The organism is Streptomyces sp. NPDC102258 (genome assembly GCF_055584685.1).
Map to the genome: position 1 here is coordinate 397,945 of NZ_JBVJLO010000004.1, position 55,356 is coordinate 453,300.

55 protein-coding genes (2 of these 55 cut by a window edge) are annotated in these 55,356 nt (G+C 72.1%); 17 read left to right on the forward strand and 38 right to left on the reverse strand.

Annotated features, from left to right (window positions below; all coding sequences use genetic code 11):
- The 4 genes from ACZ6ZT_RS09730 to ACZ6ZT_RS09745 form a co-directional block, all read right to left on the reverse strand.
- Window positions 1-15, reverse strand: partial view of a MarC family protein gene (locus ACZ6ZT_RS09730; RefSeq protein WP_469717168.1) — the 5' portion only. 591 nt of this gene lie to the left of the window's left edge; only the first 15 of its 606 coding nucleotides appear in the window; its start codon is at window positions 13-15; its stop codon lies beyond the left edge, outside the window.
- An 83-nt stretch (window positions 16-98) separates the two neighbouring features.
- Window positions 99-965, reverse strand: a complete 867-nt coding sequence (locus ACZ6ZT_RS09735) for a PHP domain-containing protein (RefSeq protein WP_469717170.1) — start codon at window positions 963-965, stop codon at window positions 99-101.
- A gap of 110 nt (window positions 966-1,075) precedes the next feature.
- A complete protein-coding gene (locus ACZ6ZT_RS09740) occupies window positions 1,076-1,714 on the reverse strand; it encodes a DUF6758 family protein (protein WP_469717172.1) in 639 nt (212 codons plus the stop codon).
- Between the two features lie 83 nt (window positions 1,715-1,797).
- Entirely contained in the window at window positions 1,798-2,382 is a 585-nt protein-coding gene (locus tag ACZ6ZT_RS09745; RefSeq protein WP_469717174.1) for a suppressor of fused domain protein, read from the reverse strand.
- Between the two features lie 401 nt (window positions 2,383-2,783).
- On the opposite strand from ACZ6ZT_RS09745, the gene ACZ6ZT_RS09750 reads away from it, so the two are divergent.
- Entirely contained in the window at window positions 2,784-3,908 is a 1,125-nt protein-coding gene (locus tag ACZ6ZT_RS09750; protein WP_469717176.1) for a magnesium and cobalt transport protein CorA, read from the forward strand.
- Between the two features lie 31 nt (window positions 3,909-3,939).
- Window positions 3,940-4,452, forward strand: a complete 513-nt coding sequence (locus ACZ6ZT_RS09755; protein ID WP_469717177.1) for a hypothetical protein — start codon at window positions 3,940-3,942, stop codon at window positions 4,450-4,452.
- Between the two features lie 16 nt (window positions 4,453-4,468).
- Here the strand turns inward: ACZ6ZT_RS09755 and ACZ6ZT_RS09760 are convergent, their stop codons facing one another.
- Window positions 4,469-5,305 (reverse strand): hypothetical protein, encoded by an 837-nt coding sequence (locus tag ACZ6ZT_RS09760; protein WP_469717179.1) that lies wholly within the window; start codon window positions 5,303-5,305, stop codon window positions 4,469-4,471.
- Window positions 5,306-5,473: 168 nt separating this feature from the next.
- On the opposite strand from ACZ6ZT_RS09760, the gene ACZ6ZT_RS09765 reads away from it, so the two are divergent.
- The 3 genes from ACZ6ZT_RS09765 (at window position 5,474) to ACZ6ZT_RS09775 (ending at window position 8,630) form a co-directional block, all read left to right on the forward strand.
- On the forward strand, window positions 5,474-6,745 hold the full coding sequence (locus ACZ6ZT_RS09765) for a magnesium transporter MgtE N-terminal domain-containing protein (protein WP_469717181.1): 1,272 nt from the start codon (window positions 5,474-5,476) through the stop codon (window positions 6,743-6,745).
- A 97-nt stretch (window positions 6,746-6,842) separates the two neighbouring features.
- The gene (locus tag ACZ6ZT_RS09770) at window positions 6,843-7,418 is read left to right on the forward strand and encodes a DUF1003 domain-containing protein (RefSeq protein ID WP_469717321.1); all 576 of its coding nucleotides are present in this window, start codon (window positions 6,843-6,845) and stop codon (window positions 7,416-7,418) included.
- A gap of 42 nt (window positions 7,419-7,460) precedes the next feature.
- Entirely contained in the window at window positions 7,461-8,630 is a 1,170-nt protein-coding gene (locus tag ACZ6ZT_RS09775; RefSeq protein ID WP_469717183.1) for an Mrp/NBP35 family ATP-binding protein, read from the forward strand.
- A 67-nt stretch (window positions 8,631-8,697) separates the two neighbouring features.
- On the opposite strand, the gene ACZ6ZT_RS09780 is transcribed toward ACZ6ZT_RS09775, so the two are convergent.
- The 5 genes from ACZ6ZT_RS09780 to sigE form a co-directional block, all read right to left on the reverse strand.
- Window positions 8,698-9,459, reverse strand: coding sequence for a hypothetical protein (locus ACZ6ZT_RS09780; protein WP_469717185.1), 762 nt, complete (start codon window positions 9,457-9,459; stop codon window positions 8,698-8,700).
- Window positions 9,460-9,573: 114 nt separating this feature from the next.
- Window positions 9,574-10,023 carry a sec-independent translocase gene (locus ACZ6ZT_RS09785; protein ID WP_469717187.1) on the reverse strand — a complete coding sequence of 150 codons (450 nt, stop codon included), beginning with the start codon at window positions 10,021-10,023 and terminating at the stop codon, window positions 9,574-9,576.
- A gap of 121 nt (window positions 10,024-10,144) precedes the next feature.
- Window positions 10,145-11,677 (reverse strand): S1C family serine protease, encoded by a 1,533-nt coding sequence (locus tag ACZ6ZT_RS09790; protein WP_469717189.1) that lies wholly within the window; start codon window positions 11,675-11,677, stop codon window positions 10,145-10,147.
- Between the two features lie 83 nt (window positions 11,678-11,760).
- Entirely contained in the window at window positions 11,761-12,417 is a 657-nt protein-coding gene (locus ACZ6ZT_RS09795) for a zf-HC2 domain-containing protein (protein WP_469717191.1), read from the reverse strand.
- The gene (gene sigE, locus ACZ6ZT_RS09800) at window positions 12,414-13,199 is read right to left on the reverse strand and encodes an RNA polymerase sigma factor SigE (protein ID WP_469717193.1); all 786 of its coding nucleotides are present in this window, start codon (window positions 13,197-13,199) and stop codon (window positions 12,414-12,416) included. The genes ACZ6ZT_RS09795 and sigE overlap by 4 nt, the downstream gene beginning before the upstream one ends.
- Window positions 13,200-13,365: 166 nt before the next feature.
- Here sigE and ACZ6ZT_RS09805 point away from each other — a divergent pair, with 166 nt between their 5' ends.
- Window positions 13,366-14,028: an O-methyltransferase gene (locus ACZ6ZT_RS09805; RefSeq protein WP_030226024.1), complete on the forward strand. Its 663-nt coding sequence runs from the start codon at window positions 13,366-13,368 to the stop codon at window positions 14,026-14,028.
- Between the two features lie 121 nt (window positions 14,029-14,149).
- On the opposite strand, the gene ACZ6ZT_RS09810 is transcribed toward ACZ6ZT_RS09805, so the two are convergent.
- Complete coding sequence (locus ACZ6ZT_RS09810) at window positions 14,150-14,317, reverse strand: DUF3117 domain-containing protein (RefSeq protein ID WP_003966491.1); 168 nt, start codon at window positions 14,315-14,317, stop codon at window positions 14,150-14,152.
- Window positions 14,318-14,649: 332 nt separating this feature from the next.
- Between ACZ6ZT_RS09810 and chcB the strand changes: the two genes are divergently transcribed.
- Window positions 14,650-15,453, forward strand: coding sequence for a 2-cyclohexenylcarbonyl CoA isomerase (chcB, locus tag ACZ6ZT_RS09815; protein WP_469717195.1), 804 nt, complete (start codon window positions 14,650-14,652; stop codon window positions 15,451-15,453).
- A 35-nt stretch (window positions 15,454-15,488) separates the two neighbouring features.
- Here chcB and ACZ6ZT_RS09820 read toward each other — a convergent pair whose 3' ends face one another.
- Both ACZ6ZT_RS09820 and ACZ6ZT_RS09825 read right to left on the reverse strand, forming a co-directional pair.
- Entirely contained in the window at window positions 15,489-16,070 is a 582-nt protein-coding gene (locus tag ACZ6ZT_RS09820) for a DNA-3-methyladenine glycosylase I (protein ID WP_469717197.1), read from the reverse strand.
- Complete coding sequence (locus ACZ6ZT_RS09825; RefSeq protein WP_469717199.1) at window positions 16,067-16,432, reverse strand: DivIVA domain-containing protein; 366 nt, start codon at window positions 16,430-16,432, stop codon at window positions 16,067-16,069. The genes ACZ6ZT_RS09820 and ACZ6ZT_RS09825 overlap by 4 nt, the downstream gene beginning before the upstream one ends.
- Window positions 16,433-16,508: 76 nt before the next feature.
- On the opposite strand from ACZ6ZT_RS09825, the gene folP reads away from it, so the two are divergent.
- Window positions 16,509-17,369, forward strand: coding sequence for a dihydropteroate synthase (gene folP, locus ACZ6ZT_RS09830; RefSeq protein ID WP_469717200.1), 861 nt, complete (start codon window positions 16,509-16,511; stop codon window positions 17,367-17,369).
- Window positions 17,370-17,382: 13 nt separating this feature from the next.
- Here the strand turns inward: folP and ACZ6ZT_RS09835 are convergent, their stop codons facing one another.
- Both ACZ6ZT_RS09835 and dapE read right to left on the reverse strand, forming a co-directional pair.
- Complete coding sequence (locus ACZ6ZT_RS09835) at window positions 17,383-18,141, reverse strand: LOG family protein (RefSeq protein ID WP_469717202.1); 759 nt, start codon at window positions 18,139-18,141, stop codon at window positions 17,383-17,385.
- A gap of 64 nt (window positions 18,142-18,205) precedes the next feature.
- Window positions 18,206-19,285 carry a succinyl-diaminopimelate desuccinylase gene (dapE, locus tag ACZ6ZT_RS09840; protein ID WP_469717205.1) on the reverse strand — a complete coding sequence of 360 codons (1,080 nt, stop codon included), beginning with the start codon at window positions 19,283-19,285 and terminating at the stop codon, window positions 18,206-18,208.
- An 86-nt stretch (window positions 19,286-19,371) separates the two neighbouring features.
- Here dapE and ACZ6ZT_RS09845 point away from each other — a divergent pair, with 86 nt between their 5' ends.
- Window positions 19,372-20,343 carry a hypothetical protein gene (locus ACZ6ZT_RS09845; RefSeq protein WP_469717207.1) on the forward strand — a complete coding sequence of 324 codons (972 nt, stop codon included), beginning with the start codon at window positions 19,372-19,374 and terminating at the stop codon, window positions 20,341-20,343.
- Window positions 20,344-20,570: 227 nt separating this feature from the next.
- Window positions 20,571-20,912, forward strand: coding sequence for an ATP-binding protein (locus tag ACZ6ZT_RS09850; protein WP_469717209.1), 342 nt, complete (start codon window positions 20,571-20,573; stop codon window positions 20,910-20,912).
- An 84-nt stretch (window positions 20,913-20,996) separates the two neighbouring features.
- Here the strand turns inward: ACZ6ZT_RS09850 and dapC are convergent, their stop codons facing one another.
- Window positions 20,997-22,091 (reverse strand): succinyldiaminopimelate transaminase, encoded by a 1,095-nt coding sequence (gene dapC, locus ACZ6ZT_RS09855; RefSeq protein WP_469717210.1) that lies wholly within the window; start codon window positions 22,089-22,091, stop codon window positions 20,997-20,999.
- 94 nt (window positions 22,092-22,185) lie between these two features.
- Window positions 22,186-22,515 (reverse strand): ferredoxin, encoded by a 330-nt coding sequence (gene fdxA / locus ACZ6ZT_RS09860; protein WP_030226044.1) that lies wholly within the window; start codon window positions 22,513-22,515, stop codon window positions 22,186-22,188.
- Between the two features lie 116 nt (window positions 22,516-22,631).
- On the opposite strand from fdxA, the gene ACZ6ZT_RS09865 reads away from it, so the two are divergent.
- Together ACZ6ZT_RS09865 and ACZ6ZT_RS09870 are read left to right on the forward strand one after the other, a co-directional pair.
- On the forward strand, window positions 22,632-23,630 hold the full coding sequence (locus tag ACZ6ZT_RS09865) for a GNAT family N-acetyltransferase (RefSeq protein WP_469717212.1): 999 nt from the start codon (window positions 22,632-22,634) through the stop codon (window positions 23,628-23,630).
- Complete coding sequence (locus ACZ6ZT_RS09870; protein WP_469717214.1) at window positions 23,627-24,418, forward strand: transglutaminase-like domain-containing protein; 792 nt, start codon at window positions 23,627-23,629, stop codon at window positions 24,416-24,418. The genes ACZ6ZT_RS09865 and ACZ6ZT_RS09870 overlap by 4 nt, the downstream gene beginning before the upstream one ends.
- Before the next feature lie 480 nt (window positions 24,419-24,898).
- Here ACZ6ZT_RS09870 and ACZ6ZT_RS09875 read toward each other — a convergent pair whose 3' ends face one another.
- The 21 genes from ACZ6ZT_RS09875 to ACZ6ZT_RS09975 all read right to left on the reverse strand — a co-directional run bounded on the left by ACZ6ZT_RS09875 (window position 24,899) and on the right by ACZ6ZT_RS09975 (window position 50,387).
- Window positions 24,899-25,519, reverse strand: a complete 621-nt coding sequence (locus ACZ6ZT_RS09875) for a response regulator (RefSeq protein ID WP_469717217.1) — start codon at window positions 25,517-25,519, stop codon at window positions 24,899-24,901.
- Window positions 25,516-26,667 (reverse strand): sensor histidine kinase, encoded by a 1,152-nt coding sequence (locus ACZ6ZT_RS09880; protein WP_469717323.1) that lies wholly within the window; start codon window positions 26,665-26,667, stop codon window positions 25,516-25,518. The genes ACZ6ZT_RS09875 and ACZ6ZT_RS09880 overlap by 4 nt, the downstream gene beginning before the upstream one ends.
- Before the next feature lie 35 nt (window positions 26,668-26,702).
- Window positions 26,703-27,482, reverse strand: coding sequence for an ABC transporter permease (locus tag ACZ6ZT_RS09885; protein WP_469717219.1), 780 nt, complete (start codon window positions 27,480-27,482; stop codon window positions 26,703-26,705).
- On the reverse strand, window positions 27,479-28,441 hold the full coding sequence (locus tag ACZ6ZT_RS09890) for an ABC transporter ATP-binding protein (RefSeq protein WP_469717221.1): 963 nt from the start codon (window positions 28,439-28,441) through the stop codon (window positions 27,479-27,481). Before ACZ6ZT_RS09890 ends, ACZ6ZT_RS09885 begins: the two co-directional genes overlap by 4 nt.
- Window positions 28,442-28,621: 180 nt before the next feature.
- Window positions 28,622-30,631: a peptidoglycan binding domain-containing protein gene (locus tag ACZ6ZT_RS09895; protein ID WP_469717223.1), complete on the reverse strand. Its 2,010-nt coding sequence runs from the start codon at window positions 30,629-30,631 to the stop codon at window positions 28,622-28,624.
- Between the two features lie 205 nt (window positions 30,632-30,836).
- On the reverse strand, window positions 30,837-31,220 hold the full coding sequence (locus ACZ6ZT_RS09900) for a DUF6113 family protein (protein ID WP_469717225.1): 384 nt from the start codon (window positions 31,218-31,220) through the stop codon (window positions 30,837-30,839).
- Window positions 31,217-32,113, reverse strand: coding sequence for an N-acetyl-1-D-myo-inositol-2-amino-2-deoxy-alpha-D-glucopyranoside deacetylase (gene mshB / locus ACZ6ZT_RS09905; RefSeq protein WP_469717227.1), 897 nt, complete (start codon window positions 32,111-32,113; stop codon window positions 31,217-31,219). The genes ACZ6ZT_RS09900 and mshB overlap by 4 nt, the downstream gene beginning before the upstream one ends.
- Window positions 32,114-32,135: 22 nt before the next feature.
- Complete coding sequence (locus ACZ6ZT_RS09910) at window positions 32,136-32,330, reverse strand: hypothetical protein (RefSeq protein ID WP_030226073.1); 195 nt, start codon at window positions 32,328-32,330, stop codon at window positions 32,136-32,138.
- A 377-nt stretch (window positions 32,331-32,707) separates the two neighbouring features.
- Window positions 32,708-33,823, reverse strand: coding sequence for an ABC transporter ATP-binding protein (locus ACZ6ZT_RS09915; RefSeq protein ID WP_469717229.1), 1,116 nt, complete (start codon window positions 33,821-33,823; stop codon window positions 32,708-32,710).
- Window positions 33,816-34,790, reverse strand: a complete 975-nt coding sequence (locus ACZ6ZT_RS09920; RefSeq protein ID WP_469717231.1) for an ABC transporter ATP-binding protein — start codon at window positions 34,788-34,790, stop codon at window positions 33,816-33,818. The genes ACZ6ZT_RS09915 and ACZ6ZT_RS09920 overlap by 8 nt, the downstream gene beginning before the upstream one ends.
- 15 nt (window positions 34,791-34,805) lie before the next feature.
- Window positions 34,806-35,816: an ABC transporter permease gene (locus ACZ6ZT_RS09925; RefSeq protein ID WP_469717233.1), complete on the reverse strand. Its 1,011-nt coding sequence runs from the start codon at window positions 35,814-35,816 to the stop codon at window positions 34,806-34,808.
- Window positions 35,809-36,732, reverse strand: a complete 924-nt coding sequence (locus ACZ6ZT_RS09930) for an ABC transporter permease (RefSeq protein ID WP_469717235.1) — start codon at window positions 36,730-36,732, stop codon at window positions 35,809-35,811. The genes ACZ6ZT_RS09925 and ACZ6ZT_RS09930 overlap by 8 nt, the downstream gene beginning before the upstream one ends.
- A gap of 31 nt (window positions 36,733-36,763) precedes the next feature.
- Window positions 36,764-38,395: a peptide ABC transporter substrate-binding protein gene (locus ACZ6ZT_RS09935; RefSeq protein WP_469717237.1), complete on the reverse strand. Its 1,632-nt coding sequence runs from the start codon at window positions 38,393-38,395 to the stop codon at window positions 36,764-36,766.
- Between the two features lie 107 nt (window positions 38,396-38,502).
- On the reverse strand, window positions 38,503-39,441 hold the full coding sequence (locus ACZ6ZT_RS09940) for a GNAT family N-acetyltransferase (RefSeq protein ID WP_469717239.1): 939 nt from the start codon (window positions 39,439-39,441) through the stop codon (window positions 38,503-38,505).
- 138 nt (window positions 39,442-39,579) lie between these two features.
- A complete protein-coding gene (locus ACZ6ZT_RS09945; RefSeq protein ID WP_469717241.1) occupies window positions 39,580-40,632 on the reverse strand; it encodes an ABC transporter ATP-binding protein in 1,053 nt (350 codons plus the stop codon).
- Window positions 40,625-41,680 (reverse strand): ABC transporter ATP-binding protein, encoded by a 1,056-nt coding sequence (locus ACZ6ZT_RS09950; RefSeq protein ID WP_469717243.1) that lies wholly within the window; start codon window positions 41,678-41,680, stop codon window positions 40,625-40,627. The genes ACZ6ZT_RS09945 and ACZ6ZT_RS09950 overlap by 8 nt, the downstream gene beginning before the upstream one ends.
- 13 nt (window positions 41,681-41,693) lie before the next feature.
- A complete protein-coding gene (locus ACZ6ZT_RS09955) occupies window positions 41,694-42,644 on the reverse strand; it encodes an ABC transporter permease (RefSeq protein WP_469717245.1) in 951 nt (316 codons plus the stop codon).
- On the reverse strand, window positions 42,637-43,581 hold the full coding sequence (locus ACZ6ZT_RS09960; RefSeq protein WP_469717247.1) for an ABC transporter permease: 945 nt from the start codon (window positions 43,579-43,581) through the stop codon (window positions 42,637-42,639). Before ACZ6ZT_RS09960 ends, ACZ6ZT_RS09955 begins: the two co-directional genes overlap by 8 nt.
- Before the next feature lie 93 nt (window positions 43,582-43,674).
- Window positions 43,675-45,297, reverse strand: a complete 1,623-nt coding sequence (locus ACZ6ZT_RS09965) for a peptide ABC transporter substrate-binding protein (RefSeq protein WP_469717249.1) — start codon at window positions 45,295-45,297, stop codon at window positions 43,675-43,677.
- Window positions 45,298-45,756: 459 nt separating this feature from the next.
- Window positions 45,757-47,661: a translational GTPase TypA gene (gene typA / locus ACZ6ZT_RS09970; protein ID WP_469717251.1), complete on the reverse strand. Its 1,905-nt coding sequence runs from the start codon at window positions 47,659-47,661 to the stop codon at window positions 45,757-45,759.
- A gap of 335 nt (window positions 47,662-47,996) precedes the next feature.
- Complete coding sequence (locus ACZ6ZT_RS09975; RefSeq protein WP_469717253.1) at window positions 47,997-50,387, reverse strand: ABC transporter family substrate-binding protein; 2,391 nt, start codon at window positions 50,385-50,387, stop codon at window positions 47,997-47,999.
- Window positions 50,388-50,741: 354 nt separating this feature from the next.
- Here ACZ6ZT_RS09975 and ACZ6ZT_RS09980 point away from each other — a divergent pair, with 354 nt between their 5' ends.
- From ACZ6ZT_RS09980 to ACZ6ZT_RS10000, 5 genes are all read left to right on the forward strand, one after another.
- Window positions 50,742-50,963 carry a hypothetical protein gene (locus ACZ6ZT_RS09980; RefSeq protein ID WP_469717255.1) on the forward strand — a complete coding sequence of 74 codons (222 nt, stop codon included), beginning with the start codon at window positions 50,742-50,744 and terminating at the stop codon, window positions 50,961-50,963.
- A 91-nt stretch (window positions 50,964-51,054) separates the two neighbouring features.
- Window positions 51,055-51,879, forward strand: a complete 825-nt coding sequence (locus ACZ6ZT_RS09985; protein ID WP_469717257.1) for a hypothetical protein — start codon at window positions 51,055-51,057, stop codon at window positions 51,877-51,879.
- Window position 51,880: 1 nt separating this feature from the next.
- Window positions 51,881-53,785 carry a fumarate reductase/succinate dehydrogenase flavoprotein subunit gene (locus ACZ6ZT_RS09990; RefSeq protein WP_469717259.1) on the forward strand — a complete coding sequence of 635 codons (1,905 nt, stop codon included), beginning with the start codon at window positions 51,881-51,883 and terminating at the stop codon, window positions 53,783-53,785.
- Window positions 53,782-54,558 (forward strand): succinate dehydrogenase/fumarate reductase iron-sulfur subunit, encoded by a 777-nt coding sequence (locus tag ACZ6ZT_RS09995; protein WP_469717261.1) that lies wholly within the window; start codon window positions 53,782-53,784, stop codon window positions 54,556-54,558. Before ACZ6ZT_RS09990 ends, ACZ6ZT_RS09995 begins: the two co-directional genes overlap by 4 nt.
- 44 nt (window positions 54,559-54,602) lie before the next feature.
- Window positions 54,603-55,356: the start of a protein kinase domain-containing protein gene (locus tag ACZ6ZT_RS10000; protein WP_469717263.1), read on the forward strand. It continues 3,167 nt past the right edge of the window; only the first 754 of its 3,921 coding nucleotides appear in the window; it begins with the start codon at window positions 54,603-54,605; the stop codon falls past the right edge of the window.

The following is a 55,356-nucleotide window of genomic DNA, read 5'->3' on the forward strand; positions in this document are numbered from 1 at the left end:
GGCGAAGTCGAACACAGTGATGCCTTGCAGGTGAGGGGTGTGACGAAAAGGGGGGAAGGGACCCGAACGACGCGGCGCGGCGCCCCGGGCGTGGCGCCTCAGGCGCGGGCGTCTCCACCGGCGCCGGGGACGGGGAAGGCCCCGGTGGCGCGGCGGGTGATCTCGCCGTAGATCTCGGGGTCGGTGGTGTACTCCCCGAGGCGGCAGGTCTTGCGGCTGCCGTGGTAGTCGCTGGAGCCGGTCGTCAGCAGACCGAGGTCCGCGGCCAGGCCGCGCAGACGCGCCCGGGTGGCGGCGTCGTGGTCCATGTGGTCCACCTCGATACCGTCCAGACCAGCGGCCGCGAGCGCGGCTATGGCGCTCTCGGGCACGCACGCGCCGCGCTTGACGGCGGCGGGGTGCGCGAAGACGGTGACCCCGCCGGCCGCCTTGACCAGGCGGATGGCATCGAAGGGGTCGAGCTCGTGCTTCTCGGCGTACGCGCGGCCGCCGTCGGCGAGCCAGTCCGCGGTGAAGGCGTCCGACACGGTCGGTACGACGCCCAGCTCGACCATGGCGGTGGCGATGTGCGGGCGCCCCACGGAGCCGTCCCCGGCGATCCGGGCCACCTGCTCCCAGGTGACGTCCACGCCGAGCGCGCGCAGCTTGGCGACCATGGCCCGGGCGCGCGGGGTGCGGTCGTCGCGTACGAGTTCCCGCTCGCGGGAAAGCTCGGGCTCCTCCGGGTCGAAGAGGTACGCGAGCATGTGCATGCCGATGCCGTCGAGGCGGCAGGACAATTCGGCGCCGGTCACGAGCGTGAGCCCGGCCGGGAGCGCGGCGATGGCCTCGGCGTGTCCCCCGACGGTGTCGTGGTCGGTCAGCGCGATCACGTCCAGCCCCGCGCGGGCGGCGCCCCGTACCAGTTCGGCGGGGGTGTCGGTGCCGTCGGAAGCCGTGGAGTGGGTGTGCAGGTCGATGCGCACAGCCGGGCTCCAGGATTTCGAACGGACGAGGGGGACACTCCAGGATACCCACCCGTCGGCCGCCCCCGGCCACGCCCGGCGGCCCCGCCCGGCGGCCGGCGGCCGGCGGCCTAGGACAGGATGCGCGGCGTCAGGGCGCCGCAGGGCAGGAGTTCGACTTCGGAGCCCGCGTCGCGGAGGTCGGTGAGGACGAGTTCGTCGTACATCAGGAGTCCGGACTGCTCCGGCCAGACGATGGCCCACAGCCACAGCCCGCGCGCCTCGCCCGCGAACACGGCCCGGTCGTCCGGCACCCCGCTGACGTGCCACAGCGGCGTCGGCCGCCCTGCGGCGACGACCTTGGCGTGCGGCGGGGCGGAGACGTCGATGTAGGAGCCCGGGTCGGGGGCGTCGATGCCCGCGAAGCGGGAGCCGAGGCCGACGCCGAGTTCCTCGGCGACCAGCAGGAGCTCGCCGAGTCCGCCCAGCGGCCCGGGGCCCGAACAGGCCACGGCGGTGGCGCGGCCCCCGCTGCGGTCGTCCCCGGCGGAGGCGACGCCGGTGAACAGCCAGCCCACCGGCAGCGGCCACGGCATCCACACGGGCACCCGCGCCCGGTTCACCACCACGCTGAGGCCCTCGACGCTGGGCGGGATGACGGGTTGCAGCGGATGCACGGCGCCGTGGATCGCGCACTGCCAGGAGTCGCCGAAAAGACCGGGCGCCCGCACCCGGCCACCGCACTTCGGGCAACTCGGTTCGCCCCTCATAGGAAGCACGCTCCTCCCCGCCCGGCGCCCCGTCAAGGCACGATCACCCGTCCGGATGTCATCCGTACCCGCGGGCGCGCCGCTCAGTCCAGCGCGACGGCCGTACGCAGGGGATCACGCAGATCGGTACCCCGGGCGAGCCAGCGTTCCTGGAGGGCCGCCGCGCCGTGCACCCGCTTCCAGGCGGCCTCGTTCGCCGTCATGGGCAGGAGGGGCAGGAAGCGGACAAGGTCCATCGGCTCGTCCAGTTCCAGGTCTTCGACGAGGCCCCCCGGCTCGGCGACGAGGACCGAGCTGAACGGCGCCTGGTCCCACAGCGGTTCGCCCACGTCGAGGGAGGCGCCCGGGGCCACGATCAGCCCCTCCACCATCGGCGAGGCCGCCAGCACCGCGAGCGGCCGCAGCAGCTTGTCGGTCGGCGCGAGACCCGCCCGTACGGTGAGCACCAGCTCGGCGCGCGGGCCGCGCACCGGGTCGGCGACCACGGCGGTCGGGTCGGTCATCGGGTGCGCGGACATCCCGAGGGTGGCGTAACGGACGAGGTCGCCCTCGGCGAAACGGAGTACCTCGATGCGGTCGGTGCCCAGGAAGGTGACGGCGGCACGGGCGTCGGGGTCACCGAACGCACCGCGCAGCCGGGCCTCGACGAGGGCCAGAATTTCTGCCATGAAGTGAGCATAGAACTCCTATCAGCCGGGTAAAGGGCGGGTCTTGACCATCCGTCGGCTGATAGTGTTGACAGCTGGTCGGGGTGACACGCAGCAGGGGTCCCTCCCAGCGGTGGCTGGGGGAGATGTTTCAGCGCTCCGGCGACAGGACGTCCCCCACGGGGGACCGGCCGGAGGAGGTGGGGCTGCGATGGATCGAAGTCGATCGTGCAGTACCGATCGCTCTTCCGCTTCTGTGCAGGGCGTTCCGCGCCCCCTTTGATCTTCCGATCAGCAGAAGGGCGACGGCAGAACTTCGTCCTCCCGTCCTTTTCCCTCCCCCTGCCCGGGCCTGCCCGCCCCCGCTCCCGGAGGGCCTCCCACCCGTACGGTCCGCAGCCGTACGCGCGAAGGAGCCTGCCATGTCGATGCTGCCCTACCTCCGTGCCGCCGTCCGCCCGGCCCTGCGCCGCTCCACGCCCGTGCAGCCCGGCTACGACACCACCCGTGACCCGTCCGCGAGCAGCGCGGTGGTCGACTGCGCCGTGTACCGCGACGGCCGGCGCGACGCCCGGGCCTCGGGACGCGGCTGTCTGACCCCGCGTGAGGCGATGCGCCGGGTTCGTCAGGACGGCGGCTTCGCCTGGATCGGCCTGCACGAGCCGACCGGGGCGGAGTTCGCGGGGATCGCCGCCGAGTTCGGGCTGCACCCGCTGGCCGTGGAGGACGCGGTGCACGCGCACCAGCGGCCGAAGCTGGAGCGCTACGACGACACGCTGTTCACCGTCTTCAAGACGATCCACTACGTGGAGCACGCCGAACTCACCGCGACCAGCGAGGTCGTGGAGACCGGCGAGGTGATGTGCTTCACCGGTCCCGACTTCGTCATCACCGTCCGGCACGGCGGCCAGGGCTCGCTGCGGAGCCTGCGCCACCGCCTCCAGGACGATCCCGAACTGCTCTCGCGCGGCCCCTCCGCCGTCCTGCACTCCCTCGCCGACCACGTCGTCGACGGCTACATCGCGGTGGCCGCCGCCGTCCAGGACGACATCGACGAGGTGGAGAGCGCGGTGTTCGCCGCTCCCGCCAAGGGCGTCGCCCGGGGCGGCGACGCGGGCCGGATCTACCAGCTCAAGCGCGAGGTGCTGGAGTTCAAGCGGGCGGTCGCCCCGTTGCTGCGGCCGATGGAGCTGCTCAGCGAGCGGCCCATGCGGCTGGTCGACCCGGACATCCAGAAGTACTTCCGCGACGTGGCCGACCACCTGGCGCGCGTCCACGAGCAGGTCGTCGGCTTCGACGAGCTGCTGAACTCGATCCTCCAGGCCAATCTGGCGCAGGCCTCCGTCGCCCAGAACGAGGACATGCGCAAGATCACCTCGTGGGCCGCGATCATCGCCGTGCCGACGATGATCTGCGGGGTGTACGGGATGAACTTCGACCACATGCCCGAGCTGCACTGGCGCTACGGCTACCCGGTGGTGATGGCCGCGATCGTGGGCAGCTGCTTCGTCATCCACCGGACGCTCCGGCGCAACGGCTGGCTGTAGCCGCCGGGGCCGGAGCCCCTAACCTGTCGGCATGACTCTCAGCACGCTCGATCTGGCCCTCGTCGAGGAGGCCTCCAAGAAGTCCGGCCTGATCTGGGTCCGCGGCGCGGGCGCCGACCGGGCCCTGTGGCACGCCTGGGTGGACGGTGCGGCGCACGTGCTCGGGGACGGGCCCGGTGAGCAGCCGTTCCCCGGCCTCACCGACGGCGGCGCCGCCGAGGTGACCGTGCGCAGCAAGGACAAGGGCGGCCGGCTCGTCGCCTGGACGGCGGCCGTACGCGAACTCGTGCCCGGCAGCCGGTCGTGGGAGGCCGCCGTCGCCGAGCTCAAGGGCAAGCGGCTGAACGCGCCCGACTCGGAGCGGATGACCGAGCGCTGGGCCCGCGAGTGCCGGCTGCTGCGCCTGGAGCCCGTCGCGGTGGCCGGTGAGCTGCCCGGCGGTTCGCTGGCCGCGGCTCCGCTGCCCTCCCCCGCGATCACCCGCAGGGCCGTCCCGGCGGGTCTGCCGAAGCTGCTGCTGAAGCGGAAGAAGAGCAAGGGGTAGGCGGGGGCCGGGCGGGTCAGCCGCTGCCCGGGTCGGCGCCCTGGCCGGAGCCGGAGCCCCCGGTCTTCGCCGGGGCCGGCCCGCCCGAGCCCGTACCCGTACCGGTGCCCGTGTCCTTGCCGTCCTTGGTGGTCGGCAGCTGGGAGCCGTAGTCCACCGTCTGGTCCTCCGCGGGCGCCTCCAGCGGGAAGGGCCTGCCCCATTCGGAGAGCTCCACCCGGCCGGCGCCGCCCGCGCGTTCCATCAGCAGCGGGTACGGGGTCCCCTCCAGGGACACCGTCAGCTTGCCGCTCTTGCCCGCGTCCGCCGAGACCGGCACCGCGCGCACGTGCCCGACGGTGGTGTAGGCGCCCTTGGTCAGCTTGCCCTGGAGCCCGAGCAGCCCGTCGAGCAGGACGTGCATGTCGGTGAACCCGCGGAACTGCTTGTACGAGGGGTCGTTCTCGGGGACCTTCACGTACTTGCCGCCGAGCTTGCCCGCCGAGTCCGACTTCCCCCAGAAGGCCGCGCCGGCCTTCAGGTACAGCGCTTCGCCGACCCGCAGCAGCTGGAAGGTGTCGCTCGGGGACTTCACCTCGCCGGAGCCGCCGTCCGCCTTCAGCCGCATGTCGAGGGTGAAGGTCGTGCCGCCGGTGACCAGGGTGCCCGACAGGTGCACCGAGCCCGCCGCCGTCGCGGCCGCCTTCGCCTGGTCCTCGATCTTGTCCGCGCCGAGCTTGCCGACCCCGTTCGTCCCCTTGTCGGGGTCCTCCGCAGTGCCCCCGCAACCCGTCGCGGTCACGGTGAGGCCCGCGCACAGGACACCGATGAAGGCGGCCCGGCGCAGCCGTGCGGCAGGGGTGTAGGCGGTCACGGGCAGGTGCCTCTCCTCGGACGTCTGCGGGCAGCAGGCAGCGTACCCGCCCCCGGACGGGCCCCCGCGGGACCCCCGGGAGGAGGCCCCCACCAGGACGGTTTCCCGTGGCACGGGCTAGCCTGAGGCACGGCAGGACTGGTGATGGACGCTCTAGGAGGCGCTCGGATGGCTGCAGGCGCCCCGCGGATCTTCGTCTCGCATCTGTCGGGTGTGCCCGTCTTCGACCCCGGCGGCGACCAGGTCGGCCGGGTCCGCGATCTCGTCGCCATGCTGCGCGTGGGCGGCCGCCCGCCCCGGCTGCTGGGCCTGGTGGTCGAGGTGGTCAGCCGCCGCCGGATCTTCCTGCCGATGACCCGGGTGACGGGCGTGGAGTCCGGACAGGTCATCACCACCGGTGTCGTCAACATGCGGCGCTTCGAACAGCGCCCCACCGAACGGCTGGTCCTCGGCGAACTGCTGGACCGCCGGGTGACGCTCGTCGCCACCGGCGAGGTGGTCACCGTCCTGGACGTGGCCATCCAGCAGCTCCCGGCCCGCCGCGACTGGGAGATCGACCGGATCTTCGTACGCAAGGGCAAGGGGGGCGCGCTGCGCCGCCGGGGCGAGACCCTGACCGTCGAGTGGTCGGCGGTGACCGGGTTCTCGCTGGAGGAGCACGGGCAGGGCGCCGAGAACCTGGTCGCCACCTTCGAGACGATGCGCCCGGCCGACCTCGCCAACGTGCTGCACCACCTGACGCCCAAGCGGCGCGCCGAGGTGGCCAACGCCCTCGACGACGACCGCCTCGCGGACGTGCTGGAGGAGCTGCCCGAGGACGACCAGGTGGAGATCCTCGGCAAGCTGAAGGAGGAGCGCGCCGCCGACGTCCTGGAGGCGATGGACCCCGACGACGCGGCCGACCTGCTCTCCGAGCTGCCGGAGGAGGAGAAGGAGCGGCTGCTCACGCTGATGCAGCCCGACGACGCGGCCGACGTGCGGCGCCTGCTGTCGTACGAGGAGAACACCGCGGGCGGCCTGATGACCACCGAGCCGATCGTGCTGCGCCCGGACGCCACGGTCGCCGACGCGCTGGCCCGCGTACGCAAGTCGGACCTGTCCCCGGCGCTGGCGGCGCAGGTGTACGTGTGCCGGCCGCCGGACGAGACGCCGACCGGCAAGTACCTGGGGACGGTGCACTTCCAGCGGCTGCTGCGGGACCCCCCGTTCACCCTGGTCAGCTCGCTGGTGGACGCGGACCTGCCGCCGCTGCGGCCGGACGCCTCGCTGCCGGCGGTGACCAGCTACCTGGCCGCGTACAACATGGTGGCGGCGCCCGTCGTCGACGAGAGCGGCTCGCTGCTGGGCGCGGTCACCGTCGACGACGTACTGGACCACCTGCTGCCGGACGACTGGCGGGAGACGGACTTCCATTCCGAGGAGGCCGTGCGTGGCCACTGAGCGGGGCCGCGGGGACGCGGCGCGCGAACGGCGCCGTGAGCGGCGCGACCAGGCCCGCGAGGGGCTCTCGGACCGGCTGGAGGAGGCGGCGGAGCGGCTGCGCCACGAGCGGCCGGAACGTCCCGCCGAGCGGGCCAAGGCCGGCGCGGCCACTGGCGCGAGCGCGCTCGCGCGGCCGCGCGTACGGCTGGACCAGCCGCGGCCGGCCCGCCGCAAGCTGCTGCCCGAGTACGACCCGGAGGCCTTCGGCCGGCTGTCGGAGCGGGTCGCCCGCTTCCTCGGCACCGGCCGGTTCATCGTCTGGATGACGCTGGTCATCGTCCTGTGGGTGCTGTGGAACATCTTCGCCCCCGACCACCTGCGCTTCGACCAGTACCCCTTCATCTTCCTGACGCTGATGCTGTCCCTCCAGGCGTCCTACGCCGCCCCGTTGATCCTGCTCGCGCAGAACCGGCAGGACGACCGCGACCGCGTCACCCACGAGCAGGACCGCAAGCAGAACGAGCGGTCCATCGCGGACACCGAGTACCTGACGCGGGAGATCGCGGCGCTGCGGATGGGCCTGGGCGAGGTGGCCACCCGCGACTGGATCAGGTCGGAGTTCCAGGACCTGATCAAGGAGATGGAGGAGCGGCGGCTGTTCTCCGACGAAAGTGACGAAGGCGACCGCTGACGGGCTTTCCCGAGCCGCGCCACCGCGCCGTACCATCGGGGCATGGCTACCGACACAAGCTCCGCCGCCGACGCCGCCGCGCCCGAGCAGGACGCGATCCTGGACGCGCTGTCGACGGTGAACGACCCCGAGATCCACCGGCCGATCACCGAGCTCGGCATGGTCAAATCGGTGGAGATCGGCGAGGGCGGCGCCGTCGCCGTCACGGTCTTCCTCACGGTGTCGGGCTGCCCCATGCGCGAGACCATCACCAAGAACGTCACCGAGGCCGTCGAGAAGGTCGCGGGCGTAACCTCCGTCGCCGTCACCCTCGACGTGATGAGCGACGAGCAGCGCAAGGACCTGGCGGCCACGCTGCGCGGCGGCACCGCCGAGCGCGAGGTCCCCTTCGCCAAGCCCGGCTCCCTGACCCGGGTGTACGCGGTCGCCTCCGGCAAGGGCGGTGTCGGCAAGTCCTCCGTCACGGTCAACCTCGCCGCGGCGATGGCGGCCGACGGCCTGAAGGTCGGCGTGGTCGACGCGGACATCTACGGCCACAGCGTGCCGCGCATGCTCGGCGTCGAGGGCCGTCCCACCCAGGTCGAGAACATGATCATGCCGCCGTCGGCGCACGGCGTGAAGGTCATCTCGATCGGCATGTTCACCCCGGGCAACGCGCCGGTCGTGTGGCGCGGCCCGATGCTGCACCGCGCGCTCCAGCAGTTCCTCGCGGACGTCTTCTGGGGCGACCTGGACGTGCTGCTGCTGGACCTGCCGCCGGGTACGGGCGACATCGCGATCTCCGTGGCGCAGCTGGTGCCGAACGCCGAGATCCTCGTCGTGACCACCCCGCAGCAGGCGGCCGCCGAGGTCGCCGAGCGGGCCGGCTCGATCGCCGTGCAGACCCACCAGAAGATCGTCGGCGTCGTCGAGAACATGTCGGGCCTGCCGTGCCCGCACTGCGACGAGATGCTGGACGTCTTCGGCTCGGGCGGCGGCCAGAAGGTCGCCGACGGCCTGACCAAGACGGTCGGCGCGTCCGTGCCGGTGCTCGGCACCATCCCGATCGACGTACGGCTGCGCGAGGGCGGCGACGACGGCCGCCCGGTGGTCCTCTCGGACCCCGACTCGCCGGCCGGTGCGGCGCTGCGCGCGATCGCGGGGAAGCTGGGCGGGCGCTCCCGCGGCCTGTCGGGCATGTCGCTGGGCATCACCCCGCGCAACAAGTTCTGACACCGCTCCACCGCGAAGGGCACCGCCAGCCGGCGGTGCCCTTTCCCGTACGCGGGCGCCCGCGCGGCTACTCGTACGCGCCGAGGTCCGGGATCGCCGAGAAGCCCAGCCCGTACGCGCTCATCCCGCGCCCGTACGCGCCCAGGTGGACCCCGCTCCCGGTGGAGCCGGCCAGCACCCAGCCGAACTCCGACTCGCGGTAGTGGAACGGCGTCGGCTCCCCGTCCACCGGCAGGGACAGCGTCGACCAGTCGGGCCCCGCGAGGTCGTCGGCGAGCTCCCAGGCGGCTTCGGTCTGCTGCTCCAGCCAGTCGTCGCGCAGGGTGTGGTCCATCTGCTGCGGCCAGGTGTGGGCCAGCAGGCCGGAGCCGGCCAGCCAGGCCGCCGAGGAGACCGAGGTGGCCTCCAGGACGCCGGTGCCGTCGCCGCTGCGGCGCAGCGGGTTGCTGGCCACCGTGATCACCACCGCGAAGCGTTCCTTCTCGCCCGTCGCGATCTCCCCGCGGACGGACGGCTCGTCGCCGTGGCCGGTCGAGCCGTGCTCCACGGTGCCGTCGGCGCCGGCGGCGACCTGCATGAGCCAGCGGGGGCCGGTGAAGGCCGCGTCCAGCCCGTACCAGGGGAAGTCCGCCTTCAGGTACCCGTCCGCCGTCCGGCGGGCCGCCGGAACGGGCGCGCCGGCCTCGTGGGCCGGCTCCGGAGCGGGCTCCTGGGCCTGCTCCCGGCCGGGCTCGGCGGCGGGCTCGGGCGGCTGCTGCTCGGTCTGCGGGGGCGCGTCAAGGGCTTCAGCGGGCTGCACGCCCACCCGGCTGCTACGCGTCGTCTCCATCTGGGCGGCCTCTCGTTCCGTCGGGTCCGGAACCTCCGGCCCCCCTCGGGCGTCCTGGTTCCGGACAGATGGAGGATAGCCATCCGACCCCCGGCTCGCCGGTCAGGCGGCGGCTCAGGTGGCGTCGGCGTCGAAGGGCGTGCGCTGCTCCGGGGCCGGGGCGGCGGGCTTCTTCAGCAGATCGGGGCCGCCGGTCGCGGCGGGCGTGGCGGCCGCGGCGGGGGCGGCCGGAGCGGACGCGGCCTCCTTGCTGTTGACCGCGTCGGTGACGTCGTTCAGCTCCTTGCGGAGGTCGAAGCTGCTGCGGATCTCCCTGAGGTCCTCGTTCTCGGTCAGCTGCTTGCGGATGAAGTTCTTCGGATTGAGGTCCTCGAACTCGAAGTCCTTGAACTCGGGGCCGAGTTCGGAGCGGATGTCCTGCTTGGCGCTGTCGGAGAACGAGCGGATCTTCCGGATCATGCCGGAGACGTCCTGGATCACCTTCGGCAGCTTGTCCGGGCCGAAGATGAGGATGGCGAGCACCACGATCGTGACCAGTTCGAGTGCGCCTATGTCGTTGAACACCTTGCCGCTCCTCGGCTCTCTCCACGTCCGGCCCGGACAACGGTACCCGGCGTTCCTTGCGCGCTCCTACGCCGGTGCGGACCTCTTCCCTGATTCACCCGGGCGTCATGCGGTATTCGGGTCAGGAACCGCTCGCCGAGCCGAGCACCACCTCCAGGGTGCGCTCCCGGCCGTCGCGCAGCGCGGTCAGGGTGAGGCGGTCGCCCGGGCGGTGGGCGCGGATCTTGATGATCAGCTCGTCGCCGCCGTGCACGCGTACGCCGTCGACCTTGGTGATCACGTCCCCGGCCTTGATCCCGGCCCGTGCGCCGGGGCCGTCGGCGACGACGGAGGGCTTGCCGTCCTCGCCCTTGGCGTCCACGCGGGCGCCGTCGCCGGTGTAGTGCATGTCGAGGGTGACGCCGATGACGGGGTGGGTGGCGCGGCCGGTGCGGATGAGCTCCTCGGCGACGCGCTTGCCCTGGTTGACCGGGATGGCGAAGCCGAGGCCGATGCTGCCGCTCTGGCGGGTGGAGTCGCCTTCGCCGTCGCCCTTGTCGGCGCCGCGGATGGCGCTGTTGATGCCGATGACGTGGGCGCGGGAGTCCAGGAGCGGGCCGCCGGAGTTGCCGGGGTTGATGGGGGCGTCGGTCTGGAGGGCGTCGACGTAGCTGATGTCGCTGCCGTCGCCCTTGTCGCCGCCCGCCGTGATGGGGCGGCCGGTGGCGCTGATGATGCCCGACGTGACGGTGTTGGACAGGTCGAAGGGGGCGCCGATGGCCACCACCGGGTCGCCGACGCGGACGTTCTCGGAGTTGCCGAGGGCCAGGGGGCGCAGGCCGCGGACGCCGGTGACCTTGACGACCGCGAGGTCGTAGCCGCCGTCGCGGCCGACGAGCTCGGCGGGGACGCTCTCGCCGGTGCTGAAGGTGACCGTTATGTCCTTGGCGTCGGCGACGACGTGGTTGTTCGTCAGGATGTGGCCCTGGTCGTCCAGGACGAAGCCGGTTCCGGTGCCGCCGCCGGCGTTGCCGTTGACGTGCAGGGTGACCACGCCGGGCAGCGCGGTGGCGGCGATGCCCGCCACGCTCTCGGGCGCCCGGCCCTTGCCGTCCACGGCGGCCTGCGGGAGCTCCAGGCGGGTGTTGGTGCGCCGTTCGGCGAGGATGCCGAGGTAGCCGCCGACGCCTCCGGCGGTCAGGGCGATCAGGACGGCGAACAGCACCACCCGCAGCAGCCCGGGAGTGCGGCGCGCCGGCCCGTGATCCACCACCTGGAGCGGCTGCTCCGCCCAGGGGTCGTACCGCACCCCGCCCCCACTGTCCCCCGACAGCCCGACCCCGGGCCCGGCGTCCGTCGCGGTCCCGTACTCGGGGCTCGACGCGGCCCCGGGCTCCGCGGCCCCGGGCTCCGCAGCCCCGGGCTCTACGCCCGGCGGGAGCGCGGAGGCTGCCCCGACCGCAGGCGCGGGGCTCGACGCGGTCCCGGCCCCGGACGCAGGCTCGGGGCTGGGCGCGGTCCCGGACGCGGGTTCGGGGGTCGGCGCAGGCGCGGGGTCCGGCCGGGGGCCGGGCGGTGGGGTCGCGGGGTGGCTCCGCCCGGTCGGGGCCGGGCCGTTGTACTGACTGTCGGACATGGACGCTCCCCGCGGGCCTCGCACCGCAGGGCGGCGCATCTGCCGCAGATTCAACCAGGTGCCGGACCCCCACGGAGCCGGTGGGGCCCCCGGTTCCGGGGACCCCGCCGGCCCCGGACGGGTCAGCGGGAGAGCGAGACCGGCAGGGCGGTCGCCGGTGCGGAGGGCGTGGCCACAGGGAACGGTCCCGGCGAGCCCAGGGCGGGCACTCGGCCCGGGCTCGGCAGCCGGTCGCGGACGACCGCGTCGGTCAGCGGCAGCGAGGGCCCGGGCCGGGCGGCGGGGGCGTCACCCCGCGCGTTCGGCTCGACGGTGTCCATCGGCAGCGACCCCCCGAGCGCGAACGCCGCCAGCGACACCGCTCCCGCCGCGACCACGGCGAAACGGCGCCGGGGACGGCCCACCTCATGGATACGGAAACCCTCGCGCGGGCCGGCCGGAGCCGCGTAACCGAACGAAGCGAACGGATCGGCGCCCGGCGCTCCCCGGCCCAGCGGCGGCCGGTCCGGGGGCCCCGAGGGGCCCTCGGGCCCCTCGGGACCCGTACCCGGCAGCCCCTGGAGGCGCGCCAGCAGCCCCGCCGACAACGGCGGGGGAGCGCTCTCCACGAACATGGTCTTCAGCCGGCGCTGCGCGTCGGCCTCGGCCTTGCACTTGGCGCAGGTCGCCAGGTGCGCCAGTACCCGCTCGCGCGCGTCGTGCTTCAGCTCCCCGTCCACCAGGGCGGCGAGCCGGTCGCCCAGGTGTTGTTCGGCGGGGGACGGACTGACTCCGCTCACTCGGCTCCGCCCTCTCCCCCGGCGCCCGGGGCGCCCACCGACGCGCCCGCCAGGGCGCGCTGCTCCGCCCGGGCCGCGGGGGACCGGTGCTTGAGCGCCTTGCGCAGGTGCGAGCGGCCGCGGTGGATGCGGCTGCGGACGGTGCCGAGCTTCACGCCGAGCGTGGCGGCGATCTCCTCGTACGACAGCCCCTCGATGTCGCACAGCACCACCGCGGCGCGGAACTCGGGCGCGAGGGTGTCCAGCGCCTGCTGCACGTCCGCGTCGAAGTGGGTGTCGTGCAGGACCTGCTGCGGGGACGGCTCACGGCTCGGCAGCCGCTCGGCGGCGTCGTCGCCGAGGGCGTCGAAGCGGATCCGCTGCTTGCGGCGCACCATGTCCAGGAACAGGTTGGTGGTGATGCGGTGCAGCCAGCCCTCGAAGGTGCCCGGCGTGTACGTGGACAGCGAGCGGAAGACGCGGACGAAGACCTCCTGCGTCAGGTCCTCCGCGTCGTGCTGGTTGCCGGTGAGGCGATAGGCGAGACGGTAGACCCGCGCGCTGTGCGTGCTGACGATCTCCTCCCAGGTGGGAGGGGTCCACGCCTGAGTGCCCGCATCGGCGGCAAAGGTCGCGGTGGTCGCGGTCGCGGTGTGGGCGGTGTGGAAGCGGTCAGCAATGTCGGTCACGGATTTCGGCTCACCAGCCGACCAGAAGAGACGTCTCAGAACGCCTCCACGATCCACAGGCGCAGCCGCACCTCCCCTGTCGGCTCTGGTGGTGTCCAGCGGAGCCCCTACCATAGCCACCCCTCCCGTCAGCTCTGGATAAGCCTTTTTGCAGTAACTTTGCACGGGTGTCGGGTGCCCGGCCGCCGATCTGCCCGCTGCCGTCCCCTCTATCCCGCTCCACCCCTCCCAACGCCCGGTCCCATCTGCGGGTTCCCGACGTCAGCGGATACAGTCACCGTTGCGCCAACTATGGGGACAGGAGAGGGTCATTAGCGGCAACCGGCAGACGAGCTGGGCGTTCGCCGACGCGTTTGTCGCCGAGGACGACGCTCTGCGATGGGCCCGCGACCGGTCCAGGGAAGCGGGCCTGCGGTCCGTGTCCCCCGGAACCGGGGCCGCGCTGCGCCTGCTGGCCGCCACCGCGGACGCCAAGGCGGTCGCCGAGATCGGCACCGGGACCGGGGTCTCCGGCATCCACCTGCTCCACGGCATGCGCCCCGACGGGGTCCTGACCACGGTGGATCCCGAGCCGGACCGGCAGGCCTTCGCCCGGCAGGCCTTCCGCGCGGCGGGCTTCGCGGGCAACCGCGCCCGCTTCATCCCCGGCCGCGCGCTCGACGTCCTGCCGCGGCTCGCCGACGGCGGCTACGACCTCGTCTTCTGCGACGGGGACCCCTCCGAGTCCCTCGACTACCTCGCGGAATCGTTGCGCCTGCTCAGACCCGGCGGCCTGGTGTGCTTCGAGGGGGTCTTCTCCGACGGCCGTACGGTCGACTCCGCGGCCCAGCCGGTGGAGGTGATCCGGGTCCGCGAACTGCTGCGCAGCGTCCGCGAGAGCCCGGCCCTGGAGGCGGCGCTGCTCCCGGTGGGCGACGGCCTCCTCTGCGCGGTCCGCCGCTAGTCCGTACGGACGGCCGGCCGTCCGGGAAGCAGTGCCCGAGCGGCGCCCCGGTCCGGACGCAACACCGCCCCGGGCGCTGGGAGCGGCCGGGGCGGTGCAGAGATCAGATGGTGCCGACGCTTCAGCCGACGACCTTCTTCAGGGCGTCACCCAGGGCGTCCGCTTCGTCGGGAGTCAGCTCGACGACGAGCCGACCGCCGCCCTCAAGCGGTACGCGCATGACGATGCCCCGCCCCTCCTTGGTGACCTCGAGCGGGCCGTCGCCCGTCCGCGGCTTCATGGCCGCCATGCTCGTTCCCCTTCCTGAAACCAGCTCATCGTCAGCCGACGGCCCCGTTCAGGCGCCTAGTACCCGGCATCGAACACATTGCTTCCCAGCCATTATCCCGCATGTCAGGACCCGATGACCAACATCGGGTGGGAACGCTTGCGCAACGCGCTCGGCCAAAACCACTCATTTCGGGGATCCGCCTGCGATACTTCGCCGCCCCTCCCAGGACAGGGCCCCCGGTTCGTTTGACGCACATCACACACCCACCCCCCGTCCGGTCCGCCATGCTGACCCTTGGACCGGCCGGTACCGGCCGGTAGCCAAGCCCGCGACGAAGGGGGACCCCCGCCATGGCCGACAGCGTGCTCTACGAAGTGACCGACGGACTCGCGACCATCACGATCAACCGGCCCGACGCGATGAACGCCATGAACACGGAGGCGAAAGTCGCCCTGCGCGACGCGGTCCGCGCGGCGGCCGACGACTCCGCCGTACGGGCGGTCCTGCTGACGGCGGCCGGCGACCGGGCCTTCTGCGTGGGCCAGGACCTCAAGGAGCACGTCGGCAACCTCGCCGCGGACCGCGAGAACGGCTCCTCCCTCACCATGAGCACCGTCGCCGAGCACTACAACCCGATCGTCCGGGCGCTCACCGAGATGCCGAAGCCGGTGGTCGCGGGGGTGAACGGGGTCGCGGCCGGGGCGGGGTTCGGCTTCGCGCTGGCGGCGGACTTCCGCGTGGTCGCGGAGACGGCCTCCTTCAACACCTCCTTCGCGGGGGTGGCGCTGACCGCCGACTCCGGCGTCTCCTGGACCCTGCCCCGCCTGATCGGCGCCTCCCGCGCGTCCGACCTGCTGCTCTTCCCCCGCTCGCTGAAGGCCCGCGAGGCGTTCGAGCTGGGCATCGCGAACCGCCTGGTGCCCGCCGAGTCCCTGCGGGCGGAGGCCGAGTCGGTGGCCCGTACCCTCGCCGAGGGCCCCACGGTGGCCTACGCGGCCCTCAAGGAGTCCCTGGCCTACGGGGCCTCCCGTTCGCTCCCGGAGGCCCTGGAACGCGAGGAGGAGCTCCAGGCCCGCGCGGGCGCCTCCGAGGACCACGCCATCGCGGTGGAGTCCTTCCTCGCCAAGCGCCCGCCGCGCTACCTGGGCCGCTGACGGCGCGGGCCGCAGCCCTCGTACGCCCCTACGCCCTACACCCCCCGGGAGACGCAGCCCGCGAGGTGGTCGTCGACCAGCCCGCACGCCTGCATCAGGGCGTAGGCGGTGGTCGGCCCGACGAAGCGGATGCCCGCCTTCTTCAGGGCCTTGGCCAGGGCCACGGACTCCGGGGTCACCGCCGGAACGTCGGCGGTGCTCCTCGGGGCCCGGCCGGGCTTCTCCGGGGCGTGGGACCAGATCAGCTCGTCCAGCTCCCCCGGCCGCCAGCCCGCCAGCACCCGGGCGTTGGCGAGGGTGGCCTCGATCTTGGCCCGGTTGCGGATGATCCCCTCGTCCCCGAGGAGCCGTTCGGCGTCCTCGGGCCCGAAGGCGGCGACCTTCGCGATCTCGAAGGAGGCGAAGGCGCTGCGGAAGCCCTCGCGCCGGCGCAGGATCGTCAGCCAGGACAGCCCCGACTGGAAGGCCTCCAGGCACAGCCGCTCGTACAGCGCGTCGTCCCCGTGGACCGGCTTGCCCCACTCGGTGTCGTGGTAGACGACGTAGTCCGCCGTGGAGAGCCCCCACGGGCAGCGCAGCGCGCCGTCGGGTCCGGCGACGAGCCCGGCGCCGCTCACCGCTCGTCCTCGGCGCGGCCGGTCCCGTCGGCGGAGGCCGGGCGGGCGGCGGGCCGGGCGGCCTGCGGCGCGGACACGGCGGCCGTCAGCTCGGCGATCCGCGCGTCCCGCTCAGCGAGCTCGGCCGCCAGCCGGTCGAGTACGTCGTCCACCTCGGCCATCCGGTAGCCGCGCGGCGCGACCGGCAGCCGCAGGGCGTCGATGTCCGCCCGCGCCACGGGCCGGCTCTCCGGCAGGCCGTCGGCCACCCGGTCCGGCCCGGCCTCGGGCAGTACGGCCTCGGTACCTCCGCCGATCACCGCGAGGGTGACCGCGGCCACGACCACGACCAGCGCGATCAGCAAGAACCAGAACACGATCAACTCCCCTGAGAGACTCCGGCCACCAGGTTAAGGTCGCAGACGAGGCGAGCGGGTCGCCGAAGGAGGAAAGAGCGGGATGCTGCGACTGGGCAGGCGCGAGTTCGACACCCACGAGCCGGTCGTCATGGCCATCGTGAACCGGACTCCGGACTCCTTCTACGACCAGGGCGCGACCTTCCGCGACGAACCCGCGCTGGAGCGCGTCGAGCGGGCGGTGGCCGAGGGCGCGGCGATCATCGACATCGGCGGGGTCAAGGCGGGCCCTGGCGAACACGTCGACGCGGCGGAGGAGGCCCGGCGCACGGTCGGCTTCGTGGCGGAGGTGCGCCGCCGCCACCCGGACGTCGTCATCAGCGTGGACACCTGGCGGCACGAGGTCGGCGAGGCCGTGTGCGAGGCCGGGGCGGACGTGCTGAACGACGCGTGGGGCGGGGTGGACCCCCGGCTCGCGGAGGTCGCCGCGCGGTTCGGGGCGGGCCTGGTGTGCACGCACGCCGGCGGGGTCGAGCCGCGGACCCGGCCGCACCGGACCTCGTACGAGGACGTGATGGCGGACATCCTGCGCGTCACGGTCGGGCTCGCGGAGCGGGCGGTGGCCCTGGGCGTCCCCCGGGAGTCGATCATGATCGACCCGGGTCACGACTTCGGGAAGAACACCCGCCACTCGCTGGAGGCCACCCGGCGGCTCGCGGAGATGACGGACACCGGCTGGCCGGTGCTGGTCTCCCTGTCCAACAAGGACTTCGTCGGCGAGACCCTCGACAAGCCGGTCAAGGAACGCCTGCTGGGCACCCTGGCGACGACGGCCGTCTCGGCCTGGCTCGGCGCGCAGGTCTACCGCGTGCACGAGGTCGCCGAGACGAAGCAGATCCTCGACATGGTGGCCTCGATCCAGGGCCACCGGCCCCCGGCGGTCGCCCGCCGGGGACTGGCCTAGGCGGCCCCGGCGGCTACTTGCCGACTTCCTTCGTCACCAGGGCGATGGCCTCGTCGACGTCGTCCGTGACGTGGAAGAGGTAGAGGTCCTTCTCCGAGGCCTTGCCCTGGGCGATGACCGTGTCGCGCAGCCAGTCGATCAGGCCCTTCCAGTACTCCGTGCCGAACAGCACGATCGGGAAGCGGGTGATCTTCTGCGTCTGGACGAGGGTCAGGGCCTCGAACATCTCGTCCAGGGTGCCGAGACCGCCCGGCAGCACCACGAAGCCCTGGCTGTACTTCACGAACATCGTCTTGCGGACGAAGAAGTACCGGAAGTTCAGCCCGAGGTCGACGTGCTGGTTGAGCCCCTGTTCGAAGGGCAGCTCGATGCCCAGGCCGACGGAGATCCCGTTCGCCTCGCGGGCGCCCCTGTTGGCCGCCTCCATCGCGCCCGGGCCGCCGCCGGTGATGACGGCGAAGCCGGCGTCGACGAGCGCGTGCCCGATCCGTACGCCCGCCTCGTACTCCGGCGAGTCCACCGGCGTACGGGCCGAGCCGAACACGCTGATCGCGGGCGGCAGCTCCGCGAGGGTGCCGAAGCCCTCGATGAACTCCGACTGGATGCGCAGGACCCGCCAGGGATCGGTGTGCACCCACTCGGAGGGCCCCGCCGAATCCAGCAGCCGCTGATCCGTCGTACTGCCCGCCTGCACCTGGCCCCGCCTGCGCAACACCGGCCCGAGCTGCTGCTCCTCGGGCCGACGGCCTGCCGAACCTCCGGGGTTGCCCATGATGTGCTCCCTCCTGCTGATCGTTGGATCAGGTTAGGCGCACAAAGGTGGCCGGAAGGGGAATTTACGAGGTCAGCCAGGCACGGAGTCGCTCCTCGCAGTGCAGGATCGCCTTCGTCTCGACGCGTTCGTCGACCTTGTGGGCCAGCAGCGCGTCGCCCGGACCGTAGTTGACCGCCGGGACGCCGAGCGCGCTGAAGCGGGACACGTCCGTCCAGCCGAACTTCGGCATGGCGCGTCCGCCGACCGCCTCCATGAAGGCCGCCGCCGCCGGGTGCGAGAGGCCGGGGAGGGCGCCGCCGGAGGAGTCGTCGACCACGAACTCGGCGATGTCGCAGTCCGCGAACACCTCCCGTACGTGCTCCAGCGCGCCTGCCTCGTCGCGGTCGGGGGCGTAGCGGAAGTTCACCGTCACCGTGCAGGCGTCGGGGATGACGTTGTTGGCGACGCCGCCCTCGATCCGGACGGCGTTCAGCCCCTCGTGGTACTCCAGGCCGTCGATGACGGGCTTGCGGGGCTCGTACGCCGCCAGCTTCGCCAGGATCGGGCCCGCCGCGTGGATGGCGTTGGAGCCCATCCAGCTGCGCGCGGAGTGGGCGCGCTCGCCGCGGGTGCGCAGCAGGACGCGCAGGGTGCCCTGGCAGCCGCCCTCGACTTCGGCGTTCGAGGGCTCCAGCAGGACGGCGAAGTCGCCGGTGAGCCAGTCGGGGTGGGCTTCGGCGACCTTGCCGAGGCCGTTGAGGTCGGCGGCGACCTCTTCCTGGTCGTAGAAGACGAAGGTGAGGTCGCGGTTGGGTTCGGGGACCGTCGCGGCGATCCTCAGCTGTACGGCGACCCCGGACTTCATGTCCGTCGTGCCGCAGCCCCACAGGACGTCGTTCTCGTCCAGGCGGGACGGGACGTTGTCGGCGATCGGCACGGTGTCCAGGTGGCCGGCGAGGACGACGCGCTCGGGCCGGCCGAGGTGCGTACGGGCGACGACGTTGTTGCCGTGGCGGTCGACGGTGAGGTGCGGCAGGCCGCGCAGCGCGTCTTCCACGAGGTCGGCGAGCACCTTCTCGTCGCCGCTCACGGAGGGGATGTCGACGAGCCGGGCGGTCAGCTCGGCGGCGTCCAGGGTGAGGTCGAGCTCGGATTCGGGCATGGAACCGACCCTAACCCCAGGGGCGCGGCTGACCCGTGTCAGTCCGGACGGCGGACGCGCCATATGCCTCAAGTACGGTGGGCCGCGTGTCCGAGACCGATCGCTCCCGTCCCCGCCGCCGCAGGCCGCTCCGCGTGGCCTTGGGGCTGGCCGTCCTGCTCGCGGTGATCGGGTACTTCGCCGTGCAGCGCGCGTCCAACGGCGGCGGCGCCCCCTACTGCACGGTGACGGCGACGGGCGCGGGCGGCGCGTCGGCGGGCACGACGCAGTCGTACGAGATGACGCCCGAGCAGGCCTCCAACGCGGCGACGATAGCGGCCGTCGGGATCGCCAAGGGGCTGCCGGACCGGGCGGTGACCATCGCGCTGGCGACGGCGATGCAGGAGTCGGCACTGCGCAACCTGGACCACGGCGACCGGGATTCGCTGGGCCTGTTCCAGCAGCGGCCCTCGCAGGGCTGGGGCACCCCGCAGCAGATCATGGACCCGGTGTACTCGGCCGGGATCTTCTACGACCGGCTCGCCGAGATCGAGGGGTACACCCGGCTCCCGCTGACGGTGGCCGCGCAGCGGGTGCAGCTCAGCGGCTTCCCGCAGGCGTACGCGAAGCACGAGCCGGACGCCACGGTCCTGACGGCCGCCTTCGGCGAGAGCGCCACCCCGGCCACCCTGACCTGCTCCGGTCCGGCCCCGGCGGCCGGGGACCCGGAGAAGGTCCGGGCGGAGCTGGCCCGGGCGTTCGGCGCGCAGGCCCTGGCCGGCGCCCGCGCCACCGGGGCCACGGCCGGCCGGGCGAAGCCGGGCGTGACGGCGGAGGCGGGGATCACCCTGCGGCTGCGCAAGGACGGCGGGCCGGGCGAGGCGCGCCGGGGCCGGGCGATGGCGCACTGGGCGGTGGCCCGCTCGAACGAGCTGGGCATCGGCCGGGTCGCGTACGGCTCCTCGGCCTGGGTCGCGGGCAGCGCGGGCGACAGCTGGCGGCCCCGCGCCGACGACGACCCCGATCCGCACGACGCGGGGCCGGACGAGGTCCGGATCTTCGTCACCCGGCGCCACTGACACCGGGTCGCTCGTACGTACGGGGCCTCACCCGCACGGGGGTGGCGCGGCGGCCGGGAGGGGGCGCCCGGCAGGGCAAGAAGGCCTGGTGGGCGGGCGTCCATGGCGTTTGTCGCGGAAGCCGATAAAACGATGCGTTGCCGATCCTTTACCCACCGGGTCCGCAACTCCACCCACCCCGGGAGCGGTTGTACCGGCGTACTCAGCCGCTACCGCTTAGGAGCATCATGTCCCTCCCCCTGACCCGCCGGATCGCCCGCGCCGCGCTTCTCCTCGCAGCCGGAACCGCTCCCGTGGTCGGTGCGGCCGGCGCGGCCAGTGCCGCCGGCCTGGAGTCCGTGCCGCAGCTGGGCGCGCTCACCGCGCCGGACGCCTCCGCCGCCAACCAGGCCGCGGGCGCCGTCACCGAGGCCGTCCCGGCCGCCGCCCCCGCCGCCGCGGTGGCGGGCGGTGCGGGCGAGATGCTGGGCGGCCTGCCGGTCGCCGGGCAGCTGCCCGTGAAGGACCTGCCCGTCGGTCAGCTGCCGGTGAGCACCCTGCCCGTCGGCGGGCTGCCGCTCGGCGGCTGACCGCCGCCGGGCACGACGGAGGGGCCGGGAGTACGCACTCCCGGCCCCTCCGGGCGTTTTTGGCGGCGGTCAGCCGCGGGCGCCTCAGCCCAGGCGCTTGACCGCGGCCTCGACCCGCTCGTCGGTGGCGGTGAAGGCGACGCGGACGAAGTGCGCTCCGGCCTCGCCGTAGAAGTCGCCCGGCGCGACGAGGATGCCGAGGGCGGCCAGGTGCGCGACGGTGTCCCAGCAGGGCTCGTCCCGGGTCACCCACAGGTAGAGGCTGGCCTCGCTGTGCTCGACGCGGAAGCCGTGTGCCTCCAGGGCCGTGCGCAGCGCCTCGCGGCGGGCGGCGTAGCGGCCGCGCTGTTCCTGGACGTGGGTGTCGTCGCCGAGGGCCGCGACGACGGCGGCCTGGACGGGGGCGGCGGTCATCATGCCGCCGTGCTTGCGGATCTCCAGCAGCTCGCCGAGCACATCGGCGTCACCTGCGATGAACGCGGCCCGGTAGCCGGCCAGGTTGGACCGCTTGGAGAGCGAGTGGACGGCCACGACGCCCTCGTAGGAGCCGCCGCAGACCTCGTCGTGCAGGACGGAGACGGGCTCGGCCTCCCAGCCGAGTTCCAGGTAGCACTCGTCGCTGAAGAGCAGGACGCCGTGCTCCCGCGCCCAGGCCACGATCCGGGTCAGCTCCTCCTTGGGGATGACCTTCCCGGTGGGGTTGGAGGGGGAGTTGAGCCACAGGAGCTTCAGGCCGGCCGGGTCGAGCGCGGTCGGGTCGTCGTAGACCACGGCCTCGGCGCCGCACAGGCGCGCGCCGACCTCGTACGTCGGGTACGCGAGGCGGGGGTAGGCCACCTTGTCGCCGGGGCCGAGGCCCAGCTGGGTGGGCAGCCAGGCGACCAGTTCCTTGGAGCCGACCACGGGCAGCACGTTGCGGTGTCCGGCGGCGCTCGCGCCGAGCCGGCCGCGCAGCCAGCCGGTGATCGCGTCGCGCAGGGCGGGGGTGCCCCAGACCGTCGGGTAGCCCGGAGAGTCCGCGGCGCCGGTCAGGGCGCGCTGGATCAGCGCGGGCACCGGGTCCACGGGCGTGCCCACGGAGAGGTCGACGATGCCGTCCGCATGGGCCGCCGCCGTGGCCTTGTACGGCTCCAGCTTGTCCCAGGGGAAGGCGGGAAGACGGTCGGAAACTGCGGCCACGGTGGTCTCTGCTCTCTGTGGGTGGCGGGAAAACGGTTCGGTCCCGTGCGGCGGTGTGCCGTACGGGACCGAAGGGCGCGTCTGCCGTGAACGGTCAGTGCTCGCCGTTGATGTCGGCCGGCAGTGCGGCGACGAAGGGGTGGTCGCGCTCGATCAGACCGAGCTTGGAGGCACCACCGGGCGAACCGAGCTCGTCGAAGAACTCGACGTTCGCCTTGTAGTAGTCCTTCCACTCCTCCGGGGTGTCATCCTCGTAGAAGATGGCCTCGACCGGACAGACCGGCTCACACGCGCCGCAGTCGACGCACTCGTCCGGGTGGATGTACAAGGACCGCTGGCCCTCGTAGATGCAGTCGACGGGGCACTCTTCGATGCATGCCTTGTCCTTGACGTCGACACAAGGCTCCGCGATGACGTAGGTCACGCTCTCGTTCCTCCTCGGTAGGGCTGTCCATTCGCGCGGGAGCGCGGCGTCGTCGATGCCCGCACCTAGTATCTCCGTTCCCGGGCACGATCCGAACAGGAGGGGCGGACAGAGCTGTGGAATTCACTGCCGGAGGACTGCTGGAGATCCGTATCACCCAGGCTGACGTGGGGAAACGAGTCTCTGTACGACGGGTGGAGGAGGGGGGTCGCCTGCCCCCCGTCTTCCGTGACACCGTCGGGGTTCTCACATCCTGGAACGAGGGTGTGCTGACGATCACACGCAAGGACGGCGTGTCCGTCCACATCGCGGAATCCGCCCTGGTAGCGGGCAAGACGGTGCCCGCGGCGCCCGCCCGGCGCAGGGGTCCCGCGGCCTCCTTCGAGGAGCTCGCCCGGGTCACCGCGCGGGCCTGGCCGCCGCTGGAGAGCGAGGCCCTGGGCGAGTGGACCCTGCGCGCGGCCGAGGGGTTCACCCGGCGGGCCAACTCGGTGCTCCCGCTCGGCGACCCCGGGATACCCCTCGACGCGGCACTCGCGCGGGTGAGCGCCTGGTACGCGGAGCGCGGACTGCCCGCGTACGTGCAGGCGGCGACGGGCGCCGCCGGGACGCAGGAGCGGCTCTGCGCGGAGCTGGAGCGGCGGGGCTGGGTCAGGGAGGTCTCGGCGGAGGTACGGATCGGGGCGCTCGCCCCGGTCGGCGAGGCGGCGCCGGAGGGGGCCGAGGCGGCGGTGTCGGCCGTGGCGCTGACCCGGGTGCCGGACGAGGCGTGGCTGGCCCGCTACGGGAAGGTCCGCGACCCCGGGCTGGCCCGGCGGATGCTGGTCGAGGGGCCGTCGGTGTGGTTCGCCTCGCTGGAGGACGGCCGGGCGATCGGGCGCTGCGTGGTGGACGGGCGCTGGGCCGGCTTCGGCGCGGTGACGGTCGCTCCCGAGGACCGGCGGCGGGGGCTCGCGACGGTCGTGATGACCGCGCTGGCGCGGCGGGCGCTGGCGGAGGGGGCGTCGGCGGCGTGGCTCCAGGTGGAGCCGGACAACGCGGGCGCGCTGGCCCTGTACGACGGGATGGGCTTCGCCGCGCACCACGCCTACCACCACTTCCGGGCGGGCCGGTGAGCGCCGGGACGCGGGAGCAGTTCGCGGCGGAGGCCCGCTGCGAGCGGCCGGACCTCGCGCGGCTGTGCCTGCTGCTGGCGGCGGAGGCGGACCCCGGGCTCGACGAACGGGCCATGGACCGGGCGGAGATCGAACTGGACCGGCTGGCGGGGCTGCTGCCGTACGGGCTGCGGAGCCCGCGGGCGTGGGCCTCGGCGGTGACGGAGCTGCTGGGGGGCCGGATGGGCTTCCACGGCACCCCGGCCGACTACGACCGGCTGTCGTCCTCGCTGCTGCACGAGGTGCTGCTGCGGCGGCGGGGGCTGCCGATCCTGCTGTCGGTGGTGTGGCTGGAGGTTGCCCGGCGGGCCGGGGCGCCGGTGTACGGGCTGGGGCTGCCGGGGCACTTCGTGGTGGGGTTCGGGGATCCGGAGGAGGGGGTCGTCGCGGACCCGTTCGCGGGCGGGGCCTCGCTCGGGGCCGGGCCCGCGGAGCTGGCGGCCGGGCCGCGGACGCCGGCGCGGACCCTGGACATCGTGCTGCGGATCCTGAACAACGTACGGGTCTGGGCCTCCTCGCGGCCCGAGCAGTCGGGGGTCGCGCTGTGGGCGCTGGACCTGGCGCTGCTGTTGCCGTCGCATCCGGCGGCGCTGCGGTACGAGCGGGCGCGGCTGCTGGTGGAACGCGGGGCGTTCCGGGAGGGGGCCGGGGAGTTGGAGGCGTACGCGGAGGTCATGGACGCCATCGACGCCACCGCGGCGACCCGCATCCGCGCCGAGGCCCTCTCGGCTCGCGCCCTCCTCAACTGACACCCCGCGCCGGCCTTCGCGCCGCCGCGCCGGGCGCCGTCCGCCGGGCTGCCACCGGGCCACCGGGCGGGGCCGGATCCCGTGGCCGCCGGCCAGGCGCCGTCCCCGGGAGGCCGGTCCGCCGGGCGGGGTCGGTTCCCGTGGCCGGGAGCCGGCGGTCGTCCGCGGGTGGGTGGCCGCTGCGCGGGGCCGGCCCCTCCCCGCCCTTCCACCGTTCCCGCCTCAGGCGCCGGCGCGGCTGGCAGACCGAGCGCCGCCCGCGCCCGGCCCACGTCACTACACGGCGCTCCGCGCCCGCGCCTCAATCGCCGGCGAGGCTGAAGTTGCCGACCCCGGCCAGGAAAATCAGCCTCGCCGGCATCATCCAGCCCCGCCGGCGTTAAGGCCCCGGCCGGGGAAAATCAGCCTCGCCGGCGTTTGAGGCGCGGGGGTCCGGGGGCTGGCCCCCGGCAACGGCGCCGCGCCCGGCGGTGGCGGCGGTTAGAGCCAGCCCTTTTCGCGGGCTGCGCGAATCGCTTCGGCGCGGTTGCGGGCCGCTAGTTTCTGGATGGCCGTCGAGAGGTAGTTGCGGACCGTCCCCTGCGAGAGGTGCAGCCGCTCCGCCAGCTCGGCGTTGGTCGCGCCGGACTCCGCCGCCCGCAGCACCTCCCGTTCCCGTTCCGTCAGCGGGTTCGCCCCCTCCGCCAGGGCCGCCGCCGCCAGCGTGGGGTCGATGACGCGCTCCCCCGCCAGGACCTTCCGTACGGCCTGCGCCAGCTGCGCGGCCGGCGCGTCCTTGACCAGGAACGCGGAGGCCCCGGCCTCCATCGCGCCCCGCAGGTACCCCGGCCGGCCGAAGGTCGTCAGGATCACGATCTTGAGGGAGGGCTCGCACCTGCGGAGTTCCGCCGCGGCTTCGATGCCCGTCATGCCCGGCATCTCGATGTCCAGGAGGGCCACGTTCACGTCGTGGGCCCGGGCCGCGGCCAGCACCTCGTCGCCCCGCGCGACCTGGGCCAGTACCTCGATGTCCGGCTCCAGCCCCAGCAGCGCGGCCAGCGCCTCGCGGACCATCGACTGGTCCTCGGCCAGCAGGATGCGGATCGGGGCGGCTTCGGTCATGAGGGCGATCCTAGGGGGACGCGGGCCAGCACGCGGAAGCCGGTCCGGCCCGCAGGCCCCGCCGTCAGGCTGCCGCCGACCGCTTCCAGCCGTTCCCCGAGGCCGGTCAGGCCGTTGCCGGGGACGGCCGCGCCGCCCGCGCCGTCGTCGGTGACGGACAGTTCCAGCACCCGGCCGGCCAGCGTCTGGCTCGCCGTCAGGGTGACCACGCAGCGCTTGGCCCCGCTGTGCCGGACCACGTTCGTGACGGCCTCGCGCAGCGACCAGGCCAGGGCCGACTCCGCCTCCTCGGCCAGCTCCGCCGGGGCGTCGGCCGGCAGGTCGGCCACGACCCCGGCCGCGGTCAGGGCCGTACGGGCGCCCGCCAGCTCGCCGGGCAGGGTGGGCCGCCGGTAGCCGCTCACGGCCTCCCGTACGTCGACCAGCGCCTGCCGGCAGACCTGCTCGATGTCGGCCACCTGGCGGGCGGCCCGGTCGGGGTGGTCCGGCAGCATCCGGCCGGCCAGCTCGCTCTTCAGGGTGATCAGGGACAGGGAGTGGCCCAGCAGGTCGTGCAGGTCCCGGGCCATCCGCAGGCGTTCCTCGTTGGCGGCGAGCTGCGCCACCGTGGCCCGCGCCACGCGCAGCTCCATGGTGGTGCGGACCATGGCCCGGATCCCGACCATCGCGAAGCCGCCCATCAGGGAGGGGATCAGCAGCCCGGCGAGGTAGCTCTCGCCGCCGGGCACGGCCAGGGCCATCGCGGAGAGCAGGGCCGTGGCGCCGGGCACCGTCCAGCGGGAGTACTCCCCCGGCAGCGCGGCCCCGGAGGAGATGGACACGTAGACGAAGAGCACGAGCCATTCCCGGCCCAGGGAGAAGGACAGCAGCGTGGCCTGCGCGGCGAGGACGGCGAGCGAGACCAGCACCGGGGTGACGGCGTCCTCGCGTCCCGTCCGCAGGACGAGGATCAGGTACCAGGCGACGAAGGCCGCCAGGCCCAGCGCCCCCAGGACCCGGGAGCCGGTGCTGTGCCCGCCGCCGACGAGGTCGCTGACCGGGGCGCTGAGGTAGACGAGCCAGACGCTGATCCACATCATCTTCACGATCCGGTGGCGCCCGTTCTCGGGCCGCACCCCGATCCGGATGCCGCCCGTCGCCCCGGTCATGTCCTGCTCCGCCGCCTCGTACACCGTCACTGCCGTCACGCCTTCAGCGAGTCCTTGCGGTACAGCCAGGCGGCCGCACCGGTGAAGAGTACGAAGTACCCGGCGAGGATCGCCACGTCCTTGGCGTGCGGGGCGCCGCCCAGCTCGATGGCCTGGCCGAGGCCGGCGTAGGCGTGGGTCGGCAGCCACTCGCAGATGTTCTGGAGCCAGTGCGGGAAGTTCGCGGTGGGCATCCACAGGCCGCCGAGGATGGAGAGGCCGAAGTAGAACAGCATGGTGATGGGGCGGACGGTGTCCCCGCTGGCCAGGTAGCCGATGGCCACGCCCAGCGCGGCGAAGACGAGGCTGCCGGCCCAGATCGCGCCGGTGAGGGCGAGCCACTGCCAGACCTCGAACCGTACGCCCTTGGCGGCGGCGGCGACCACGAAGACGACGACGATGGCCGGCAGGGACAGCACGCCCGCGCTGGCGGTCTTCGCGAGGACGTAGCCGCGGCCGGGCAGGGCGGTCAGGCGCAGCTGGCGGACCCAGCCCTTCTCCCGCTCCTTGGCGATGCGTTCGCTGTTGCCCATCAGGACGGCGGTCAGGGCGCCGAAGGAGGCCATGGCGACCATGTAGAAGGCGGGCATCGTCAGTTCGGTGCCCTGCACCTTGGTCGTGCCGGACAGGGTGCCGCCGAGCATCAGGAAGAGGGCGGCCGGGTAGAGCACGGTGAAGAACAGGTACTTCTTGTTGCGCAGGGCGCGGGTGATCTCCAGCTTGACCAGCTGGTACGTTCCGGCGTTCACGGTGTTCACGGTCTGCACGGCGTTCATCGGGTGGCCTCCTCGGCCTCGGTGAGGGCGAGGAAGGCCTGCTCCAGGCCGAGGCCCGCGACCTCCAGGTTCCGGGGGTACAGGCCGAGCGCGTACACGGCGTGGACGGTCGCGTCGGCGTCGCTCGACTGGAGCTTGACGGTGGCGCCGTGGCGTTCGAAGGCCGTCAGGCCCGGCAGGGCGCGCAGGGTCTGCTCGTCGGCGTCCGCGTCGGCTCCGTCGAAGTCGAGGTCGAAGGCGATCTTGCGGGCTCCGGCCTTCGCCTTGATCTCGGCGGCGGTGCCGTCGGCGAGGAGCCGGCCCTTGTTGAGGACCAGCACCCGGTCGGCGATGGCGTCCGCCTCTTCCAGGTAGTGGGTGGCGAACAGGACCGTGCGGCCCTGGGCGGCCTGCTCGCGCATCGTGGCCCAGAAGGCCTGGCGGGAGGTGACGTCCATGCCGGTGGTGGGTTCGTCGAGGACGATCAGGTCGTTGTGGCCCGCGGTGGCGAGGGCGAAGCGGACCCGCTGCTCCTGGCCGCCGGAGAGCTTGTTGACCATCCGGCCGGCGATGTCGGCGATCCCGGCCCGGGTGAGGACCTCGTCCACCGGCAGCGGGCGGGGGTGCAGGGCGCAGCCGAGCGAGACGAGCTCGCGTACGGAGACCTCCTCCATCAGGCCGCCGCTCTGCAGCATGGCGCCGACCCGGCCGGCCGCGAGGGCCTCGCGGGGGGTGGTGCCGAAGAGCCGGACCTCGCCGGAGTCGGCGGGGCGCAGGCCCAGGAGCAGGTCGAGGGTGGAGGACTTGCCCGCGCCGTTGGGGCCGAGGAGGGCGACGGTTTCGCCCGGGTGGAGGGTGAGGGAGAGGCCGTCGACCGCGCGGACGCGGCCGTAGCTCTTGGTCACGTTCTGGAAGCTCACCACCGTTTCGTCGGTGGTGCCGGGAGCGGCGGCGGGGTGCGCCGAGGTCGTCGTCGTCATGGCCCAAGACTCGCCCGTACGGGGGCGGTCCCGGCAGTGTCCGCCGTCGTGACTGCGGCATGACATCCGTCATGCCATGGACATGACGCCGGCCCGGGGCGGAGCCGTCGCGGACGGGGCGGGACGCGCCGCGGCCCCTCCCCGGATCCGGGAAGGGGCCGCGCGGTGCGGGCGGGACCGTCAGTTGGCGTCGGTGTCGATGGCCACGATCCGCTCGGCGGGGGTCTTGCCGACGAGCGCCTTGCCGAGGGCGCCGACGACGTCCTGCGGGGTGACGGCGGTCTTCGCGCCGGTGCCCCGCGTGATCATGACCCCGTCGAAGGTGTTGCCGTAGGTCGCCTTCAGGGCCTCCAGGTCGTACTTCTCGACGAGGCGGCCGTTCACGGGCGTCATGCTGAGGATCTTCGGCAGCGACTTCGCCCCGAAGGGGAGGCTCTTGGCGCCCGCCTTGACGGTCGCGGGCCCGGACATCGCCGGTTCGGCGAACTCCTTCATGGCCCGGTTGAGTTCCGCCTGGGTGATGGTGGGTTCCATGGTGGCGGTGGGCAGTTCGACGGGGGCGGCCTTGCCGGTGGCGACCAGCTCGCGGAAGGCCTGGGTGACCTTGGCGACGGAGCCGTCCACGTCGAGGCTGGTGCCCGCCTTGCCGGGGACGGCGACGGGCTTGCCGGTGTCGAACTTGATGGTGCCCTCGGTGGCCGACCCGGCGGTGCCGGCCAGCTCCTGGAGGGCGACCCGCAGCTTCTCCTCGTCGACGGGCATGACGGCGGTGGCCGTGCGCTCGACGCCGAAGAGCGAGCCGATGACGGTGACGGGGTTGTAGTCGCTGCCCGCCGCGTTGCGGACCGTGGTCTGGCTGTCGAGGGTCAGGCCGGCCTTCTCGGGCTTCAGCTCGACCTGTTTGCCGCCCACCATCAGCTGGAGCGGGGCCGCGGCGCGGGCGCCGAAGGCGGCCTGCACCTTGGCGACGGCCTCGTCGCGGCCACCGCCGATGTCCTGGCCGAGGACGGTGGTGCCCTTGGGGACGTCGGAGTGGTTCAGCAGCAGCCCGGCGCCGTAGGCCACGCCGCCGAGGAAGACCACGGCGCCGCCGAGCAGGGCCAGCTTGGAGCGGCCCTTCTTCTTCGCGGGCCGGGCACTCTGGGCGGGCGCGGGCTTGGCGGCCTTCGCGGTCTTGGCGGCCTTCCCGGGCTTTCCGGCCTTCCCTGCCTTCTTGCCCGCCGGGGCGGGCGGGGGCACCGGGACGCTCTGGCGCGGCGGCATCGGGCCGGGCGGCGGCGCGACCGGGCCGGGCGCGGGGGCCCCGGGGGTGTCCAGGGCCTCGGGCCCGGGCCAGCGCGGGGGCTCGTCCCGTACGGGTACGGTGCCCAGCGCGGGTCCGCCGGTCGGCCCGTCGGGCTCCGCGAAGGCCGGGAAGGCCTCCGTGACGGGGCCGCCGTCGTACGCCGGGTACGCGGGCGCCCCGCCGCCGGGGCCACCGGCCACGGGGTCGGGCGCGAACCCGGCACCGCTGCCGTGCGGGGCCGGGGGCCGCGGGCTCCCGGGCGCGGCCGGCGGCGCGAAGCCCGCGCCGGGAGCCGCCGGGGAGACGTAGCTCGCGCCAGAAGGGCCGGCCACGGGACCCGGCGCGGGCGCGGGTGCCGGGGCCGGCGCCGGGGCCGGGGCCGGAGCGGGCGCCGGGGCGGCGGACTTGCGCGGGGCGAACCAGTTGCTGGCCGGCGCCTCCCCGCCGCTCCCCCCGGCCGGCGCGTCCGGCGCGGGCCCGCCCGGCCGGGCCGGGGCGGGGGCCGGCGGCGGGGCCTGGTGCGCGGCCGGCGCGGCGGGCGGGGCCGGGCGCGCCGGAGCCGGCGCCGGCGGCTGGGCGGGCGCCTGCGCGGCGGCGTCCCGCTCGGGAGCGGCGGCGCCGCCCTTCACCGGCTTGCGTACGACCACGGGCGGGATCGGCCGCGAACCCGGGATGTTGATCCGGATCCGGGTCGTCAGGGTGGTCTCGGTCTTCGGCCCGTCGTTGTCGGGCGTGGACGGGTTCGACGTCACAGGGTTCTCCTCCGGGGCGGTCGTCGCGCCGGGCCCGGTCGGCACAGTCGCGGACGGCTGGCGGCCGGTTCCGTACGGCGGTGTACCCGAGGGGTAGGCGGCTCCACCGTGCCCTTGGGGCCCGGGGGACGAACTGTCAGTTTCACGACTCAAGGCAGGTTCTCCCGGTTGGCTCCGCCGCCCGTCATAGCGTGCGCGGGCAGCTCGGCGGCCCGTCCACCATACTGGCCGTCGCCTGCCCGCAACTGTCCACCGGGAATCCCGGGTTCCTCTTTCCCGGGCGGAGGCCTCCGGCCGAGGGTGCGTCAAACCCCCGCAACCCGTCCCCGATCGGAGAACGGCGGAGTTCAGCCACCCTTCAGCGGCGGGGCCGGGAGGCCGAAACCGGCCCCTCCAGGGCGCCGCGCATCGTGGCACAGATCACAGCGACCACACTTCCCCCCAAAAGGTATGCGTACATGCCGATTCCGGAGGAACCGAGCAGGAAGTCCCCTTCGGGGCGCGGGACGCTGAGGAGTACGTAGGACAGGAACCAGCCGGCCGCCGCCGCGCCCACGCCGACCCCGGTGCCGAGGGCGATCCGGGCGCCGAGGAAGAGGCCGAACAGGGCCAGCAGCGCGAGCAGCAGCCCGGCCGGGAACCAGAGGTCGACCACGAGCCAGCCGGCCGCGCCGGTGAGGGCGCCGAGGACGAGCAGGCCGAGCAGGGCGGCGACCCGGCCGGGGGTCCAGGGCGTGGTCATGCCTCCACCCCCGCGAAGAGGTCCCGCTCGCGGACGCCGGCCGGCGCTCCGGGCCGGCCCGCGGCGAGTTCGTAGTACTCCCGGACGAAGAGGGGCTGTCCCAGGTCGTTGGAGAGCGCGAAGAACGGGCCGTCCACGGCGATCTGGGTGGCGTGGGCGCGCATCGCGGCGGTCTTCGCCTCGACCAGGCCCCGCCCCTCGTCGTCGCCGATCTCGGCGGTGATCCGCGCGTCGTCCACCACTCCGGGGACGTCGTCCACGCTCGCGGTGCCGGGGAAGGGGGCCCCGGTGGCGCGCAGGTGCGCGAAGCCCTCCTCGGCCACCGAGCGCGGGACGCGGTTCCAGTACAGCTTCGCGACCGCGTGCGGGGCGCCGAGCCCGGGGCGGTGGCCGGCGTCGGCGGCTAGTTCCGCGCCGCGGGTGGCGACCCGGTGGGCCTGGATGTGGTCGGGGTGGCCGTAGCCGCCGTCGGGGTCGTAGGTGACGAGCACCTGCGGGCGCAGCTCGCGGATCACCTCGGCGAGGTGGCCGGCGGCCTCGTCCAGGTCGGCGGACCAGAAGGCGCCGGGGCGCGTGTTCTGCGGGGCGCCCATCATCCCGGAGTCCCGGTAGCGTCCGGCGCCGCCGAGGAAGCGGTGGTCGCTGACCCCCAGCTCCTTCATGGCGGCGGCGAGTTCGCCGGCCCGGAAGGGGCCGAGGGTGTCGTCGCGGTCCGGCGCCAGGTGTGCCAGCTCCGCCGGGATGACCTCGCCCTCCTCGCCGAGCGTGCAGGTCACCAGGGCGACGTGGGCGCCCTCGGCCGCGTATTTGGCCATGGTGACGCCGTTGTTGATCGACTCGTCGTCCGGGTGCGCGTGCACGAGGAGCAGACGACGGGCGGGAAGAGCGTTCATGGGCCCAGCCTACGAGCAGCGGCTACAGCTTGAGGCCACTGATCATGCTCGCCACGTTGGACGTGAGCTGGCTGAGCGTCGGAGCGATCGTCGAACTCGCCAGGTAGAACCCGAGCAGTACGCAGACGAACGCGTGCCCCGCCTTCAGTCCCGACCTCCGGACCAGAAGGAAGACGACGATCGCCAGCAGCACCACGGCCGAGATCGAGAGTGCCACGGCGTTTCACCTCCACGTCGAGCGGACATCGGTTCGCGTACTCGTGCTCGGCGAAAGACATACCCACCGTGCGCTACGGATCATAACTATCCGTACCAGCGCATCGATCGAATTCCGGCAGCACGAGGGGCGCATGGCGCGCACTCCCGGGGGCATACGGGGGCCCGCCGCCGGGGCGTCGCGCCCGCCGGGCCCGCCGGAGGGGGGCGCATGGCTGCTTCCCGGCCAGTCCGGCCGGTTCCCGATTCGGGGCAGAGTCGGTCAAGTCGCCCGCGCTATAGGCAAGTTGGGGTGGCCGGAACCCGACGGGAGCCCTCCGTGCACGGTGGCGCAAAATGATCGGCCGGACGACCGAGGTCCGGCGGGTTCCGCCGGCGCTACGCCCCCGGCTCCAGCGGGGGCGCGGGCGGCTGCGGGGAGGGCGAGGGCGGGGACGGCTGGGACGAGGACGGCGGAGGGGACGGCGGCGGAGCCGTGGCCGGCACCACCCGCTTCTCGGCCGCGAAGTGACAGGCCGAGGGATGCGCGGCCGGCCCGGTCGGGTAGGCCGCCGGGACCGCCAGCAGCGGGACCTCCCGGGCGCACTTCTCCTCGGCCTTCCAGCAGCGGGTGCGGAAGCGGCAGCCCGAGGGCGGGTTGGCCGGGGAGGGGACGTCGCCGGAGAGGATGATCCGCTCCCGCCGGGCGCGCGCCCCGGGGTCGGGGACGGGCACGGCGGAGAGCAGCGCCTGGGTGTACGGGTGGGTGGGGTGGTCGTAGATCTGCGTGTCGGTGCCGATCTCGGCGATCCGGCCGAGGTACATGACGCCGACCCGGTCGGAGATGTGCCGGACGATCGACAGGTCGTGCGCGATGAACACGTACGAGAGGCCGAACTCGCCCTGGAGCCGGGCCAGCAGGTTGACGACCTGGGCCTGTACGGAGACGTCGAGGGCGGAGACGGGCTCGTCCGCGACGATGACCTCGGGGCGCAGGGCGAGGCCGCGGGCGATGCCGATGCGCTGGCGCTGGCCGCCGGAGAACTGGTGCGGGTAGCGGTTGATGTACTCCGGGTTCAGGCCGACCACGTCCAGCAGCTCCTGGACCTTGCGGCGCCGGTCGCCCTTGGGGGCCGCCTCGGGGTGGATCTCGTACGGCTCGCCGATGATGTCGCCGACCGTCATCCGCGGGTTCAGCGAGGTGTAGGGGTCCTGGAAGACCATCTGGATGTTGCGGCGGACGGCCTTCAGGGCCTTGCCGGACAGCTTGGTGATGTCCTGGCCCTTGTACGCGATCACGCCCGCGGTGGGGCGTTCCAGGTGGACCAGCATCTTGGCGACGGTGGACTTCCCGCAGCCGGACTCGCCGACGATGCCGAGGGTCTCTCCCCGCGCCAGGTCGAAGGAGACCCCGTCGACGGCCTTGACCGCGCCGATCTGCTTGCGGAAGACGATGCCCTGGGTGAGCGGGTAGTGCTTGACCAGGTCGCGTACCTCCAGGATGGGCTCAGGCATCGAGGCACTCCTTCCAGAAGAAGCAGGCGCTGGCCCGGTCCGGGGCGACCTCCGCCAGGGGCGGGACCTCGGTACGGCAGACGGCCCGGGCCATCGGGCAGCGCGGGTTGAAGGCGCAGCCGGGCGGGATGTGCAGCAGGTTGGGCGGCAGGCCCTTGATGGCGTAGAGCTCCTGGCCCTTCTGGTCCAGGCGCGGGATGGAGTCGAGCAGGCCGCGGGTGTAGGGGTGGGCCGGGGCTCCGTAGAGGGCGTGCACGGGCGCGGATTCGACGATGCGGCCGGCGTACATGACGGCGATCTTGTCGGCGACGTCGGCGACGACGCCGAGGTCGTGGGTGATCAGGATCAGGCCCATGCGCAGTTCGCGCTGGAGCTCGGCGAGCAGGTCCATGACCTGGGCCTGGACGGTGACGTCGAGGGCGGTGGTGGGCTCGTCCGCGATGATCAGGGAGGGCTCCAGGGCGAGCGCCATGGCGATCATGATGCGCTGGCGCATGCCCCCGGAGAACTGGTGCGGGTAGTCCCCCACGCGTTGCCGCGCCGCCGGGATCTTCACCCGGTCCATCAGCTCGACGGCCCTGGCCCTGGCGTCCTTGCGGGACATCCCGCGGTGGGCCTCGAACATCTCGCCCAGCTGGGCGCCCACGCTGAGCACGGGGTTGAGGGAGGAGAGGGCGTCCTGGAAGATCATCGCCATCTGGGCGCCGCGGATCCTGCGCCGGTCCTCCTCCTTCATCTTCAGGAGGTCCTGGCCCTTGAAGAGGATCTCGCCGCCCGCGATCCGGCCCGGCGGCACGTCCAGGATGCCCATCACGGCCTGGGCGGTGACCGACTTTCCGGAGCCGGACTCGCCGAGCACCGCGAGGGTCTCACCCTCGTCGACCGAGTAGTTCACCCCGTTGACGGCCTTCGCGACGCCGTCGCGGGTCCTGAACTCCACGTGCAGGTCGCGGACTTCGAGCAGCATCTGCCGGCTCACTCCTCAGCGCAGCTTGGGGTCGAGGGCGTCGCGCACCGCGTCGCCGAGCATGATGAAGGCGAGCACGGTGATGCTCAGCGCACCGGCCGGGTACAGCAGCATGTGCGGGGCGTTGCGGATCTGGGAGGCGGCGTTGGAGATGTCGATGCCCCAGGAGACGGTGGGCGGGCGCAGCCCGACGCCGAGGAACGACAGGGTGGCCTCCAGCGCGATGTACGTGCCCAGGGCGATGGTGGCGACGACGATGACGGGGGCGACGGCGTTGGGGGCCACGTGCCGCAGCATCATGCGGGCGTTGCCGGCGCCGAGGGCCCGTGCGGCCTGGACGTAGTCGTTCTGCTTGGCGGTGATCACCGAGCCGCGGGCGATGCGCGCGAGCTGCGGCCAGCCGAGCAGCACGATGAAGCCGACGACGGGCCACACGGTGGTGCTGGTGACCACCGAGAGGAAGACCAGGCCGCCGAGGATGACGGGGATGCCGAAGAAGATGTCGGCGACGCGGGAGAGCAGGGCGTCGCCCCAGCCGCCGAAGAACCCGGCGAGCCCGCCCAGCAGCGAACCCAGCAGGGCGGCGCCGAGGGTGGCGCAGACGCCGACGGTGATGGAGGCGCGGGCCCCGTACACGGTGCGGGTGTACACGTCACAGCCCTGAGTGTCGTACCCGAAGGGGTGGCCGGGCTCGGCGCCCTGCTGGGACTTGGACAGGAGGCAGTACAGCGGGTCCCCGTCGGCAATGAGCTGCGGCCGGATGGCGATGACGACGAGGAAGAGGATCAGCAGCGAGGAGACGAGGAAGACGGGGTTGCGGCGCAGCTGGTGCCAGGCGTCGGACCAGAGGCTGCGCGCCTTCTCGCGGGGCCCGGTGCCGGGTCCGGGGGGCTTCTCCAGGCTTTCGGCCTCTTCCAGCGCGAGGTCCATGGCTCCTCCCTGGCCGGTGGGTGAGACCGCTTCGCGCGGGCGGGGGCCGACCGGGTCGTAGCCGCCGGGGCCGTCGGGGTGCTCGGGCTCAGGCATAACGGATCCTCGGGTCCAGGACCGCGTAGAGCAGGTCGACGAGCAGGTTCGCCAGCAGGAAGACGATGACGAGGATGGTCACGAAGCCGACCACCGTGGGCGAGTTGTTGCGCAGGATGCCCTGGTAGAGCTGGTAGCCGACGCCGTGGATGTTGAAGATCCGCTCGGTGACGATGGCCCCGCCCATCAGGGCGCCGATATCGGTTCCGATGAAGGTGACGACGGGGATGAGCGAGTTGCGCAGCAGGTGGCGGGTGACGACCCGGCGGCGCGGCAGGCCCTTGGCGGTGGCGGTGCGGACGTAGTCGGCCTTCACGTTCTCGGCGATGGAGGTCCGCGAGAGCCGGGTGACGTAGGCGAGGGAGACGAGCGCGAGGACGATGCCGGGCAGGATCAGTTCGCCGAAGGGGGCGTCCGGGGAGACGGTGGGCCGCACCCAGCCCCATTTGACGCCGAAGACGTACTGGAGCAGGTAGCCGGTGACGAAGGTGGGCACCGAGATCACGACGAGGGTGAGCACGAGCAGGCTGGTGTCGACGGCCTTGCCCCGGCGCAGGCCGCTGACCACGCCGAGGGTGATGCCGACGATGATCTCGATGACGATCGCGACGATGGTCAGCCGCAGGGTGACGGGGAAGGCCGAGGCCATCAGGTCGGTGACGGACTGCCCGTTGAAGGCGGTGCCGAAGTCGCCCTGGAAGATCTGGCCCATGTAGTGCAGGTACTGCTTCCACAGCGGCTGGTCGAGGTAGAGGTCCGCGCGGATGCGGGCGGCGGTGGCGGGATCGGGGGCCTTGTCCCCGAAGAGCGCCGCCACCGGGTCGCCGAGCGCGTACACCATGAAGAAGATCAGGAAGGTGCTGCCGATGAACACCGGGATCATCTGGAGCAGCCGCCGGATCACATAACGTCCCATGGACTGCTCCAGGATCGATCCGTCGAGGGGGTCAGCTGACCTTGATCTGGTTGTAGACGGGGACGCTGAACTGGTTCAGGGCTACGTCGGAGAGCCGCTCGGAGTGCCCGGCGCTGCCGTTCTGGTACCAGAGCGGGATGGAGGGCATCTGCTCGGCGAGGATCTTCTCCGCGTCCTGGAACTTGCCGACGGCCTTGGCGGAGTCGCTCTCCTGGTTGGCCTCGTCGACGAGCTTGTCGAATTCGGGGTTGCTGAACTTGCCGTAGTTGGAGGAGGCGCCGGTGTAGTACAGCGGCTGGAGGAAGTTCTGGATCAGCGGGTAGTCGGCCTGCCAGCCCGAGCGGAAGGGGCCGGTGAGCTTGTAGGCGCTCTGCTGGTTGCGGAAGTCCGCGAAGGTGCCGACGGGGTTGACCGTGCAGACCGGGCCCTCGCCGAGCGCGTTGTTGACGCTGTTGCAGACGGCGTCCATCCATTCGCGGTGCGAGCCGGTGTCGACGTTGGAGGTCAGCGTGACCTTGCCGCCGGGCAGTCCGCCGGCCTCCTGGACGAGCTTCTTGGCGGCCGCCGGGTCGAACTTGCAGGCGTCCCCGCAGGCGGTGGCGCTGAAACCGCCCTTGGCGCCGAGGGCCGGGGAGGTCCAGTCCTTGGCGGGGGTGCGGGTCTCGCGGAAGATCTGCTGGGTGATCTCGTCGCGGTTGATGGCCATCGAGATGCCCCGGCGGACCTTCTCCATGCCCTCCTTGCCCCACTGCGGGTCGTACTGCGGGAAGGTGAGGGTCTGGATGATGAGCGCGGGCTGGTTGATGTACCGGTCGCCGAGGTCGTTCTTGACGTTCTTCAGCTGCTGCGCCGGGATGTCGTCGACCAGGTCGAGGTTGCCGGAGATCAGGTCCGTGTACGCGGTGTTGTTGTCGGTGTAGACCTTGAGGTCGACGCCGCCGTTCAGCGCCTTGTCCGACCCGGTGTACCCGTCCCACTTGCGCAGCTTCATGCCGGTGCCCTTGGTGTACGAGTCCACCGTGTACGGGCCGTTGCCGACGGGCTTGTTCAGCCAGCCGGAGTGGTCGGTGAAGAAGGACTTCGGCAGTGGCGAGAAGGCCTGGTAGCCGAGGGTCTCGGGCCAGGTGGAGAACTTCGACTTCAGGGCGACGGTGAAGGTCCTGGCGTCCTTGACGACCAGTCCGGACATCGTCTTGGCCTTGGGCTCGCCGGAGGCGGGGTGCACGTCCGCGTAGCCGACGATGGCGGAGAAGAACGGCGAGTTGTTCTGCTTGTTGCGCACGTCCGCGCCGTAGTTCCAGGCGTCCACGAACGACTGGGCGGTGACCGGCTCGCCGTTGCTGAACTTCCAGCCGTCCTTCAGGGTGATCGTGAAGTGCTGGCTGTCCGTGGTGTCGATCTTCTCGGCGAGCATGTTGTTCGCCGCGCCGGTCTTCGGGTCGTAGCGCTTGAGGCCCCGGAAGAGCATGTCGAGGACCTTGCCGCCCTGCACCTCGTTGGTGTTGGCGGGCTCCAGCGGGTTCTGCGGGTCGCCCCAGGAGGAGCTGACGATCCCCTCGGCACCGCCACCGCCGCCACTGTCGCTTCCGCCGCCGCAGGCCGTCGCCGCGAGGGCGACGGCCACCGCACATGCGGCCCACTTGGCGTGGGTGGCTCCGCGCATGGAGTGCCTCCTAGGGGTACCGAAACTCGCTTCGGGGGCTATGTCACCCCATGGATGTCCCGGCACACCGCAGGTTCGACCGATTGCACCCTCGCGTCCCTCGGCTGTCACCCCTGCGAGTGCAAAGGCAGCTCCCAGGTGTCGACGGCGTAGTGCGGCCGCATGCCGTGCGCCTCGTAGAGCGCGAGCGCGCCGGTCTCGTTGGCGGTGTCCACGCCCAGGCCGACGGTGTCACGGCCGCGGGCCGCGTAGGCGGCGAAGGCGTGGCGCAGCAGGAAGCCGCCGAGGCCCCGGCCGCGCAGTTCCTCCCGTACGCCGAGGTGGCTGAGCCAGCCCATGCTGGTGCGGTCGTCGCGGGTCAGGAGCACCGCCGCGTCGCCCCGGCCGGGCAGGCTCGCGATCCACACCAGGGACCAGTCGAGGTCGTGGGCGTCGAGGTGGTCCAGCCAGGGCCCGTACGCGCGCGGGGCGTGGCCGAAGTGGGCGGCGAAGGTCTCCTCCACCAGGGCGTGGGCCCGGCGGCGGTCGGCCTGGTCGGTCCCGCAGTGGCGCAGGCGCACTCCGGCGGGCGCGGCCGGCCGGGCGGCGTCGGCCGGGGTGAGGCGGCGGGTGAGCACCTGGTGGCGGCGTACGGGGCGGTAGCCGCGGCGGGTCAGGAGGGCGGGGTCGAGGGTGGGTACGGCGCCCAGCTCGATCCGCAGCCGCGGCCGTTCGGCCCCGGCGGCCATCGCCCGGGCGCGGGCCTCCATCAGCTCCAGCAGCCGCACCGCCGCGTCGGCCCGGCCGGGCAGGACGTAGTGGTCGCCGTCGATCCGGCCGGGCCCCGAGTCGTTCCAGACGAGGGCGTAGGCGACGGGCCGGCCGCCGTGGAGGGCGAGCCAGGAGTCGGTGGCCAGGTCCACGCCGGGGTTGGTGAGGTCGGCCGCCACGGCGCCGAGGCCGGTCTCGGGTCTGCCGATCTCGATGACGTCGACGGCGTTGAGCAGGGCGCAGATGTCGGCGGCGTCCCCGGGGCCGGCGGGCCGGACGGTCAGCGTGTCGGTCATCGGTCCACTGTGGTCGGCGCCCGCGGAACGCCGCAAGCCGCTTCACCGTACGCGGAGGGAACGCGGGGGGGAACGCGCCGGGGCGCCCGGGCCGGAAGGTTCCGGCCCGGGCGCCCCGGGATGCGCGTACGGAGGGGGTCAGACGGCCAGGACGGCCTTCTCCTCCGCGAAGTGGCACGCCGACTCGTGGGCGGCCGGGGTGTCGACACCCCGGAAGCGCGTCGGGATCGCCAGCAGGGGCTCCTCCGTGGCGCACTTGTCCTCGGCCTTCCAGCAGCGGGTGCGGAAGCGGCAGCCCGAGGGCGGGTTGGCCGGGGAGGGGACGTCACCGGTGAGGATGATGCGCTCGCGGGCCTCGCGGACCTCGGGGTCCGGCACCGGCACGGCGGAGAGCAGCGCCTGCGTGTACGGGTGGGTCGGGTGCTCGTAGATCGCGGCGTCGGAGCCGATCTCGGCCATCTTGCCCAGGTACATGACGCCGACGCGGTCGGAGATGTGCCGGACGATCGACAGGTCGTGCGCGATGAAGAGGTAGGACAGGTTGAACTCGTCCTGGAGCTTCTCCATCAGGTTGATGACCTGCGCCTGCACCGACACGTCGAGCGCGGAGACCGGCTCGTCGCAGATGATGATCTCCGGGTTGAGCGCGAGGCCGCGGGCGATGCCGATGCGCTGGCGCTGACCGCCGGAGAACTGGTGCGGGTAGCGGTTGATGTACTCCGGGTTCAGGCCCACGACGTCCAGGAGTTCCTGGACCTTGCGGCGCCGGTCGCCCTTGGGAGCCACCTCGGGGTGGATCTCGAAGGGCTCCCCGATGATGTCGCCGACCGTCATGCGCGGGTTCAGCGAGGTGTACGGGTCCTGGAAGACCATCTGGATGTTGCGGCGGACGGCCTTCAGGGCCTTGCCGGACAGCTTGGTGATGTCCTGGCCCTTGTAGAAGACCTCGCCGGCGGTGGCGCGCTCCAGGCTCATCAGCAGCTTGGCGACGGTGGACTTGCCACAGCCGGACTCGCCGACGATGCCCAGGGTCTCGCCCCGGTACAGGTCGAAGGAGATCCCGTCGACGGCCTTGACCGCGCCGACCTGCTTCTTGAACAGGATGCCCTGGGTCAGCGGGAAGTGCTTGACCAGGTTGCGCACCTGGAGGATCGGCTCGCGCTCGGGGGCGTTCTTGGTGAGCTCAGCCATGGATCTGCTCCTTCCAGAAGTGGCACGCGCTGCCGCGGCCGGGCAGCTCGCTGCCGTCGCGCTCGGTCACCTGGTGCAGGGCCGGCACGTCGGTGCGGCAGATGTCCTGCGCCTTCGGGCAGCGCGGGTTGAAGGCGCAGCCCGGGGGGATGTTGAGCAGGTTGGGCGGCAGGCCCTTGATGGCGTAGAGCTCCTGGCCCTTCTGGTCCAGGCGCGGGATCGAGTCCAGCAGGCCGCGGGTGTACGGGTGCGCGGGGCGCTTGTAGATCTCGTGGACCGGGGCGTTCTCGACGATCCGGCCGGCGTACATGACGGCGATCTTGTCCGCGACGTCGGCGACGACGCCGAGGTCGTGGGTGATCAGGATCAGGCCCATGTTCATCTCGCGCTGGAGCTCCGCGAGCAGGTCCATGACCTGGGCCTGGACCGTCACGTCGAGAGCCGTGGTCGGCTCGTCGGCGATGATCAGGTCCGGCTCCAGGGCCATCGCCATGGCGATCATGATGCGCTGGCGCATACCGCCGGAGAACTGGTGCGGGTAGTCACCCACGCGCGCCTTGGCGGCGGGGATCTTCACCCGGTCCATGAGCTCGACGGCCTTGGCCGTGGCGTCCTTCTTGGACATGCCGCGGTGCACCCGGAACATCTCGCCGAGCTGGGCGCCGACGGTGTGCACGGGGTTCAGCGAGGACAGCGCGTCCTGGAAGATCATGGCGATCTTCTGGCCGCGGATCTTGCGGAACTCCTCGGCCGGGAGCTTCAGCAGGTCCTGCCCCTGGAACAGGATCTCGCCGTGCGGGATCTTGCCGGGGGGCATGTCGAGGATGCCCATGATGGCCTGCGCCGTCACGGACTTGCCCGAGCCGGACTCGCCGAGGACGGCGAGGGTCTCGCCGGCGTTCACGGAGTACGAGACTCCGTTGACGGCCTTGGCGACACCGTCGCGGGTGTGGAACTCGACGTGCAGGTCGCGCACTTCGAGCAGGGGGGTCCCCTCCGGCGCCGAGCGGGGCGCGGGGACGTTCGAGGTCTTGTCGATGATGGTCAACGTACGCCCTTCCTCAGCGCAGCTTCGGGTCGAGGGCGTCGCGCACCGCGTCGCCGACCATGATGAACGCGAGCACGGTGATGCTCAGCGCGGCGGCCGGGAAGAGGAGCATGTGCGGGGCCTGCAGGAAGCGCGCCTGAGCGTCGCTGACCATCAGGCCCCAGGAGATCTCCGGCGCCTGGACGCCGACACCCAGGTAGGACAGGGCGGCCTCGGCCGAGATGTAGACACCCAGGCTGATGGCGCCGACGACGATGACGGGGGCGATCGCGTTCGGCATGATGTGCCGGATCGTGATCCGCCAGGTGCCGGCGCCAAGGGCGCGGGCGGCCATCACGTAGTCGTTGTGCTTGTTGGCCAGGACCGAGGACCGCATGATGCGGAAGATCTGCGGCCAGCCGAGGGTCGCGAGCACCAGGGACACGGTCCAGGCGTTGCCCTTGCCGAGGCCCGACATGATCAGCATGCCGCCGAGCATCAGCGGGACGGCGAAGAAGATCTCGGCGAAGCGCGACAGCGCGGTGTCGATGAAGCCGCCGAACCAGCCGGCGAGCAGGCCCGAGGTGACGCCGACCGCCAGCACCATGACGGTGGTGGCGATGCCGACGATGATCGAGTTGCTCGCCGCGTACACGGAACGCGCGTACACATCGCAGCCCTGCAGGTCGGTGCCGAAGATGTGGTCCCCGCCGGGCTTCAGCAGGGAGTTCTTCAGGTCACAGGGCTTGTAGGCGTCGATGCTGGTGAACAGGCTGGGCCACACCGAGACCAGCGTCATGAACAGCACCAGGGCGGAGCCGATCAGGAAGATCGGGTTGCGGCGCAGGTCGCGCAGGGCGTCGGACCAGAGGCTGGCCGCGCGCTCCTTCTTCGCGGGTGCCACCGCGGCGTCCACGCCGGCGGAGGGGGCACCGGCGGTCTGGGTCTCGGTCAACTCGTCCCCCACCGTGTTTGTGTCACGCATAACGGATCCTCGGGTCGAGCACGGCGTAGAGCAGGTCCACGATCAGGTTGGCGACCATGTAGACGAGGACGAGGAGGGTCACGATGCCCACCACCACCACGCCTTGCTTCTGCCAGACGTACATGGCCAGTGTTCCGCCGATGCCGTGGATGTTGAAGATTCGCTCCGTGATGACCGCGCCGCCCATCAGCGAGCCGAGGTCGGCGCCGAGGAAGGTGACGATCGGGATGAGCGCGTTGCGCAGCGCGTGGCGGACGACGACGCGGCGGCGGGGCAGTCCCTTGGCGGTGGCGGTGCGGACGTAGTCGGCCCGCATGGTCTCCATCAGGCTGGTCCGGGTCAGGCGGGCCACGTACGCCAGGGAGGTCGTGGCGAGCACGAATCCCGGGAGCAGGTAGGCGCGGATGCCGTCGGCCTCGTTGAAGGAGATCGGGAAGAAGTCGATGCCCCAGGCGTTCTTCAGCTGGAGGCCCAGGACGAGCTGGAGCACGAAGCCGAAGACGAAGACGGGGATGGAGATGACGAGCAGGGTGCTCAGCAGCACCAGCTGGTCGATGAACTTGCCCCGGCGCAGGGCGGACATGACACCCGCGATGACACCGAAGAAGGCCTCGAAGAGGAAGGCGACGACCGCGAGGTTGATCGTGTACGGGAACGCCTCGGTGATCAGGTCGATGACCTGGCGTCCCTGCAGGGTCTCGCCGAAGTTCCCCTGGAACAGGCCCGTGATGTAGTGCCAGTACTGCAGCAGGAACGGGTCGTCCAGGTTGTACTTCGCGCGCAGCATCGCCGCGACGGTCGGGTCGGCCTTCTTGTCTCCGGCGAGCGCCGAAATGGGGTCACCGGGCAGGCTGAACGCCAGGTAGTAAATGAGGAACGTGGCGCCGAGCAGAACAGGGATCGCCTGTATGAGTCGGCGGATGAGGTAGCGGCCCATCAGACCTCCAGCGGAAGAACAGGGGGAAAGGGCGGGCTGACGGAAACCTGATTCCGTCAGCCCGCCCCCGGCGCCCCTTGGTGAAGAGGGGTGTTAGTTGCGCTCGACGTTCGCCAGGTCCATGCGGCCCTGGGCGTCGACCTCGACGTTCTTCACGGACTTGGAGTAGGCCGAAGAAGACATGTACGTGAACACCGGGATGTACGGAAGGTCGTGGATGACGATGTCATCGGCCTTCTGGTACAGCTTCAGACCCTCGGCCGGGTCGGTCGCCTTGTCGGCGTCCGCCATGACCTTCTCGAACTCCGGGTTGTTGTAGTGCCCGTAGTTGGAGCCGTTCTCGATCGCGACCTTCGAGAAGACCGGACGGAGGTAGTTCTCGGCCGCCGGGTAGTCCATGGACCACGCCATGCGGAACGCGCCCTTGTACTTCGAGGCGCCCAGGTCGTCCAGCAGGTCACCGAACTTGGCGTACGGCTTGGCGGTGACCTCGATGCCGAGGTTCGCCTTCAGCTGGTTGGCGACGGCCTCGATCCACTCCTTGTGGCCGCCGTCGGCGTTGTAGCCGAGCTCGATCTTGTTGCCGGGAACACCGCCGGCCTTGTCGAAGAGTTCCTTGGCCTTGGTCGGGTTGTACGTCCCGAACTCGCCCAGGGCGCCCTTGCGGTAGCCCGGGATGATCGGGCTGATGAAGTCGTCGGCCGGCTTGCGGGTGCCGTTGAAGATGGTCTTCGTGATGGCGTCCCGGTCGATGGCCATGGAGATGGCCTGACGGATCTCCAGCTTGCCGAAGGTCTCGGGGTTCTGCTCCAGCGGCAGGCCGAGGTAGCCGACGGCCGACTCGGGCTTGTAGATGTAGCGGTCGCCGAACTCCTGGGAGACGGTGGCCATCGCCGAGATCGGCAGCTTGTCGATGATCTGGAGGTTGTCGGCGCGCAGGTCGTTGTACGCCGTGTCCAGGTTGTCGTAGATCTTGAAGGTGACGCCCGACAGCTTGGCGCGGCCCTCGGTCGGGTACTTGTCGTACCGCTTGACCTTGATCTGCTTGTTGTGGTCCCAGGTCCCGTCCATCTGGAAGGGGCCGTTGCCGATCGGGTTCTCGCCGAACTTCTTGGCGCCGTCGGTCTCGAAGGCCTTCGGCAGCGGGTAGAAGGCGTTGTAGCCCAGCATGGTCTTGAACTGGGAGAACGGCTCCTTCAGCGTGACGGTGAAGGTGCGCTCGTCAACGACCTTGAGGCCCTTGAGCTCCTTGGCGGTGGGCTTCTTGTCCTTGCCCGGTGCGAGCTCGTCGGCGCCGTCGATCTTCGAGAAGAACGGCATGCCCTCGGCGGCGTTCTCCTGGTTGGCACCCCAGTTCCAGGCGCGGACGAAGGACTGGGCGTCGACCTTCTCACCGTTGTGGAAGGTGAGGCCGTCCTTGACCTTGATGGTCCAGGTCTTCGAGTCCGTGGTCTCGATGGACTCGGCGGCGGCCAGCTTCGGCTCGTTGGTCTTGTTGTCGTAGTCCACCAGACCGGTGAAGAGCGCGTGGAGAACCTCCGCGCCCTCCGACTCGGCGGTGTTCTGACCGATCAGGCCGTGCTGCGGCTCGCCGAGCACCACCGTGATGTTGCCGCCCTTGCCACCGGCGTCGTCCTTGCTGGTGCTGCATGCCGTGGCAGCCATCGCCACGATGACGGCACCCGCGACCCACTTGGCGCTCGTTGCTCCGCGCATGGGTATTTGCCTCCTCAGGAGTCACTGTCGATTCGTGAAGGACCCGGCCCCCGCTGACACCCCTGACAGCGAAATCCGGTCCCATCGTGTGTGCTCGTGAGTCGACGCTCCCCACAGCGTGTGACCCATTGACCCGAGCTCAATGGAGCCATCCTCAGGGACTCACAGACCGTAAACCACACTTAAGTGGTCTCGTTTTCACAACATCACCGCATGGCGAAAACCCGAAATCCGGACAAACGGATAGGAGACAGACACGTGCGAAACGGACGGTTAGCTCACCTTCCGGAGTGTCACGCTCGGAATGCGGACACTCGAACCCCTGAATCCGGTTGACAAACGCGAACAGCCCCTGCCCGCACCGTTCCGGTGCTGGCAGAGGCTGTTGTCGGCCGTACGACTATCGGCCAGAGTGCGGCGGGAGCACGCGTCGCGTGCCCGATTCGCCCGCCGGGTGTGCTACTTGCCGGACTTCGCGCGCGAGGCGGTGCGCGAACGCTCCTTCTGGTCCAGGACGACCTTGCGGATGCGGACGGCCTCCGGGGTCACCTCGACGCACTCGTCGTCGCGGCAGAACTCCAGGGACTGCTCCAGGGAGAGCTTGCGCGGCGGCACCACGTTCTCGGTGTTGTCCGCGGAAGCCGCACGCATGTTGGTGAGCTTCTTCTCCTTGGTGATGTTCACGTCCATGTCGTCGGCGCGCGAGTTCTCGCCGACGATCATGCCCTCGTACACCTCGGTACCGGGGTCGGTGAACAGGACGCCGCGCTCCTGCAGGTTGATCATCGCGAACGGCGTGACCGAGCCGGCGCGGTCGGCGACCAGGGAGCCGTTGTTACGGGTGACCAGCTGGCCGAACCACGGCTCGTGGCCCTCGTGGATCGAGTGGGCGATGCCCGTACCGCGGGTGTTCGTCAGGAACTCCGTGCGGAAGCCGATGAGACCGCGCGACGGGACGACGAACTCCATGCGCACCCAGCCGGAGCCGTGGTTCGACATGTTGTCCATGCGGCCCTTGCGGATGCCCATGAGCTGCGTGACCGCGCCCATGTGCTCCTCGGGGACGTCGATCGTCATGCGCTCGACCGGCTCGTGCACCTTGCCGTCGATCTCCTGGGTGACGACCTGCGGCTTGCCGATCGTCAGCTCGAAGCCCTCACGGCGCATCTGCTCGACCAGGATGGCGAGCGCGAGCTCACCACGGCCCTGGACCTCCCAGGCGTCCGGGCGCTCGGTGTCGAGGACGCGGAGCGAGACGTTACCGACCAGCTCGCGGTCCAGACGGTCCTTGACCTGGCGGGCGGTGACCTTGCGGTCCTTGACCGCGGACTTGGCGTCCGCGCCCTTGCCCGTACCACCGCGGCCGACCAGCGGCGAGGTGTTGGTGCCGATGGTCATGGAGATCGCCGGCTCGTCCACCGAGATCAGCGGCAGCGCGATCGGGTTCTCCGGGTCGGCCAGGGTCTCGCCGATCATGATCTCGGGGAAACCGGCCACCGCGCAGATGTCGCCCGGGCCAGCCATCTCGGCCGGCTTGCGGGTGAGCGCCTCGGTCATCATCAGCTCGGTGATGCGGACGTTCGAGATCGTGCCGTCACGCTTGATCCACGCGACGGTCTGGCCCTTGCGGAGCTCGCCCTGCTCGACGCGGACCAGGGCGATACGGCCGAGGAAGTTGTCGGCGTCCAGGTTGGTGACGTGGGCCTGGAGCGGGGCCTCCTCGTCGTACACCGGGGCGGGGACGTGCTCCAGGATGGTGGAGAAGAACGGCTCCAGGCTGTCGCTGTCCGCGGGGACGGTGCCGTCCTCCGGCTTGGTCAGCGAGGCGATGCCGTCACGGCCGCAGGCGTAGACGATCGGGAACTCGATCTGCTCCTCGGTCGCGTCCAGGTCCAGGAAGAGGTCGTACGTCTCGTTGACGACGTCGTCGATCCGGGAGTCCGGGCGGTCGGTCTTGTTGATGCACAGGATGACCGGCATCTTCGCCTGCAGGGCCTTGCGCAGGACGAAACGGGTCTGGGGCAGCGGACCCTCGGAGGCGTCCACCAGCAGGACGACCGCGTCCACCATCGACAGACCGCGCTCGACCTCACCACCGAAGTCGGCGTGGCCGGGGGTGTCGATGATGTTGATCGTGATGGGCGCCCCGCCGTCCTTGGGGTGGTACTTCACCGCCGTGTTCTTGGCGAGGATCGTGATGCCCTTCTCACGCTCCAGGTCGTTCGAGTCCATCATGCGGTCGTCGAGGTGCTGGTGGGCGGCGAAGGCACCGGCCTGCTTGAGCATGGCATCGACGATGGTCGTCTTGCCATGGTCGACGTGGGCGACGATGGCGACGTTACGGATGTCGTGGCGCGTGGGCACTTCGGCGCTTCTCCCGGGATCGTGGATGGCGACGCGTACGGTCCGGCACGCGCGCCTCGACCGGGCGGAAAACCTGCCACGGCCTTACCCCATCCTACGTCGGTTGGCGGGAACCGCCTGCCGGGGGGTCTGTCAAGGGGCCGGACGACTGAGCGGGGCCGGGTGTGGAGAGGGGTGTCCCGGCCTCGGGACGAGCCTTGATTCATGCGGGTCAACGGGCATGCACGACCCTGCCCGCCGGAGTTCCGGCGGGCAAGGGACTTGAGTCACTTCTGAGGTAGTGACCCGCGGGTCAACCTGACAGGAACCGCTTTTTCACCACTTGTTCTCCGCGGCTACTTCTTCTTCTCGTCCTTCGCGGGGGCCGGCTTCTTCCAGCCGATGTCCTGGTACCGGGGGGCTCCCAGGCCGAAGGCGCCCGCGTTGGCCAGGGACGGCTTCACGGCGACGAGCTCCGGGCGCTGGTAGAGCGGGATGGAGCCGGCGGCGGCCCAGATCCGGGCGTCCGCCTTGCGCATCAGTTCGCGGGCCTGCTCCTCGTCGAGCTCGCCGGCCGCCTGGTCGAACAGCTGGTCGATGTGGTCGGTGCCGACCCGGGTGTAGTTCTGTTCGACGACGAGCGAGCCGTCCGCGGCCGGTTCCGGCTTGGCGAAGATGGGCCGGGCGTCGGTGGCCGGGTAGGCCGTCGCGGGCCAGGAGTAGAGCGCCAGGTCGTACTGGCCCGAGGCGATGTGGTCCTTGAAGAAGCTCTCGTCCGCGACCTTCTTCAGCTCGGTGGCGACCCCGATCTTCTGGAGCATCCGGGAGATCCGCTCGCCGACCGTGCGCAGCGCCTCCGAGCCGGGGCCGGCCGGCAGGACGAAGCGCAGGGTCAGCGGCTTGCCGTCCTTGGCGAGGACGGCGCCGGAGGTGTGGCCGGTCTGCTGAACGGGGGCCGGGGCCGGGGTGGCGCGGGCCGGTTCCTTGTCGTCCTCGGCGCCCTCCTCGGTCCGCTCGCCGTCCGCCGCCGCGGCGGCGCGCTTGCCGTCGTCGACGGCCCGGGCCTGGGCCAGCAGGGCGTCCTCCTGCTGGGCGGCGAGGGAGCCGGGGGCCAGCGCCGGGGAGAGGCGCCCGGGGCGGGCCCCCGGGGCGAGGGCGTCGGCGATCTCCCCGTCGAAGCCGTGCGCGGGGCCCTCGGGCAGACCGGCGGCGAGGTGCGCGCCGGGCATGCCGGGCATGCCGTGGGCGCCGTGGACTGCGGCGGCGGGGTCCGCGTTGCGGCCGTCCTCCTGGCCGACGATGTAGAGGCCGTCATTGCCGGTGCCGGGGCCCGAGGGCGTCTTCGAGTCGTCCTTCCCGGTGCTCCCGTCGCTTTCCGAACCCGCCTTGGCGCCCGCCGGCTCGGTGATCTTGCCGTTCCGGCGCCAGCCCGCGTCCGCGAGGAGGGCCTGCGCCGCCTGGGTGTCGAGGCCGCCGAGCGCGTCGCTGTTGTCCGCGTACGCCTGCTGCCCGGCCAGCGCCAGGTGGCTGCCGACCGGCTGCGCGGGCAGGCCGAGCGGCTTCAGTACGATCTCCGCCAGCTCCTTGCGGTCCAGGGCCCGGGCCACCGCCCGGCGGACCCGCTCGTCGGAGAGCGGACCGGAGGCGCCGTTCATGGCCAGCTGCGTGTACGCCGGCTCCAGCGACTTGCGGACGGTGAAGCCCCGCAGCGCCGCCTGCTCGTCGGCGTACTTCTTCACGGCTTCCGCGTTCTTCTCGCGCCGCTCCTGCTCCTCCCTGGCCTTCGTCTCGTCGGGGCCGTGGGCCAGCGCCCAGGAGAGGGTGGCCTGCGCGGGGGTGACGTCGGCGCCGGGGCCGTGCGCCCCCTGGACCCGGCCGGCGTCGCGCTGGGCGAGGGCGATGCGGTCGGCGCCCGTACGGTCGATCTCCGCCAGGTCGACCCGGCCCGCGGCCAGCGCGGCCGGGCGGTCCGCGCGGGGCACCGCCGTCAGGACGAGGGTGTCGAGCTTCGCGGCCCGGCCCCACCAGCGGGGGTTGCGCGTCAGGGCCGCCGTACCGGCCGACTTGTCCAGGGCGCCGAGGCCGAAGGGGCCGGCGGTGGCCTTGAGGGCGGCGCGGGCGCCCTCGTTGAAGCCTTCCGGGGTGCCCATGACCTGCTTCGGGTAGAGCGGGCTGAACAGCGAGCGCCAGTCGGCGTACGGCTTGGCGAAGGTGACCTTGACCTCCAGGTCGTTCTTGCCGCGCTCGATCTTCTCGATCCGGTCGTACCCGGCGTTGCGGGCCGTCCAGTACGCCGAGTCCTTGCCGTTCAGGGCCCGCCACTGGGCGACGAAGTCGGGGGCGCCGATCTCGCGGCCGTCGCTCCACACCGCCTTCTGGTTCAGCTTGTACAGCACGACCTGCTTGGGCTCGCGCGCGACGACCTCGGCCTTCTCCAGGTAGTCGGGGTTCGCCACCGGCCGGCCCTTGGCGTCCAGGACGAACAGCTGCGGCAGGACCGCGCCCGCGATGCGGCTGGTGGTGGCGTCCGCGTCGGCCTGGAAGGTGTTCAGCGTCTGCGGGAGGGCGTCGACCGCCCAGCGCAGCACGCCGCCGTCGGCGACGCGGTCGCGGGCCGTCACCGCGATGTCCGGGCCCGCGGCGGCCGGCCCGCCCTCTTCCTCACCCGCCCCGCACCCCGCGAGGAGCGGCAGCGCAAGGACTCCCGAGGTGAGGAGCGCCAAGGACCTGCGCGTTCTCTGGGTCATGGGTGGTACCTCCGGGGCGGGGCGTGAGCCGTGAAAAAGGGATTTCTTGATCACTTTCGGCGGTATATGGAGCTGATCACACTGGTGCCGGTATCCACTGAAATAGACGGCCCCCCGGGCGCCCCGCAGCGGGCCCGCGCCACGCCGCGAACCCCACCCGTGCGGACCAATCCGGCTTGCGCTGCGGCGGGTGTTCCCCCGGAAGGGGGATGGGAGGGGGGCCGGAAGGGGCGCACGGTTCCGGCCCGCGCGCCCGCAATCGCCGCACGTCCCTTCACAACCGGGGACGGGAGGGGCGACACTGCCAGGCGCCCGTGAGCGTTGCCATCGCACCCGCGGAAGTGAGGTCACGTCATGTCCGTTCACGACGAGCTGACGGCCGTACGACGCCATCTGAACGAACTGGTCCGCTCGGTGGAGCGACTGGAGCGGGACATCGCCCGGCAGTCGCCGAGCGCCCCCCGGGCCATCGATCCGGGACCGATGGTCTCCGTCCCGGACACCCCGTACGACAGCTCGCTGTGGACGGACAGCGACGACGAGGGCCTCGGCGCACGCGACCGCCGCGCCCCCTGACGGCACCCGTCGTCTCCGCACTCCCATCGGGCCCGGCCCCCCTCGGCCGGGCCTCCTGGGCCACCCCTCATCACTCCACCCGGAGTCCCCTTTGGCCACAGGCACGGAACCACCCCAGCAGCAGTCGGGCGGGGTCCACGGCCCCTCCCGCGCCGCCATCGCGGCCCGGCACCTGCGCACCGACCGGTGGTGGCTGTCACCCGCCGGCACGGCGGCCGGGCTGCTCGCCTTCATCGCCTACTCGACCTGGCGGGCGTTCGCGAACTCCCACTACTACGCGGCCCCGTACGTCTCGCCGTTCTACTCGCCCTGTCTGGCGGAGAACTGCGCGCCGATGCGCGGCGGCCCCAACCTCGACCTCTTCGGCAGCTGGTGGGGCCTGTCCCCCGCGCTGCTGATCCTCGTCTTCCCGCTCGGCTTCCGGCTGACCTGCTACTACTACCGCAAGGCCTACTACCGGGGCTTCTGGGCCTCCCCGCCGGCCTGCGCCGTCGCCGAGCCGCACAGCGCGTACTCGGGCGAGACCCGGTTCCCGCTGATCCTGCAGAACGCGCACCGGTACTTCTTCTACGCGGCCGTGCCGGTCGCCGCGATCCTGACGTACGACACCGCGCTGACCTTCCGCGACCGGCACTACGCGTGGGGGCACATGGGCCTCGGCACGCTGATCTTCCTCGTCAACATCGTGCTGATCTGGGCCTACACCCTGTCCTGCCACTCCTGCCGGCACATCATCGGGGGCCGGCTGAAGCACTTCTCCAAGCACCCGGTGCGCTACCGCCTGTGGGGCGGGGTGAGCCGGCTCAACGCCCGCCACATGCAGCTGGCCTGGGCCTCCCTGATCAGCGTGGCCGCCTGCGACTTCTACGTGTACCTGCTGGCCAGCGGCACCGTCACCGACCCGAGGATCTTCTGACATGGCACAGGTGGAACGGCAGGAGTGGGACGTGGTCGTGGTCGGCGCGGGCGGCGCCGGCCTGCGGGCCGCGATCGAGGCCCGCGAGCGGGGCGCCCGTACGGCCGTGATCTGCAAGTCCCTCTTCGGCAAGGCCCACACGGTGATGGCCGAGGGCGGGATCGCCGCCTCGATGGGCAACGTCAACGAGCGCGACAACTGGCAGGTGCACTTCCGCGACACCATGCGCGGCGGGAAGTTCCTCAACCAGTGGCGGATGGCCGAACTGCACGCGAAGGAGGCCCCCGACCGGGTCTGGGAGCTGGAGACCTGGGGCGCGCTCTTCGACCGCACGCCCGACGGGCGGATCTCCCAGCGCAACTTCGGCGGGCACGAGTACCCGCGCCTCGCGCACGTCGGCGACCGCACGGGCCTGGAGCTGATCCGCACCCTCCAGCAGAAGATCGTCGCGCTCCAGCAGGAGGACTTCCGGGAGTACGGGGACCACGAGGCCCGGCTCAAGGTCTTCCAGGAGTGCACGGTCACCCGCGTGCTGAAGGACGGCGACCGGGTCGCGGGGGCCTTCTGCTACGAGCGCGAGAGCGGCCGGTTCTTCGTCCTGGGGGCCCCGGCGGTGGTGCTGGCCACCGGCGGCATCGGCAAGTCCTTCAAGACCACCTCCAACTCCTGGGAGTACACCGGCGACGGCCACGCGCTGGCGCTGCTGGCCGGAGCCCCGCTGCTGAACATGGAGTTCGTGCAGTTCCACCCGACCGGCATGGTCTGGCCGCCCTCGGTGAAGGGCATCCTGGTCACCGAGTCGGTGCGCGGCGACGGCGGGGTGCTGCGCAACTCCGAGGGCAAGCGGTTCATGTTCGACTACGTCCCGGACGTCTTCAAGGAGAAGTACGCCGAGTCGGAGGAGGAGGGCGACCGCTGGTACGAGGACCCGGACCACAACCGGCGTCCCCCCGAGCTGCTGCCCCGCGACGAGGTGGCCCGCGCCATCAACTCCGAGGTCAAGGCGGGCCGCGGCTCCCCGCACGGCGGGGTGTTCCTCGACGTGTCGACCCGGATGCCGGCGGAGCGGATCAAGCGGCGGCTGCCCTCGATGTACCACCAGTTCAAGGAGCTGGCGGACGTGGACATCACCGCCGAGCCGATGGAGGTCGGCCCGACCTGCCACTACGTGATGGGCGGGATCGCCGTCGACTCGGACACCGCCGCCACGGTCGGCGTGCCGGGGCTGTTCGCGGCCGGTGAGGTGGCGGGCGGCATGCACGGCTCGAACCGGCTCGGCGGCAACTCCCTCTCCGACCTGCTGGTCTTCGGGCGGCGGGCCGGACTGCACGCGGCGGAGCACGCCGCGGCCGTCGACGTCGCCCGCCCGGTCGTCTCGCCGGAGCTGATCGACGAGGCCGCCGCCGAGGCGCTGGCCCCCTTCCACGCCGCCGAGGGCGCGGAGAACCCGTACACGCTCCACCAGGAACTCCAGACCACCATGAACGACCTGGTCGGGATCATCCGCCGGGAGGGCGAGATGGCCGAGGCCCTGGAGAGGCTGGCCGCCCTGCGCGTGCGGGCCGCCCGGGCCGGGGTCGAGGGGCACCGGCAGTTCAACCCGGGCTGGCACCTGGCGCTGGACCTGCGGAACATGCTGCTGGTCAGCGAGTGCGTGGCGCGCGCCGCCCTGGAGCGCACCGAGAGCCGGGGCGGGCACACCCGTGAGGACTGCCCGGCGATGGAGCGCGCGTGGCGGCCGGTGAACCTGCTGTGCCGGCCGGTCGAACCGGCCCCCGCCGATCCGGCGGCCGGCCGGATCGTCCTCGTACGCACCCGGACCGATCCCATCCGCCCGGACCTGCTCGCCCTGTTCGAGAAGGAAGAGCTGGCGAAGTACCTCGCCGAAGAGGAGATGTACGAGTGACGAGCTACGACGCACGCTTCCGGGTCTGGCGGGGTGACGCCGGGGGCGGGGAACTGCTGGACTTCACCGTCGAGGTGAACGACGGTGAGGTGGTCCTGGACATCGTGCACCGGCTCCAGGCGACCCAGGCCTCCGACCTCGCGGTGCGCTGGAACTGCAAGGCGGGCAAGTGCGGTTCGTGCAGCGCGGAGGTCAACGGGCGGCCCCGGCTGATGTGCATGACGCGGATGTCGGTCTTCGCACCGGACGAGACGGTCACGATCACCCCGCTGCGGGCCTTCCCGGTGGTCCGGGACCTGGTGACGGACGTGTCCTTCAACTACGCGAAGGCGCGGGAGGTGCCGGCGTTCGTAGCGCCGGAGGGGCTGGCGGCGGGCGAGTACCGGATGCGCCAGGAGGACGTGGAGCGCTCGCAGGAGTTCCGCAAGTGCATCGAGTGCTTCCTGTGCCAGGACACCTGTCACGTGGTGCGCGACCACGAGGAGAACAAGGGCGCCTTCGCCGGTCCGCGCTTCCTGATGCGGGTCGCGGAGCTGGACATGCATCCGCTGGACGCGGCCGCCGAAGCGGGCCTGGACCGCAAGCGCACGGCCCAGGAGGAGCACGGGCTGGGCCTGTGCAACATCACCAAGTGCTGTACGGAGGTCTGCCCGGAGGGCATCAAGATCACCGACAACGCCCTGATCCCGCTGAAGGAGCGGGCCGTGGACCGCAAGTACGACCCGCTGGTGTGGCTGGGCAGCAGGATCCGCCGCCGTTCCGACCTCCGGTAGTCGCCTTCGCGGTACACAATGCCCCCTGGTGACCGTCGAGTGACGTGACGTCAGGGGGCTTCGCGGTGCGGGTGGGGGATCGACTGGCGGACCGGTACCGGCTGGACCGCCGGCTCGGGGTGGGCGGCATGGGCGAGGTGTGGCGCGGCCACGACCTCGCCCTGGACCGCGCGGTGGCCGTGAAGGTGCTGCTGGACGCCGTGACGAACGAGGAGGTGGTCGCCCGGTTCCGGCGGGAGGCCACCATCGGGGCGCGGCTCCAGCATCCGGGCATCACCGTCGTGCACGACGTGGGGCGGCACGAGGGGCGGCTGTTCATCGTGATGGAGCTGCTGTCCGGCGAGGACCTGGCGGCGGTGCTGGAACGCGAGCGGGGCGGACTGCCGCCGGAGGTCGCCGTGGAGCTGGCCGCGCAGACCGCCGAGGCGCTGGCCGCCGCGCACGAGCGGTTCGTGGTGCACCGGGACCTCAAGCCGGGCAACCTCTTCCTGCTGCCCGGCGGGCGCCTGAAGATCTGCGACTTCGGCATCGCGCACTCCGCCGACGCGACGGCCGGCTGGACGGTCACGGGGCGGGCGTTCGGCACCCCGCCGTACATGGCGCCGGAGCAGTGGCGGGGCGAGCACGTGGACGCCCGGTGCGATCTGTACGCGCTGGGGTGCGTGCTGTACGCCCTGCTGAGCGGGGCGCCGCCGTTCGGCTCGGCCGAGCCCCTGTACGCGCTGATGCGGCGGCACATCGAGGACGCCCCGCTGCCGCTGCGCGAGGCGGGCGTGCCGGTGTCGCCGGCCCTGAACC

Bases quoted from the DNA above. Each gene is read 5' to 3' on its own strand.
- ACZ6ZT_RS09920 (WP_469717231.1), bottom strand. From the start codon at position 34,790: ATGCTGCTCGAAGTCCGCGACCTGCACGTGGAGTTCAGGACCCGCGAC.
- ACZ6ZT_RS09790 (WP_469717189.1), bottom strand. From the start codon at position 11,677: ATGCGCCGCCCTGCGGTGCGAGGCCCGCGGGGAGCGTCCATGTCCGAC.
- ACZ6ZT_RS09745 (WP_469717174.1), bottom strand. From the start codon at position 2,382: ATGGCAGAAATTCTGGCCCTCGTCGAGGCCCGGCTGCGCGGTGCGTTC.
- ACZ6ZT_RS09975 (WP_469717253.1), bottom strand. From the start codon at position 50,387: ATGACCCAGAGAACGCGCAGGTCCTTGGCGCTCCTCACCTCGGGAGTC.
- ACZ6ZT_RS09960 (WP_469717247.1), bottom strand. From the start codon at position 43,581: ATGGGCCGCTACCTCATCCGCCGACTCATACAGGCGATCCCTGTTCTG.
- ACZ6ZT_RS09900 (WP_469717225.1), bottom strand. From the start codon at position 31,220: ATGACCACGCCCTGGACCCCCGGCCGGGTCGCCGCCCTGCTCGGCCTG.
- ACZ6ZT_RS09955 (WP_469717245.1), bottom strand. From the start codon at position 42,644: ATGCGTGACACAAACACGGTGGGGGACGAGTTGACCGAGACCCAGACC.
- ACZ6ZT_RS09850 (WP_469717209.1), top strand. From the start codon at position 20,571: ATGTCCCTCCCCCTGACCCGCCGGATCGCCCGCGCCGCGCTTCTCCTC.
- ACZ6ZT_RS09880 (WP_469717323.1), bottom strand. From the start codon at position 26,667: ATGACCGGGGCGACGGGCGGCATCCGGATCGGGGTGCGGCCCGAGAAC.
- ACZ6ZT_RS09835 (WP_469717202.1), bottom strand. From the start codon at position 18,141: ATGGGCAACCCCGGAGGTTCGGCAGGCCGTCGGCCCGAGGAGCAGCAG.
- chcB (WP_469717195.1), top strand. From the start codon at position 14,650: ATGGCCGACAGCGTGCTCTACGAAGTGACCGACGGACTCGCGACCATC.
- ACZ6ZT_RS09965 (WP_469717249.1), bottom strand. From the start codon at position 45,297: ATGCGCGGAGCAACGAGCGCCAAGTGGGTCGCGGGTGCCGTCATCGTG.
- ACZ6ZT_RS09940 (WP_469717239.1), bottom strand. From the start codon at position 39,441: ATGACCGACACGCTGACCGTCCGGCCCGCCGGCCCCGGGGACGCCGCC.
- ACZ6ZT_RS09875 (WP_469717217.1), bottom strand. From the start codon at position 25,519: ATGACCGAAGCCGCCCCGATCCGCATCCTGCTGGCCGAGGACCAGTCG.
- ACZ6ZT_RS09780 (WP_469717185.1), bottom strand. From the start codon at position 9,459: ATGGAGACGACGCGTAGCAGCCGGGTGGGCGTGCAGCCCGCTGAAGCC.
- ACZ6ZT_RS09755 (WP_469717177.1), top strand. From the start codon at position 3,940: ATGACTCTCAGCACGCTCGATCTGGCCCTCGTCGAGGAGGCCTCCAAG.
- ACZ6ZT_RS09810 (WP_003966491.1), bottom strand. From the start codon at position 14,317: ATGGCGGCCATGAAGCCGCGGACGGGCGACGGCCCGCTCGAGGTCACC.
- ACZ6ZT_RS09990 (WP_469717259.1), top strand. From the start codon at position 51,881: ATGGCACAGGTGGAACGGCAGGAGTGGGACGTGGTCGTGGTCGGCGCG.
- ACZ6ZT_RS09765 (WP_469717181.1), top strand. From the start codon at position 5,474: ATGGCTGCAGGCGCCCCGCGGATCTTCGTCTCGCATCTGTCGGGTGTG.
- ACZ6ZT_RS09915 (WP_469717229.1), bottom strand. From the start codon at position 33,823: ATGCCTGAGCCCATCCTGGAGGTACGCGACCTGGTCAAGCACTACCCG.
- folP (WP_469717200.1), top strand. From the start codon at position 16,509: ATGCTGCGACTGGGCAGGCGCGAGTTCGACACCCACGAGCCGGTCGTC.
- ACZ6ZT_RS09740 (WP_469717172.1), bottom strand. From the start codon at position 1,714: ATGAGGGGCGAACCGAGTTGCCCGAAGTGCGGTGGCCGGGTGCGGGCG.
- ACZ6ZT_RS09945 (WP_469717241.1), bottom strand. From the start codon at position 40,632: ATGGCTGAGCTCACCAAGAACGCCCCCGAGCGCGAGCCGATCCTCCAG.
- mshB (WP_469717227.1), bottom strand. From the start codon at position 32,113: ATGAACGCTCTTCCCGCCCGTCGTCTGCTCCTCGTGCACGCGCACCCG.
- ACZ6ZT_RS09980 (WP_469717255.1), top strand. From the start codon at position 50,742: ATGTCCGTTCACGACGAGCTGACGGCCGTACGACGCCATCTGAACGAA.
- ACZ6ZT_RS09925 (WP_469717233.1), bottom strand. From the start codon at position 35,816: ATGCCTGAGCCCGAGCACCCCGACGGCCCCGGCGGCTACGACCCGGTC.
- ACZ6ZT_RS09775 (WP_469717183.1), top strand. From the start codon at position 7,461: ATGGCTACCGACACAAGCTCCGCCGCCGACGCCGCCGCGCCCGAGCAG.
- ACZ6ZT_RS09885 (WP_469717219.1), bottom strand. From the start codon at position 27,482: ATGAACGCCGTGCAGACCGTGAACACCGTGAACGCCGGAACGTACCAG.
- dapE (WP_469717205.1), bottom strand. From the start codon at position 19,285: ATGCCCGAATCCGAGCTCGACCTCACCCTGGACGCCGCCGAGCTGACC.
- ACZ6ZT_RS09930 (WP_469717235.1), bottom strand. From the start codon at position 36,732: ATGGGACGTTATGTGATCCGGCGGCTGCTCCAGATGATCCCGGTGTTC.
- ACZ6ZT_RS09890 (WP_469717221.1), bottom strand. From the start codon at position 28,441: ATGACGACGACGACCTCGGCGCACCCCGCCGCCGCTCCCGGCACCACC.
- sigE (WP_469717193.1), bottom strand. From the start codon at position 13,199: ATGGTAGGGGCTCCGCTGGACACCACCAGAGCCGACAGGGGAGGTGCG.
- ACZ6ZT_RS09935 (WP_469717237.1), bottom strand. From the start codon at position 38,395: ATGCGCGGAGCCACCCACGCCAAGTGGGCCGCATGTGCGGTGGCCGTC.
- ACZ6ZT_RS09750 (WP_469717176.1), top strand. From the start codon at position 2,784: ATGTCGATGCTGCCCTACCTCCGTGCCGCCGTCCGCCCGGCCCTGCGC.